This window comes from Thermomonas sp. LB-4, assembly GCF_036409385.1.
GTDB lineage: Bacteria > Pseudomonadota > Gammaproteobacteria > Xanthomonadales > Xanthomonadaceae > Thermomonas.
This window is the reverse complement of sequence record NZ_JAXOFT010000014.1, coordinates 1-52,066: the sequence shown is the minus strand read 5'-3', so window position 1 is coordinate 52,066 and position 52,066 is coordinate 1. Positions and strand designations below refer to the sequence as shown.

Below are 52,066 nucleotides of genomic sequence, written 5' to 3'. Positions count from 1 at the left end.
TCCCGCACTCCGCTCTCACTGGCAACACTAGGGCAAAGACAAGACACAAGCGCACCGCAGGGGCGCGATGCTCTTTGCGTGTTCCCGCAAAAGCGTTCGCGCCCCTGCGGTGCGCTCCTGCAGGGGGGCGTCCGCCGGGCGTTACGGCTGCCAGCCGTAGCTCAGCTTCACGAACACGCTGCGGGTGTTGCCGAACAGTTCGCGGTGGTCGTCGTCCATGAACGCGCCGTAGGAGGCGCCCGCGTACACCGCGGTGCGCGGGTTGAGCTTGTAGGAATAGACCAGCTGCGCGGCCCAGTCGCGGGCGCTTTCGTTGACCGCGTCCGCATAGAGCGCCTGGTTGCGATCCACCTTGCTGCCCTGCACGGTGATGCGCAGCCGCTGGCGCGGATCGAACTGCCAGCTGCCGCCGGCATTGAGCACGCAGGCGGTGAACGCGGTGCCGCCGTCGCGGCGCATGCGCTGGTGGACCAGGTCCATGTCCAGCGCGACGCCGCGGCCGACGTTGAGATTGCCCGACAGCTCGACCATCGTGCGCCGGCCGGTGCGGTCCGCGGCCAGGTCGAGCATCTGCCCGACCTGCACATAGGCGCCCAGCTGCAGCTTGCCGTTGGGGCGAACGCTGGCGTTGACGTCCACGTAGTGCTCGTCGAACAGCTGGCCTTCCCAGTAGCGCGCCCGGGTCAGGCCGTGCAGGCGCAGGCTGCTCTGCATCGGGCCCTGCGCGTTGACCTGCGCTTCCAGCTCGCGCTCCAGCAGCTGGCCGTCGAAGCGGTGGGTGATGTCGAAATCCACATAGGCATTGATGCGGTTGAACGCCTGGCCGTCGCGGAACCAGCTGTGGCCAGCGCCGACCAGCGACTTGTCGTAGCCCACCTGGCCCATGAAGCCGAGGTCGGCGCGGAAGCCGGGATCGATGTCCATATGCCAGGCGTCGAAGCTCCAGTTGCGGTTGCCGAAGGAATACGCGGCGCGCCAGGCGTTGCCGGACGGGGTGGCGTCGCCGCCCAGCTCGTCGCGGTAGCCGTCGACGATGTCGGCCGGATACTCCGACTGGCTGTGCAGGAACTGCGCGGTGGCGGTGTGGCTGCCCTGCTGCCAGCGCGCGTCGACGCCGGCCACGTTGTTGCTGTAATCGTCGCCCTGGCGGAAGGTGCCTATCGCACCGACGCTGAAGTGGGTGTTGAAGTCATAGCGGTAGCGGCCCACCGCCACGTTGGCTTTCTGGTCCAGCTGCTCGAAGCCGGAACCCAGCACGCCCGGCACCAGCAGCAGGGTGGTGGCGTCGCGTGCCACGATCGCGCCGTAGGCGCCGCTGCCGGTGCGGCCGGTGACGCGCAGGCCGAAATCGGGGTCGGCGATCTGGCGCGTATAGAGCACGTCGAACTGGCTGGTGAAGTAGTCCGCGCCCTCCAGGAAGAACGGCCGCTTCTCCTGGTAGAACAGCGCGAAGCTGTCGTTGAAGGCGAGCTGCAGCTGGTCGGTCTCGACCTGCGAGAAGTCCGGGTTGAGGGTGGCGTTGAGGGTCATCGCCGGCGACGGCGCCCAGCTCACGTCCACGCCGGGCTCGATGCTGGTGTCGCCGCTGCGCCAGCGTTCGCCGGCGTGGTCGCGGTCCTGCGTGGTGCCCACGGTCAGGGTCGGCACGATCTCCAGATTGCGGCCCTGCTGCGCACCGGCCAGGCCGTCGTACTTGCCCCACTGGCACTGGAAGCAATTGGATTCGCGCGGCACCTGGTGGCTGGCCAGCTGGTGGCGCTTGTCGCGCGGCCAGTTGCGGAACAGCGAGATGCCCCAGCGTTGCTGGCCGCCGGCAGCCGGGAAGCGCAGGGTGGAAAACGGGATGCGCACCTCGACTTCGTAGCCGTCGTCGGTCAGCCGGCCGGCGCTGGCCCACAGCCCGTCCCAGCTGGGATCCTCCTGGTTGTTGCTGTTGGTTTCGTCGCGGATCAGGTCGGCCTGCACGCCCAGCGGGTTGACGATCAATTCGTAGCCGCGGCGGTGGTCGTTGAAGGTGTCGAGGAACACGCCCACCCAGTCGTCGTTGAACGCGGCGTCGCGGTCGCGCAGGTGGGCGCGGATGCGCGACGGGTCGGGGTCCTTCGCGTGGAAGGCCAGGTACAGCGCATCGGCGGTATAGCCCATCCGCACCGTGGTCTTCACCGGCGCGGGGGTGTTGTCGCCGGGCTGGATGTCGAAGGCGATCTCCTGCACCAGCGCCTCCCCCCACGCCGCCTCGTCCGGGTTGCCGTCGATGCTGATGTCGCCGCGCAGCAGCGGGATGCGGCCGCCGGGCACGAACGGCGAACGCGACACGGCACCGGCGTCGTCCGCGGCAGGCGGGGTGGCGGCATGGGCGCCGGCGAACGGGGCGCACAGCAGCAGGGCGGTGGCCAGGGCGTGCGGCTTCAGGGCAAACGGCTTCAAGCGGGCTCTCCATCGCGGATCGTCGATGACACTGGGATGCCGCACCAAAGGCCACGGTTGCCATGACTGATGGCAGGGATGGCGATCGGTGGCGGGCGCGCAGTGTGGTCCATCCGCGCCGCAGCGGGGCCAGGCATGCGACGGATGCCTGGCGGCGGCGATAAACTCGGGTTTTTCCGCTACCGGGTCGTGATCATGCGTCAGCTGCTTCTTTCTGTTTCCATCGCCGCCGCGCTGGGCCTGGTCGCCACCGGCTGCCAGCGCAACCAGAACCCCGCGCCCGCCGCTGCCGCGCCGGCCGCACCGGCCGCTGCAGCGGAGAAGATCGTGGACGAGCATTCCTACGCCCAGCCCGACCAGGTCCGCACCACCGATCTGGCGCTGGACCTGGCCATCGACTTCGACAGCAGGACCATCGGCGGCACCGCCACCTACGCGCTGGACTGGGTGGACAAGTCCGCGACCCAGCTGGTGCTGGACACCCGCGACCTGGCCATCGACAAGGCCGAAGGGCAGACTGCCGACGGCAAGTGGGAGCCGCTGAAGTTCGCGCTGTCGGACAAGGACAAGGTGCTGGGCAGCGCGCTGACCATCGAAACCCCGAACCGCCCGGCCAAGGTGCGCGTCACCTACGCCACCTCGCCCGAGGCCTCCGGCCTGCAGTGGCTGGCGCCGTCGATGACCGAGGGCAAGCAGACCCCGTTCATGTTCAGCCAGTCGCAGCAGATCCACGCGCGTTCGTGGGTGCCGCTGCAGGACACCCCGCAGATCCGCTTCACCTATAGCGCCCACGTGAAGTCGCCGGCCGACGTGATGGTGCTGATGAGCGCCGACAACGACCCGAAGGCGGCGCGCGATGGCGATTACAGCTTCAAGATGCCGCAGAAGATCCCGTCCTACCTGCTCGCCATCGCCGCCGGCGACCTGGTGTTCAAGCCGATCGGCGAACGCAGCGGCGTGTGGGCCGAGCCGGCGATGGTGGACAAGGCGGTGGCCGAGTTCGACGACACCGAGAAGATGATCGATGCCGCCGAAGGCCTGTACGGCCCGTACCGCTGGGGCCGCTACGACCTGCTGGTGCTGCCGCCCAGCTTCCCCTACGGCGGCATGGAGAACCCGCGCCTGACCTTCGCCACCCCCACCGTGATCGTCGGCGACAAGTCGCTGGTCTCGCTGATCGCGCATGAGCTGGCGCACAGCTGGTCCGGCAACCTGGTCACCTTCGCCACCGACAAGGACAGCTGGCTCAACGAGGGCACCACCACCTACGTGCAGAGCCGGATCACCGAGGCGCTGTACGGCCGCGACATGGCGGCGATGGAGGAGGTGATCGACCGCGACGAGCTGAAGGGCGAGTTCAAGACCCTCGACCCCAAGCTGCAGCGGCTGTCGCTGAAGCCGGGCACGCTGGCCGACCCGGACGACCAGTCCAGCGCCACCGTCTACACCAAGGGCGCGTGGTTCCTGCAGTTCCTGGAGAAGCGCTTCGGCCGTGCGGTGTTCGATCCGTGGCTGAAGGGCTACTTCGACCACTTCGCCTTCCAGAGCATCACCACCAGCCAGTTCCGCGATTACCTGAAGGCCAACCTGATCGACAAGCACCCGAACGTGGTGACGATGGAGGAAGTCGACCAGTGGCTGTATGAGCCGGGCATCCCCGGCAACGCGCCGCAGGTGGAGTCGGGCAAGTTCAGTACCGTCAATGCCGCGCGCATCGCCTGGCAGGGCAGCGCCAAGCTGCCGGACAAGTCGATCACCGGGGCCTGGGGCACGCAGGAGTGGGTGCATTTCCTCGAAGGCATGCCGGCGTCGCTGAAGCCGGAACAGCTGCAGCAGCTGGACGAGGCCTACCACTTCACCGGCACGCCCAACGGCGAGATCGCGATGCGCTGGTATCCGCTGGCCGAACGCAGCGGCTATGCCGCCGCGCGCGAGGAGATGGGCAAGTTCCTGGAGCGGGTCGGCCGCCGCAAGCTGATCCTGCCGGTCTACAAGGCGCTGGTGGCAACCCCGGACGGGCTGGCGTTCGCCGAACAGGCATTCGCCAAGGCCAAGCCGGCCACCCACCCGATCACCGCCGGCTCGGTGGAGGCGATCATCGCCGAAGCCAAGGCCAAGGCGCCGGCCGCGCCGACTGCACCAGCCGCACCGGCCGAACCGCCGGCGAAGTAAGCGGTCGCGCGCGCCGGCCGCTGTGGCCGGTGCGCGCCCGCGCAGGCGATGGCGAAAGCGCTCGCGCTGTCACTGTTGCTGATCGCCGTGCTGGCCGCGGCGGTCACCCTGTGGCGCGACCCCTACCTGCTGGTGCGCGCGGAATTCGCGCGGCAGCGCGTTGCCGCGGGGTTGTCTGCGGGCACGCTTGAAGCCGCCGGCCACCGCTGGGCGTATGCCTACCGCGAAGCCGACGATCCCGCCGCGCCGACCCTCGTCATGCTGCACGGCTACACCGGCAGCAAGGAGAACTGGTACCCGCTGGCGCGCGCGTTCGGCGGACGCTATCGCCTGTTGATTCCCGACCTGCCGGGCTGGGGCGCCTCGCAGCGCAAGCCGGGCGTCGCCTACGGTTTCCCGGAACAGGCGGAAAACGTGGCGGCGTTCCTGCGGGTGGCATCGCCCGATCGACCGGTGGTGTTGCTGGGGCATTCGATGGGCGGCGGCATCGCCGCCCTGGTGGCCGCGCGGCACCCGCAGGCGGTGGCGCAAGTCGGTTTGCTCAACGCCGCCGGCGTGCGCTTCAAGGACAACCGCTTCGGCGTTGCCGTGCTGGCCGGCCACAACCCGTTCGCGGTGGAGGATGCGGCCAGCCTGCAGCGCTACCTCGATACCGTCTTCCACGACGATGCCGCCAAGCCGTGGATCCCTTGGCCGGCGTCGGCGGCACTGATCGCCCGCCGCCGCGGCGATGCGGCGTTCGAACAGGGCGTGCTGGACCGCATCGGACGCGGCGCCGACAGCCTGCTGCCGGGCGAGGAAGCTTCACGCATCCTCCAGCCGGCGCTGCTGCTGTGGTGCCGGCAGGATGCGGTGATCGATCCCAGCGCGCTGGACCTGTACGCCGCGCGCATTCCGCAGGCGCGCCGGGTGTTGCTGGACGGCTGCGGCCACATGTCGCTGATGGAGCGTCCGCGCGAGGTGGCGGCGGCGGTGTCCGGCTGGATCGATGCGCACAACGGCGGTCCGGGCCATTAAGCTCGCGCCATCGCTTCCGTTCCCGTCGGGGATGTCCGCCATGATGAAGATCGCCACCCTCGCAATCGCCGCCGCCCTGCTGCTCGTTGCCTGCAAGCGCGAGGATCCCCAGGCCGCTGCACAGGCCGCCGCCGCGCAGGCCGCGGCGAAGGAACAGGTCGCCGAGGCGATGGAGAAACAGTTCGAGGATGCGGTGGCGGCGCAGAACTGGCGGTTGGCGAAGGGCTACGGCGACGTCCTGCAGATCGACCACCCCACCAGCCAGGCGGCGGCGCGTGTGAAGCCGCAGCTGGACGAGATCCGCGCCAAGGCGGAAGCCGAGGTGCTGCAGCAGCGGCTGGCGGCGCTGTGGAGCTACGGCGACGAGCCGGTCGGCAAGGACGGCCACCAGCTGTCGGCGTCGATCTATTCGCAGGAGCCGGTGGACACCGATGGCGGCGGCGCGCACCCGGTGCGGCTGATCTTCCGCGACCACCCGGAATGGGGCCGCAGCGCCTACCTGGTGCTGGAGGCCGGCGACTTCGACTGCTACGGCGGCTGCAGGCTGAAGGTCGTCGCCGACGGCAAGACCCACACGCTGCCGGGCTCGCGGCCGAAGACCGACGAAGCCATCGCCATGTTCATCGAAGACCACAAGGCGCTGTGGAAACTGGCGAAATCGGCCGGCCACCTGTCGATCGAATTCCCGACCAAGGCCGTCGGCAGGCGCACTGCCGAGTTCGAGGTCGGCGGCTTGGCGCCGGCGAAGCTGCCGAAGTGGAACTGAGCCGGTGGCCTTCGACATCGCCGTCATTGCGCTGGTCAGCGCGCTGGCGCTGGCCCTGCACGTGGTCCTGTTCCTGCTGGTGCGGCGCTGGATGGACCGCGACCTGGCGCTGTCTTTCGCTGGGGCGGATGCCGACCGGCGCGCGTGGATGCTGGCCCGGCTGCGGCAGGCGAAGGTGCAGGGGGTGCGCCGGCGCGAGCTGCCGGCGTGGCTGGAGCGTGCAGCGGCGGAATACCCCGCCGCCGCGACCGATCAGCCCAGCGCGTAGCCGAACTGCTGGCGGAACTGCTCGGCGAACTCGTCGTAGTCGAAGCGCTGGTTCTGGGTGCCGGGGTGCTCCACCTTGAGCGCGCCCATCAGGTTGCCCATGCGGCCGATGGTCATCCAGTCGTAGCCCTTCTCGATGCCGAAGATCAGCCCGGCGCGGAACGCGTCGCCGCAGCCGGTGGGATCGGTGACGCGGCGCTCGTGTGCCGGCGGGATGCGGTGGGTGGTGCCGCCTTCGTGGATCTCGGCGCCCTGCGGCCCGCGGGTGGTGATGTAGGCCTTGACCTTGCCCGCGATCGTCCTTTCGTCCCAGCCGGTGCGCTCCTGCAGCAGGTTGGACTCGTAGTCGTTGACGGTGACGTAGTCGGCCAGTTCGATGAAGTGGCGCAGCTCCTCGCCGTTGAACAGCGGCATGGCCTGGCCGGGATCGAAGATGAAGGGGATGCCGGCGTCGTGGAATTCCCTGGCGTTCTGCAGCATGCCCTCGTAGCCGTCCGGGCTGACGATGCCGATGGTCACGCCCGGCACGTCCTTCACGTGGTTCTCGTAGCTTCGCATCATCGCGCCCGGATGGAAGGCGGTGATCTGGTTGTTGTCGTGGTCGGTGGTGATGAACGCCTGCGGGGTGAACAGCTCGTCGATCACCTTGACGTGGTCCAGGGTGATGCCCTGCTCGTCGAACCATTCCCGGTACGGGCCGAAGTCGGCGCCGACGGTGGCCATCGGGATCGGGTCGCCGCCCAGCAGCTTGAGGTTGTAGGCGATGTTGCCGGCGCAGCCGCCGAACTCGCGGCGCATCCGCGGCACCAGGAACGACACGTTCAGGATGTGCACCTTGTCCGGCAGGATGTGGTTCTTGAACTGGTCGGGGAACACCATGATGGTGTCGTAGGCCAAGGAACCACAGATCAGGGCAGCCATCGAAGTCTCTGGAAAGCGGACGCAACGCCACCCATGATACCTGCCCCTCCGGCCGCTTGGCAGCGCAGGTGAACCGGCGCGCGCCGGGATTTCCTTGCCGGCGGCGGGGGGCGTTGCTAGGCTAACCGCCCCCGGCGGTCAAGGCCGACCGCGGCGCCCGTCCCCCTTCCGCGTTCCCCCGCGCGGCGATCCCCCTTTCCGGCAGCCCTCCGCATGTTCAAGTTCCTCGGCCGCTACTTCTCCAGCGACCTCTCCATCGACCTCGGCACCGCCAACACGCTGATCTACGTGCGCGGCCAGGGCATCGTTCTCAATGAACCCTCGGTGGTGGCGGTGCGCCAGGACCGCGGCGGCGGCGCCCGCGCGGTGGCGGCGGTCGGCAGCGAGGCCAAGCAGATGCTGGGCCGCACTCCCGGCCACATGAGCACGGTGCGGCCGATGAAGGACGGCGTGATCGCCGACTTCACCTACACCGAGGAAATGCTCAAGCACTTCATCCGCAAGGTGCACAAGAGCCGCTTCCTGCGCCCCAGCCCGCGCGTGCTGGTGTGCGTGCCGGCCGGTTCGACCCAGGTCGAGCGCCGCGCGATCAAGGAATCGGCCGAGGAGGCCGGCGCCCGCGAGGTCTACCTGATCGAGGAACCGATGGCGGCGGCGATCGGCGCCGGCATGCCGGTGACCGAGGCGCGCGGCTCGATGGTGGTCGACATCGGTGGCGGCACCACCGAAGTGGCGGTGATCGCGCTGAACGGCATCGTCTATTCGCAGTCGGTGCGGATCGGCGGCGACCGCTTCGACGAGTCGATCATCAACTACGTGCGCCGCCACCACGGCATGCTGATCGGCGACGCCACCGCCGAGCGGATCAAGGTGGAGATCGGCAGCGCCTATCCCAGCGACGAGGTGCGCGAGACCGAGATCTCCGGCCGCCACCTGGCCGAAGGCGTGCCGAAGATGATCACCATCAATTCCACCGAGGTGCTGGACGCGCTGCGCGAGCCGCTGCAGGGCATCGTCGCCGGCATCCGCCAGGCGCTGGAGCAGACCCCGCCGGAGCTGTCCGCCGACGTCGCCGAACGCGGCATCGTGCTGACCGGCGGCGGCTCGCTGCTGCGCGACCTGGACCGCCTGATCTCCGAGGAAACCGGCCTGCACGTGCAGGTGGCCGACGATCCGCTGACCTGCGTGGCGCGCGGCGGCGGCCGCGCGCTGGAGCTGGTGGACATGCACGGCAACGAGTTCTTCGCGCCGGAATGAGGCGCCTTCGTCCGGAGCCCGGCCTGCAGGCCGGCTCCGACGCCGCGTTTTCGCTACGCTACGCTACGCAAGCGGCGCCGCCGTTTGCGCAGGCTTTCTGCGGGCCGTGCGGAAGCCTTGCCCGATATCCCCTCTCCTGAACAGCACACGCTGACCCACTGACGTGCCGTCCTACGCCGGTCCTTCCGCTTCCCGCCCCGGCGAAATCGCCGGCGTGCTGCGGTTGCTGGCGTTCCTGGTGCTGGCCGGGGCGCTGATGGTGCTGGACTATCGCGGCGGCTGGCTGCATGCGGTGCGGGTGCGGGCCGAAGCGGCGATGCAGCCGCTGTGGTGGCTGGCCGGACTGCCGTCGCGGGCCGGCACCAGCCTGCGCGAGAACGCGGTCACCCGGGCCCAGCTGGCCAGCGACAACGCGCGCCTGCGCGAAGCGCTGCTGCTGACCGCCGCCCGCAACGCGCGCCTGCGCACCGCGGCGGCGGAGAACGCGCGCCTGCGCGGCCTGCTGGACAGCGCCGAGCGCGGCCGGCTGGATGTCCAGCTGGCGGGGGTGCTCGATGTCGACCTGGATCCCACCCGCCAGCGGCTGCTGCTCGACGCCGGCAGCGGCAGCGGCGTGCGGGTCGGGCAGCCGGTGATCGACGCCGGCGGCCTGATGGGCCAGGTCATCGCCACCACCCCCACTACCGCCACCGTGCTGCTGCTGACCGATCCGGACCACGCGGTGCCGGTGATGGTGGCGCGCAGCGGCGTGCGCCTGGTGGTCTACGGCGCCGGCCGCCGCGACGCGCTGCAACTGACCGACATCCCGCTGTCGGCCGACGTGCGCGAAGGCGACGAGCTGCTGACCTCCGGCCTGGGCGACCGCTTCCCGCCGGGCTTCGCGGTGGGCCGCGTGGGCGCGCTGCGCGCCGACGATACCCGCGCCTTCCTCGAGGCGGAGGTGAAGCCTGCCGCCCAGCTCGATCGCGGCCGCGACGTGCTGCTGCTGCGTGGTTACCGTCCCGTGCCCGCCGCCGCCGCAAGCGCCGCGGGGACGGAGGCTGCCGCCGCGGCACCGGCCTCGATCCGGCCGTCGGCGCCCGCTGCGGCGCCTGCGCCAACCCCGTCGGCGCCTGCCGCGGTGGGCCCGGAGCCCGCCCGATGAGCCGCGCGCGCAACGGCTGGGTGCTGCCGGTCAGCCTGCTGGCGGCGCTGCTGCTGGGGCTGGTGCCGCTGCCGGGCGTGCTGCAGGCGCTGCGGCCGTACTGGCTGGCGCTGGTGCTGGCGTACTGGCTGCTGGAAACCCCGGAACGGGTGGGCCTGGGCACGGCGTTCGCGCTGGGCCTGCTGGCCGATCTCGCGTTCGGCGGGCTGTTGGGCGAACAGTCCTTGCGGCTGGTGGTGCTGGCCTTCATCCTCGAGCGCTTCCGCGCGCGGTTGCGGTTCTTCCCGGTCTCGCAGCAGGCGCTGACCATCGGCGTGCTGCTGCTCAACGACCGCGTCATCAGCGCCGGCCTGCACCTGTTGACGGGGGTGCCGCAGCTGCCGTGGCTGTACTGGGCGGCACCGCTGGCCGGGATGCTGCTGTGGCCGCCGCTGCACCTGCTGCTCGACTTCCTGCGGCTGCGCCGGCCCGGCTGAGCGATGATGCGCCGCGCCCGCCAGATCAAGGACCATGCCGCCGAAGCCGCGCTGTTCCGCCGCCGCGCGCTGGCCGGCTTCCTGGTGGCGTTGGCCGGGCTGGGCGGGCTGGCCGGCTGGTATTTCCGGCTGCAGGTGCTGCGCCACGACGAGTTCGCGACCCGTTCCGAGGCCAACCGGCTGCGGCTGGTGCCGGTAGCGCCCGCGCGCGGCCTGATTTACGACCGCAAGGGCCGGATCCTGGCCGACAACGTCGCGGCGTGGCGGCTGGAGGCGGTGCCGGAGCGGGCCGGCGACGGTGCGAAGCTGCTGGCCAGCCTGGACGGCGTGATCGCCCTCGACGACGAACAGAAGGCGCAGTTCCTGCGCGAGTACAAGGCGGCGCGGCCGTTCAAGCCGGTCACGCTCAAGCTGCGCGTGCCGGACGAGGAAGTGGCGAAGTTCGCGGTGGACCGCTGGCGCTTCCCCGGGGTGGAGCTGGTGCCCTACCTCGGTCGCGTCTATCCCTATGGCGACCTGTTCGCGCACGTGGTCGGCTACGTCGGCCGCATCGACGACAAGGACCTGGCCGCGCTGGGTGACGCCGGCGGCGCCTACACCCACGCCGGCAAGACCGGGCTGGAGCGCTACTACGAGGCGCAGCTGCGCGGCCGCCCCGGTTACCGGCGGCTGGAAACCAACGTCGCCGGTCGCACCGTGCGCGCGCTGGACACCGTGCCAGCGGTGCCCGGCACCGACCTCAAGCTGTCGATCGACGTCGAGCTGCAGCAGGCGATGGTGGATGCGTTCGGCGAACTGGAAGGTACCGCGGTGGCGCTGGACCCGCGCACCGGCGAGATCCTGGCGATGGTCAGCCTGCCGTCCTACGACACCAACCTGTTCGTCAACGGCATCAGCCACGCCGACTACCGGGCGCTGAACGACAACCCCTCGCGGCCGCAGTTCAACCGCCTGGTCCTGGGCGGCGTGGCGCCCGGCTCGACGATCAAGCCGCTGACCACGCTGGCCGGGCTGGACAGCGGGCTGCGCAGGCCCGAGGACAAGGTCCTGTCCACCGGCGTGTTCCGCCTGCCGGGAATGAGCGGCCGCGGCTGGCTGGATGGCGTCCATGGCTGGACCGATGCCCGCAAGGCGATCTACGAATCGGTCAACACCTACTACTACAGGCTCGCGATGGACCTGGGCGAGAAACGCTATGGCGAATACATGGCGAAGTACGGCTTCGGCCAGCCCACCGGCATCGACCTGTCCGGCGAAATCGCCGGCATCGTGCCGTCGCCGGCATCGAAACGGCAGTACGCGAAGGACCGCTGGTATCCCGGCGATATGGTCAACGCCTCCATCGGCCAGGGCTTGTGGAAGGTTACGCCGCTGCAGCTCGCGCGCGGCACGGCGGCAATTGCCGACGACGGCCGGTTGCGCCGGCCGCACCTGGCGGCGCAACAGCGCGCGCGCTTCGATGCGGCCTGGCACGCGATCCCGCAGCCGGCACCGTCGCGGATCAGCGAGGATGCCGGGCATCTGCGCGTGGTGCAGGAAGGCATGGCGCTGACCACCACCCACGGCACCGCGGCCAGCGTGTTCCGCGGCGCGCCGTATCGTTCCGCCGGCAAGACCGGCACCGCGCAGGTCGTCAATCGCGGCGCGCGCGCGGTCGATCCGCGGTCGTTGCCGCTGTGGAAACGCCATCGCGCGCTCTACATCGGCTACGCGCCGGTCGAAAGCCCGAGCATCGTGGTCGCGGTGGCGGTCGAGGGCGGCGGCTTCGGCGCGTCCAGTGCCGCGCCGATCGCGCGCAAGGTGTTCGACGCCTGGCTGCTGGGCAGGCAGCCGTTGCCCGCCGCCGCGACCGTCGGCGTCGCCGCCCGGTCCGCCCTGCCGGATTTCTCTGATGTGCGCGGCAGCCCGGACGCGGTGCCGGTCGCGCCTGCGTCGGGGGGGGAGGCGCGATGAAGGGCCTGTTGCGGATCCTGCTGGACCTGCTGCTGCGCTTCGTGCGCACGCTCGACCTGCCGCTGCTGGCGGCGCTGCTGGCGCTGATGGGGATCGGCCTGGTCACCCAGTTCAGCGCCGGCAACGAATCCCTGCGCGGGGTGGCGATGCAGGGCGCCTTCTACTGCGTCGGCCTGGGCGCGCTGTGGGTCGCCTCGCGGCTGCCGGCGCACCTGCTCAAGCAGGCGACCCCGGCGATCTTCGTGCTGTCGCTGGTGCCGCTGGTGCTGGTGCTGTTCATCGGCAGCGGCAAGTACGGCAACCACTGGATCAACCTCGGTTTCTTCAACTTCCAGCCATCGGAGCTGGCCAAGCTGACCCTGCCGATGATGCTGGCCTGGCATTTCGACCGCCACCGCCTGCCGCCGCGCTTCGGGGTCCTGCTGGCCGGCGTGGCGATCATCGCGATGCCGGTGGGGCTGACCCTGCTCCAGCACGACCTGGGCACCGCGGCGCTGGTGCTGGCTGCCGGCGTGTTCGTGCTGTTCCTGGCTGGCACCTCGTGGTGGTGGTGGGGCGCCGCCGCGGTGATCGGCGGCACCGGCTTCGCACTGGCGATGTTCGCGCCGATCGAATGGTTCGGCTTCCTGCGCCCCTACCAGCAGGACCGCATCCTGACCTTCCGCAACCCCGAGAACGACCCGATGGGCGCGGGCTGGAACATCCTGCAGTCGCAGATCGCGATCGGCGGCGGCGGCGTTACCGGCAAGGGCTGGGGCCAGGGCACCCAGTCGCACCTCAACTACCTGCCCGAACACACCACCGATTTCGCGTTCTCGGTGCTGGCCGAGGACTTCGGCTGGATCGGGGTGGCATTGACGCTGTCGCTGTATCTGTTCGTGGTGGCGCGCTGCCTGTGGATCGCCGCCGACTCGCGCGACGGCTACGCGCGCCTGCTGGCCGGCGCCATCGGCCTGTCACTGTTCGTCTACGTGCTGGTCAACGGCGCGATGATTTCCGGGCTGCTGCCGGTGGTGGGCGTGCCGATGCCGCTGCTGAGCTACGGCGGCACATCGGCGGCCACCCTGCTGCTGGGCTTCGGCGTGGTGATGGCGCTGAAATCGCGGCGACCGGTGCACCGCTGAGGCGCATTGCGGCGGCGTCTGCCGCCGCTGCGGCAGCGCGGTGCCCCGGCTGAAAATCTGAATGCGGCGTTCCGATTTCGCCGGAGGCGCATGCTACCCTCCGCGCCGATGATCCGACGCATCCTGCCCAGCCTCGCCGCGCTTGCGCTTGCCGCCTGCGCGACATCGCCCCGGACGCCGACGCTGGCACCGGAACCCCTGCCGCCCCCCGCCGCGCAGCCGCCGGCCGAAGCGCCGCGCGACATCGACGCCGCCCGCGCCGAGTTCGTGCGCACGACCGCGCAGCGGTTCGACATCCCTGCTGCCGACATCGAAGCGGTGCTGGCCGGCGCGCAGATCCGCGATGCCATCGTCAAGGCGATGTCGCGCCCGGCCGAAGCCAAGCCTTGGCGCGACTACCGGCCGATCTTCATCCAGCCTGCGCGCATCGACGGCGGCCGCGCCTTCCTCGAGGCCAACCGCGCCGCCCTGCAACGCGCCGAGGACCAATACGGCGTGCCGAAGGAAATCGTGACCGCGATCCTCGGTGTGGAAACCAGCTACGGCCGCAACAAGGGGAGCTGGCCGGTGGTGGATGCGCTGTACACCCTGGCGTTCGCCTATCCGCGCAGCGGCGACCCGGCGCGGGTGGCCTACGAGGACCGGCGCGAGGCCTTCTTCCGCGACGAGCTGGCGCAGCTGTTCGCGCTGGGCAAGGAAGAGGGGCTGGACATCACCACCCTCAAGGGCAGCTATGCCGGGGCGATGGGCTGGGGCCAGTTCATGCCGTCCAGCTATCGCCAGTACGCGGTGGATGGCGACGGCGACGGCCGCCGCGACCTGTTCGACGACCTCGATGACGTGATCGCCTCGGTGGCCAACTACTTCGCCCGGAAGGGCAAGTGGCAGCGCGGCGGCCCGGTCATGGAGCGCGCGGTGCGCGATGCCGCGGCGGCGGAGTTCGTCAACCCCGGCAACACGGTCACGCTGGACCAGCGGGTGGATGGGCTGGCCGCGCTGGGCTACCGCGCCGCCGACCCGGTGGCCGTGCTGCACATGGACGGCGGCCAGCCGGCGACGCTGATCACGCTGGAGGGCGTGGCCGGTCCCGAATACTGGATCGTCTACGACAACTTCAAGGCCATCACCACCTACAACATCTCGCGGCTGTACGCGACCGCGGTGTACCAGCTCGCCCAGGCCATCGCCGGGCGCGAGGTGGACGGCGCATGATGACGCCGCTGCGCCTGCTGGTGGCGCTGCTGCCGCTGGCGCTGGCGGCCTGCGCCACCACCGGTGGCGGCGCCCCGGCGGATGCGGTGGCAGGCAGGCCGGTCGACGCCACGCCCGCGGACGGCATCGCGCCCACCCCGCGCCGGGTGTCGCCCTACGCGCCGGCGCAGGAGGATCCGAGCAAGCGCGGCGACTACGTGGCCGGTGGCCTGTTCCGCCCGGGCGTCGCCGACTCCGTGCCCGACGAGATTCCCGACGTCGACCTGATTCCGGAACCGGAAGTGCGCGACGAGCCGCGCGCGCGCACCGGCAACCGCGACTATGCGGTGCTGGGCACCAAATACCGGGTGCTGGACGACCACGAAGGCTACGCCGAGGAAGGCGGCGCGTCCTACTACGGCAAGAAGTTCCACGGCCGCCGCACCTCCAGCGGCGAGGTGTACGACATGTACGCCTTCAGCGCCGCCCACAAGAGCCTGCCGCTGCCCAGCTTCGCCCGCGTCACCAACCTCGACAACGGCAAGTCGGTGGTGGTGCGGGTCAACGACCGCGGCCCGTTCCACAAGGGCCGGATCATCGACCTCAGCTACGCCGCCGCGGTCAAGCTGGGCTACCGCGAGCGCGGCACCGCGCGGGTGCGGGTGGAGGCGCTGTCGGCGGATACCGCGGCGACCGCGGCTGCCGCACCCGCCGCCGCGGCGTCGGCGATGGACCGGCTGGTGCAGGCGCTGCCCGAGCAGAAGCCGGTGGCCGACAACGGCAATCGCTTCGACATGCACCAGGACGGCCGCACCATGAGCGCCGACGAGTTCGATGCGTGGATGCGCGCCCGCCAGATCCGCGTGGCCACGGGCAAACCGAGGCCGGTCGCGGCAGGCGCCGCGCAGGTGGCGGACGCCGTCGTGCCGGCCGCAGCCGCCACCGCGCCAGCGGTGCCGGCGGCACCCGCCCCGGCCGCCGCGCCGATTGCCGGTGGCGTCACCCTGCAGGTGGCCAGCTTCAGCAACCAGCGCAACGCCGAGCAGGCGCTGTCGCTGCTGCGCGGCGCGGCGATCGCGCAGGCCCAGCTGCAGGACGCCGACATCAACGGCAGGAAGGTCTGGCGGCTGCGGATCGGCCCGGTCAGCGAAGCGGCGACGCCGGAACTTGCGGCGCGCATCGTCGGTCTGGGCTTCGGACAGCCGCAGCGCATCCGCAACTGACGCCTGCCGCAGCGCAGGCGTGCCAGCTTGGTGCGGCGGGCATCCCACCGGTTGTCGCTAGAATGACCGCCTGCATGTTTTTTGCGTCGCGCCTGCGCGACCTTCAGGAGTATTGATCGATGCGTTTCCTGTTTTCCGTGGTCCTCGTTTCCGCCGCACTGGCCGCCGGTTCCGGCCTGGCCATCGCCCAGGCGCCGGCGCCCGCGCGCCCGGCCGCGCTGAGCGACAACCTGCCGGTGCCGGATGCGCCGGCGCCCAAGGTCAGCAAGGCCTGGCTGGTGATGGACTACGCCACCGGCCAGGTGCTGGCCGGCGAGAACGTGGACACCCCGGTGGAGCCGGCCAGCATCACCAAGGTGATGACCAGCTACGTGATCGCCGCCGAGATGGCCGCCGGCAAGATCAAGCCGACCGACCCGGTGATGATGAGCGAGCACGCCTGGCGCAGCGGCGGCGCCGGCACCGACGGCAGCTACAGCGGTTTCGAGGTCAACAAGACCGCGCCGCTGGAGCAGATGGAAAAGGGGATGGTGGTGCAGTCCGGCAACGACGCCGCGATCGCCCTGGCCGAGCACGTCGCCGGCAGCGAGCAGGCGTTCGCCCAGCTGATGAACGCCTACGCCAGGAAGATCGGCATGAAGGCCTCGCACTTCGTCAACCCGCACGGGCTGACCGCCGAGGGCCACATCACCACCGCGCACGACCTGGCCCTGCTCGGGCGCGCGCTGATCCGCGACTTCCCCGAGGCCTACTCGTACAACAAGATCAAGGAATTCACGGTCGGCCCGATCACCCAGCCCAACCGCAACCTGCTGCTGTGGCGCGACCCTTCGGTGGACGGCATCAAGACCGGCCACACCTCCAGCGCCGGCTACTGCCTGATGGCCTCGGCCCAGCGCGGCGACCAGCGCCTGATCACGGTGGTGATGGGCGACACCAGCGAGAACCAGCGCGCGGTGGATTCGCAGGCGCTGCTCAACTGGGGCTTCCGCTTCCACGAAACCCACCGCCTGTACGAGGCCGGCAAGGCGCTGGCTTCGCCGAAGGTGTGGAAGGGCGCGGAAAACGTGGTCCAGGTGGGCGTGGCGCAGCCGCTGCTGGTGACCACCGCGCGCGGCAAGTACGACCGCCTGAAGGCCACGATGGACCTGCCGAAGTCGCTGGTCGCGCCGATCGCCAAGGGCCAGAAGATCGGCACCGTGAAGGTGACGCTGGACGGCAAGCTGGTGGCGCAGGCGCCGCTGGTGGCGGTGAGCGCCGTGGAAGAGGGCGGCTTCTTCAAGCGCCTGTGGCACGAGCTGCTGATGTGGTGGCAGGGCTGAGCCAGCCCCGTCCTGCCCGCGCGCGGCGGCTCCGCGCAGGGTTGGGGAAGCCCGGCGGCGTCCCCATAATGCGCCCATGAACACGATCCATTCCGACAATCCCGAGCACGGCTTCCAGTTCCCCGGCACCTTCGAGCTGTCGGCGATGGGCCCGGCCGACAAGCATCTGGAAAGCGACCTGCCGCAGCACCTGCTGGCCGCCGGCATCGACGTCCTGCACGAGGACGTGACCTGGCGGCATTCCAGCAACGGCAGGTACGTGTCGGTGAGGATCGCGTTCCGCGCCCGCTCGCGCGAGGAATACGACCGCGCCCACGCCGCCCTGCGCGACCATCCGGAAGTGAAGTGGACGCTGTGAGTCCCGCCGCCCCGTTCCCCGCCTGCGCGGGGAAGGGGCCGAAGCTGGATGCGCGTCCCGCCATCGCCCGCGACCTCGGTCGCCGGCCCTACGAGCCGGTCTGGCGCGCCATGCAGGCGTTCACGGACGCGCGCACCGAAGGCAGCGCCGACGAGCTGTGGCTGGTCGAGCACGAGCCGATATTCACCCTCGGCCAGGCCGGCAAGCCGGAGCACGTGCTGATGCCGGGCGACATCCCGGTCATCCACGTCGACCGCGGCGGCCAGGTGACCTACCACGGGCCCGGCCAACTCGTGGCCTATCCGCTGCTTGACCTGAAGCGGCTGAAGATCGGCGTGCGCGATTACGTGTGCCGGATCGAGCAGGCCATCATCGACACCCTCGACGAATGGAACATCGGCGCCGCCCGCAAGGACGGCGCGCCCGGCGTGTACGTGGGCGGCGCCAAGATCGCCTCGCTGGGCATCCGCGTGCGCCGCGGCTGCACCTTCCACGGGCTGGCCTTCAACATCGCCGGCGAGAGCACGCCGCCGTTCGCGCGGATCAATCCCTGCGGCTACGCCGGCCTGCAGGTGGTGGCGCTGTCCGACCTCGGCGGGCCGTCGTCGCTGGACGCGGTCAAGCCCGTCCTGCTGGCACAGCTGGGCCGCCAGTTCGGCCTGGCATGGCGGCACGAGGCCGCGCCGCCGGCCTGAGCCTGACCGCCGGCGCGATGTGCGCGATAATCGCGCCATGAGCACTCCCCCCCGCAGCATCCCGCTCGCCGTCGTCGACGGTGCGGCCTCCCTCGAGCCTGGCGTGCGCCAGGTGGCCGACCAGAAGATCGCCCGCTCGCCGGTGCAGTTCGCCGACGCGCCGACCCTGCGCAAGCCCAGCTGGATCCGCGTGCGCATCCCCAGCGGCAACGCGGTGCAGGCGCTCAAGGCCAAGCTGCGCGAGAACCGGCTGGTCACGGTCTGCGAGGAAGCCAGCTGCCCCAACATCCACGAGTGCTTCAGCCACGGCACCGCCACCTTCATGATCCTCGGCGAGGTCTGCACCCGCCGCTGCAGCTTCTGCGACGTGGCCCACGGCCGGCCCAAGCCGCCGGACCCGGTGGAGCCGCTGCGGCTGGCGCAGACGGTCAAGGACATGGGCCTGCGCTATGTGGTGGTGACCAGCGTGGACCGCGACGACCTGCGAGATGGCGGTGCCGGCCACTTCGTGGATTGCATCGCCGCGATCCGAGAGATCGCGCCGGGCACGAAGATCGAGATCCTGACCCCGGACTTCCGCGGCAAGGGCCGGATGGAGCGCGCGCTGGAGATCCTTGCGCTCAATCCGCCGGACGTGTTCAACCATAACGTCGAGACCGTGCCCGACCTGTACCGCAACGTGCGCCCGGGCGCCGACTACCAGTGGTCGCTGACCCTGTTGCAGAAGTTCAAGCAGCAGCATCCGTCGGTGCCGACCAAGAGCGGCATCATGCTGGGCCTGGGCGAGACCATGGAGCAGGTGCAGGCCACCCTGCGCGACCTGCGCGCCCACGACGTCGAGATGGTCACCATCGGCCAGTACCTGCAGCCCAGCGCCCACCACCATCCGGTGCTGCGTTACTGGACGCCGGAGGAGTACCAGCAGCTGGCCGATTATGGCCATGCGCTGGGCTTCGCCCACGTCGCTTCCGGGCCGATGGTGCGCTCCAGTTACCACGCGGATCGCCAGGCCGCCGCCCGCCTGGGCGCCGGCGAGGGCCGCACGTCGGATTGAGCGCGGGCGTGGAGGCGGCGTTCACCCAGGGCGCAGCCGGGCGGGTACAGTGGGATGGAACGCAGTGGTGCAACTTCCAGCACTGTTGCGGGGTCGAAACCTTCGCCATCCTGCCCATGACCTCCCACAGCGGCCCCCACGCCGCGGAATCCAGATGATCCGCAATCGCCCCCTGATCGCCCTGTCCATTGCCGTGGCGCTGGCCACCCCGCTGGCCCTGCTGGCCGGCAGCAGCGACATCGCGCTGTCGTCCGGCCCTACCCAGGACCAGGCCACCACCGCGCGCATGGTGCACGGGCTGCTGTCCGACAGCCGCTACGCTTACCGCCCGAGGACGCTGGACGACGCGCTCTCGCGCGAGATCCTCACCGAATACCTGAAGACGCTGGATCCCGGCAAGGTGTTCCTGACCGCGCAGGACGTGGCCGGCTTCCAGCGCTACGCCACCACCCTGGACGATGCGATCAAGAGCGGCCAGGTGGACCCGGCGTGGACGATCTTCGCTGCCTACCGGCAGCGCGTGGGGGAACGCATCGGCTATGCGCGCGGGCTGCTCAAGGGCGAGTTCGACTTCACCAAGGACGAGCGCTACCACTACGACCGCGAGGACGCGCCGTGGGCCGAGCCGGCGGCGCTGGACGCGCTGTGGCGGCAATCGGTGAAGAACGACTGGCTGCGCCTGAAGCTGGCCGGCAAGCAGCCGGACGAGATCCGCAAGACGCTGGACAAGCGCTACTCCAACCTGCTGACCAGCGTGAACGAACTCAAGGGCGAGGAGGTGTTCCAGAGCTTCCTCAACGCCTATGCCGGCAGCATCGATCCGCACACCGACTACATGACCCCGCGCAGCGCGGAGAACTTCAACCTGTCGATGTCCAATTCGCTGGAAGGCATCGGCGCGGTGCTGTTCCGCCAGGACGACGTGGTGGTGGTGCGCGAGGTGGTGCCGGGCGGGCCGGCGGCCCGCAGCGGCCGGCTCAAGCCGGGCGACCGCATCGTCGGCGTTGGCCAGGGCAGCGCGGGCGAGATGAAGGACGTGATCGGCTGGCGCATCGACGACGTGGTGGCGTTGATCCGCGGCGCGGCCGACACGCAGGTGCGGCTGGACACGGTGCCGGCGGAAGCGCCGCTGGACAGCAAGCCGCTGACGCTGCAGCTGACCCGCGCCAAGGTGCGGCTGGAGGACGCGCGCGCCAAGGCCGAGACCATCGTGGTGCCGGCCAGCAGCGATGCGCCTGCGCGGCGGATCGGGGTGATCAAGCTGCCCGGTTTCTACCAGGACTTCGAGGCGCGTCGCCGCAACGAGGCCAACTACGCCTCGGCCACCCGCGACGTGGCGCGGATGCTGGGTGAGTTCCGTGCCAGCAAGGTCGACGGCGTGGTGCTGGATTTGCGCGGCAACGGCGGCGGCTCGCTGAGCGAGGCGGTGGAGCTGACCGGGCTGTTCATCGACAAGGGCCCGGTGGTGCAGGTGCGCGAATCCGGCGGTCGGGTCAACGTGCAGTACGACCAGGACGCGGGCGTGGCCTGGGACGGTCCGCTGGCGGTGCTGATCAACCGCGGTTCGGCCTCGGCCTCGGAGATCGTGGCCGGCGCCATCAAGGACTACGGCCGCGGCCTGGTGATCGGCGAGACCACCTTCGGCAAGGGCACCGTGCAGACGATGGTGGACCTGGACCGCTGGCCGGCCAACGAGAAGCCGCGCTTCGGCGAGGTCAAGCTGACCGTGGCGCAGTTCTTCCGTCCGGACGGCAGCAGCACCCAGAACAAGGGCGTGGCGCCGGACGTGGCGTTCCCGGCCAGCGTGGACGCCGCCGAGTTCGGCGAGAGCACCTATCCCAACGCGCTGCCGTGGACCCGGATCGCCGCCGCGCCGCATCCCCGCTACGGCAATTTCGCGCCGCTGCTGGGCCAGCTGCAGGCGCGCCACCAGGCCCGCGCGGGCAAGGACGTGGAGTTCCAGTGGTGGGCCGAGGACGTGCGCCGGTTCCGCGAGGAGCAGGCGAAGAAGTCGATCTCGCTCAACGAGGCCGAACGCCGCGCCGAGCGCGACAGGTTCGACGCCCAGCGCAAGCAGCGCGCCGAGATCCGCGCCAATCTCGGCATCGAGCGGGACCCGCTGCTGGACGCGCGCGCCGACGACGGCCTGGCCGCCGACGAGCGCAACGTGGCCGAATCGGTGGCGCGCGAGGAGGCGGCCAAGAAGGCTACTGATCCGCTGCTGCGCGAGTCCGCCGCTATCCTGGCGGATGCCGTGGCGCTGCTCGGCAAGGACGCGGCGCTGGCGGCGCAGGTGCTGCCGGTCACCCGCAACGGCGCGGGGCACTGGGCCGACTGACCCGGCCCACGCCGCTCTTCCTGTCGTTTCTGGCGGGCACCTTCGGGTGCCCGCCGCAGTCTGGACGATCTAGCCGATGCCTGCTTCCCCCGTTCCCGAGGCGCCCGCCGCCCGCGTCGCGTTGGCGCTGGCGGCGGTGTATGTCATCTGGGGTTCCACCTACCTCGCCATCCGCTTCGCGCTGGAGGGCGGGTTCCCGCCGTTCCTGCTCGGCGGCATCCGCTTCCTGATCGCCGGCGGGTTCATGTTCGCCTTCCTGCGCTGGCGCGGCGTGCCTGCACCCACCCGCGCGCAGTGGCGCAATCTGGCGGTGATGGGTGTACTGCTGCTGCTGATGGGCAACGGGCTGGTGAACTTCGGCGAGCAGAGCGTCTCGTCGGGGATGACCGCGGTGATCGTGTCCTCGTCGGCGCTGTGGATGGGCGTGTTCTCGGCGCTGCGCGGGCACCGGCCCAACGCGATGGAATGGACGGGGCTGTGCATCGGCTTCCTCGGCGTGCTGTGGCTGAGCGCGGGCGGCAGCCTGGCCGCCACCCCGGCCGGGCTGGCCGCGCTGCTGCTGGCCTCGGTCGCGTGGTCGTACGGCTCGATCTGGAGCAAGGGCCGCGACCTGCCGTCGCCGTTCATGACGTCGGCCGGGCAGATGCTCTGCGGCGGCGTGGCGATGTGCGTGGTCGGCGGGGCATTGGGCGAGCGCTTCCACGGCCTGCCCACCACGCATGCGATCGGTGCGTTCTGGTACCTGGTGGTGATGGGCTCGCTGGTCGGCTTCTCGGCCTATATCTGGCTGTTGCACCACGTGCGGCCGGCGCTGGCGACCAGCTATGCCTACGTCAATCCGGCGATCGCGGTGGTGCTGGGTGCGCTGCTGGCGCACGAGCGCTTCGGCGCGCGCGAGACGGTGGCGATGGGGGTGATCCTGCTGGGCGTGGTGACCATTACCTTCGCGCGCACGGCCAAGCCGCGGCGGGCGGCCGGGGAGGCGGCGTGAGCGCGGCCGGCCGGGCCGATGCCGCGCGCGGCACCTGGGTGGCGGTGGGCACCTTCGTCCTGTGGGGCCTGGCGCCGCTGTACTGGCACCTGCTGAAGGCGGTGCCGTCGCTGCAGATCGTGCTGCATCGTGTGGTGTGGAGCGCGCTGATGGTGGGGGCGTTCCTGTTCTGGCGCGATGGCCGCCACTGGTTCCGCGCGGTGCTGGCCGGGCATCCGCGGCTGTGGTGGATGCTGCTGCTCAGCGGCGTGCTGATTTCCTGCAACTGGGGCCTGTACATCTGGGCGGTGAATGCCGGCCACGTGGTCGAGACCGCGCTGGGCTATTTCATCAACCCGCTGCTCAACGTGGTGATCGGGGTGCTGTTCCTGCGCGAACGGCTGCGCCCGCTGCAGTGGGCGTCGGTGGCGATCGCCTTCGCCGGGGTGCTGTGGCTGACCGTGCAATACGGCAGCTTCCCGTGGATCGCGCTGACCCTGGCGCTGTCGTTCGGCGTCTACGGCGTGCTGCGCAAGCTGGCGCACGTGGATTCGGTGGCCGGGCTGGGGGTGGAAAGCGCCTACCTGTTCCTGCCGGTGCTGGGCTGGCTGCTGTGGAGCGAATCCAGCGGCACCGGCGGCTTCCTCGCGCTGGGCGACGGGCCCGGCTACGGCGCCACGGCCAACCTGCTGCTGGTGCTGTCGGGGCTGGTGACCGCGCTGCCGCTGGTCGGCTTCGCCTACGCGGTGCGCAGGATCTCGCTGACCAGCGTCGGCATCCTGCAGTACATCGCGCCGACGCTGCAGTTCCTGATCGGCGTGTTCGTGTTCGCCGAACCGTTCGACCGGTCCCGCCTGGTCGGCTTCGCCTGCATCTGGCTGGCGCTGGCGGTGTTCGTCATCGACGGCCTGCGCAACAGCCGGCGCATGCGCGAACAGGCGCTGGCCGAGCTGGCCTGAGCGCCTGAAATGCAACCGGCCCCTTGCGGGGCCGGTTGGGCATGGACGATACCGTCGATCAGAACGAATAGCTGGCAGTGAAGGTCACCGTGCGCGGATCGTTGTAGTCCGGCTTGCCCCACAGCTTGTTGATCTGGGTGTGGGACGAGGTGGACTGGGTGTTGTAGATCACCGCGGTGCGGGTGTCGAACAGGTTCATCACGTCCACCGACAGCTTCAGGCCCTTCGCCCACAGCGGCGCGTAGTTGGCGCTGACGTTGAAGGTGTACAGCCACGGCGTGCGCCCTTCCGAGCCGCGCGAAGTTTCCTTGAACTCCGGCGTGCCCGGCAGCCCGCAGTACCAGTAGTACGCGCTGTCGTAGGACGGCAGCGGGGTCGGATAGTGCGCGTAGCAGTTGATCGGCCGGCCGCTGGCCAGGCTCATGCTGCCGCCGAAGCTCCACTCCTCGTTGAAGCGGTAGGTGCCGTAGGCCTTGAACTGGTGCCGGCGATCATTGTTGAGCAGGCCGTAGGCGCGCTCCATCAGCAGGGTCTTGTCGTAGTCCTGGGTGGTGCTGGTGGAGTCGTTGAGGCCGCTGTCGCCGCCGGACGCACGGTCGGAGTTGACCGGACCTTCGGTGTTGCCGGCGCTGCGCGAATAGGTGTACAGGAACTTCGCGCTCCAGTTGTCGCTCATCGGGTGGTCGAGGTAGAAGTCCAGCGCGAAGTAGGTCCGGCGGGCCTTCGGCATGCCGAGCTGTTCCGCGGTGTAGGTGACCTTCTGATACGAGCCATCGGACTGTTCTTCCCAGAACGTGTTGCTCTCGCCGGCGTTCACGATGTAGCAGTTGCCGTTGAAGATGTCCGGGCAGCTGTCGTCCACCACCTTCTGGAGCTTGCGGTAGGTGCCCTTGACGCCCCAGTTCCAGGTGGGGGTCAGGACCTGGTCCAGGCCCAGGATCAGCTCGTCCTGGAACATCGGCTTGAGGTCGGCAGCCACGCGGGCGCGCGGATCCTTGGCCACCCCGCAGTCGAAGTTCGAGGAGTACAGGTTGGTGCCGGGGCAGATCGCCGCGGTCGGGGCGGTGGACACCGGGATCTTGGTCAGCCCGGTGGGCGCGCCGGTCTGCGGGTCGATGCCGGTGTAGGTGTAGTACTGGTTGCCGCGGATGCGGCTGGACAGCACGCTGCCCATCGCGATGCGCGCCGGCAGCGCCATGTGGTAGCGGCCGAGGTTGCCGTACAGCTTCAGGCTGTTGTCACCGTTCACGTTCCAGGTGAAGCCCAGGCGCGGGGCAGGCTGCCACTTCTGCTCCATGTAGGCCACGCCGGCGCTGGTGTAGTTGGTGAACTGTTCGTTGCGCAGGCCCAGGCTGAGCAGCAGGTTGTCGGTGATCTGCCAGCGGTCCTCGATGAACTGCGAGCGCTGTTCCGTCGATGGGGTCTCGAGGTTGTTGCGGACCACGTAATAGGCGTAATAGCCCTGCGGGCCGTAGCCGCCTGCGCTGCCGGGCGCACCGACGCTGCCGTTGATCGGGGAGTTGGGCTTGTTGGTCTTGGTGAACACCCAGTAGCCGTAGGCGGCGTTGCCCGGACCCACTGCGTCGCCGTTCGGCAGGCCGGTGTAGCGGGTGCCGGTGCGCGATTCGGCGTCGAGGTTGTCCACGCCGAAGTGCAGCTCGTGGTTGCCCAGCGTCCAGGCCACGTCCAGGCGCCAGCCTTCGGTCTTGTCGAAGGCGCCCGGGATGCTGACCTCGCGCACCGGCTGGCAGGTCTCGACGTAGGTCAGGCCCGGCACCTGGTTGGCGGCACTCGGCTTGGTGAAGTTGACGCAGTTTTCGGGCCCCAGGCCCATCGTGGTCGTGTTGTGCTCGACCTTCTGGGTGCCCAACAGCGCCGACACGGTCAGGTTGTCGGTCAGGTAGTTGGTGTACTTGGCGACGTACAGGCGCGAATCATCGTCGGTGAACTCGCCGACTGCGGCGCGCTCGTTGCCGTGGGTGAGGGTGGCGTTGTCCCAGCTCGACTTGTAGGTCTCGTACTGCACCCGGTCCTGGATCGCGGTGAGCTCCAGCACCTGGCTGTCGGTGATGTTCCAGTCCAGCTTGCCGGCCCAGCGTGGATAGGTGTAACGGTAGTCGCTCCAGCCGGTGGGCGAACCGGTCACGCCGAAGTACTGGGTGCTGTTGGCTTCGCCGTCGGTGCGCTGGCGCTCCACGTTGGCGAACAGGAACAGGCGGTCCTTGACCAGCGGGCCGCTGGCCCAGATGCCGGCCGAGGTCGAGGTGGTGCCGTTGTCACGGCGGTAGATATAGAGCTGGCCATCCGACCAGTCCTTCGGCGCCACGCCCGGCACGCTGGAATTCCAGTAGCCGGTGTCCGGGTAGTACTCGTCCTTCTGCCTGCCCTTCAGGCTCATCGGCGTCCAGCGCACGTAGGCACCGCCGTGCCATTCGTTGCTGCCGCGCTTGGTGACGATGTTGATGACGCCGCCGGTGGAGCGTCCGAACTCGGCGCCGTAGCCGCCGGTCAGTACCTGCTCCTGGTCGATCGCGCGGAAGGGCAGGCTCTTGTAGCCGAGGTTGGTCAGCGGGTTGGTGACCGGGAAGCCGTTGATGAAGTAGGCGTTCTCGGCGCCGGAGGAGCCGCCGAAGCTGACCAGGCTGGAGCCTGTGGAGGCCACCACGCCGGGTGCGAGCAAGGCAACGCTGGCGATGTCCTGCAGGTTGCCGCCGAGCGGCAGCATCTCGAGGTCCGCCGCGGTGAACACCGAACGCACGTCGGTCTGGCTCATGTCCAGCGCCGCCAGGTTGCCGCGCACGGTCACCGCGTCGAGGGTGGTGGCATCCGCACCGGCCGCCGGCGTCGCCACGAAGTCGATCTGCGAGCCGCTGGCGATCTGCACCAGCACCTCACGCTTGGCGACGGTGGCGCCATCGGCCTGCAGCTCGATCTGGTACTGGCCGGTGGGCAATGACAGCGCGCGGTACTTGCCGTCGGCGCCGACGGTCACGCTGCGGGTGAGGCCGGTGTCGAGATTGCGCACGACCACGGTCTGGCCAGGCTGCGCGCTGCCGTAGATGCTGCCGGTGATGTTGGACTGGGCCGTGGCGGCGCCGCTGCAGGCAAGCAGCAGCGCCAGCGCCAGCGGGCGCAGGGAAAGCGGGCGATTGTGCACGTGCGATCTCCGTGGATGCCGTTCGTCAAGAAAAGTGTCCGGCAGGCTCCTGTCCCGCGGACAGCCGGAGGTTCACAAATGCTTAACAAATTTGCAATAGTTACTCGAACAACCGTTGCCGATCTCCAGCAGCTGGGTTCACGCGCCGCGCAGCGCTTCGGTCACCGGCAGCCGCGCCGCGCGCAGCGCCGGGAACAGGCCGCCGACCAGGCCGATGCCCAGCGCCCACTTCAGCCCGGTCCACGCAAGCTCGGGGCTGACCTTGAACTGGAACACCACCTGGCTGAAGTTCTGCCCCAGCGTGCTGACCGTGTAGCCGTTGAACACGATCCAGGCGATGGCTGCGCCCAGCAGTCCGCCCAGCAGCGCCAGCAGCATGGTTTCCAGCATCACCGCGGTGACCACCGGCACGCTGCGGAAGCCCAGCGCGCGCAGCGTGGCGATCTCGCGCGCGCGTCCGGCCACCGCGGCGTACATGCTGTTGAGCGCGCCGAACACCGCGCCGATCGCCATGATCGCGCCGATCACCGAGCCCAGGATCCTTATCAGCTTGGTCAGCCCTTCCGACTGCTTGCCGTAGTAGTTGCGGGTGGTGTCCACGTCCAGCTTCAGCCGCGGGTCGCCGGCCAGCGCGGCCTTGAGCTGCTTGAAGCCGGCCTTGCCGTCCAGCTTCACCGTCACCGACTGGAACGCGCTGCGCTGGTAGGCGGGGCCGAGCACGTCGGCATCGGTCCACAGCTCGGAGTCGTGCGAGTCCTTCGACTCGAACACGCCCACCACCGTCCACATCTGGTTGGCCAGCTTCAGCTGCTTGCCGACCTCCAGCCCGCGGAACTGCCGCTGCGCGCCCTTACCGATCACGATCTCGCGCAGTCCGGGATTGAACCGGCGGCCCTCGACGATCTTCAGCTGCGGGCGGATCGCCCAGCCGGCGGGGCCGATGCCGCGGAACTGCACGTTGGCGTCGGTGCCGTCGGCCATGGTCGGCAGGTTGACCACCTGCGACAGCTCGGGCGAGGCCAGCGGCTTGCCGTCGGCGCCGCGGGCGATGCCGGGCAAGGCCGACACCAGCGGCGCCTGATCGCGGGTGATGACCGAGTTGGTCTCGGCCTGCGAGCCGGCGCGCAGCAGGATCGCGGTGTCATCGCCGCCGGTCCTGTCGAGCGTGGCCTTGAAGCCTTCGCCCATCGCCAGCATCGCCACCAGCACGCCGACCACGCCGGCGATGCCGATGACAATGACGCTGGAGGCACCCCAGCGCTGCGGCAGCCCGGCCAGGCCGATCCTGGTGGCCTCGCGCGCCAGCCGGCCGCTGCGGGTGAGCAGCAGCCACAGCGCGATGGCGGCGGCGATCGCCAGCACCGCGAACCACGGCAGCGCGATCCAGATCCCCAGCCCGATGGCCAGCAGCAGTAGGGTGGCGAGGCTGGCGAAAAATCCCTTGAGTCGTTTCATGTGGTGATCCCCTTAGCGCCCGGCCAGTGCATCGACGATGTTCAAGCGCATGCCGCGCAGCGCCGGCAGCAGCCCCACCAGCAACCCGATGCCGAGCATCAGCGCCAGCCCCGTGCCCCAGGTCTGCGCCAGCAGGCCCGGCAGCTGCACCATCCCGCCGCTGGCCGCGCCCACCGCCGGCACGATGGCGGCGGCCAGACCCATGCCCAGCAGCCCGCCCAGCACCACCAGCAGCACCGACTCGCCCAGCACCAGCCACAGCACGCTGCGGTTGGAGAAGCCGATGGTCTTCAGCACCGCCAGCTCGGGGATGCGCTCGCGCACCGCCTGCGCCATGGTGTTGCCGGTCAGCAGCAGCAGGGTGAAGAACACCGCGCCCATGATCGCGGTGACGATCAGGCCGATGTCGGCGAACTGCTTGGCGAAGCTCTGGTTGAACGCGGCTTCGCTCTGGGTCTTGGTTTCGTGGTCGGAGTTCTCGCTGAGCTTGTCGATGGCCTTGGCGACGCGGTCGGCGGCATCGGCGCTGTCCGGCTCCACGATCCACCAGCCCACCCGGCCCTTCACGTAGTCGTTGGCCTCGTCGAAGTACTTCCAGTGGAAGAACATCGCCTGTTCCTGGCCCTTCAGCTTGGGGTCGTCGATGCGGTAGATCCCGCGCAGGGTGAACGACCAGTCGTTGCTGCCGCGGGTCGGGAAGATGGTCGCCTGCAGCGGGATGGTGTCGCCCACCTTCCAGCCGAAGCGGTCCGCCAGCGCCTTGCCGACCACCGCGCCGCGGCGGTCGGCCAGCCACGCCTGCTTCTGCGCGGGAGACAGCTTGAACTCGGGGTACAGGTCCAGGTACTCCGGGCTGACGCTGAAGTTGGCGAAGAAGTTCTTGGGGTCGCGGTAGATGCCGCCGAACCAGGCGGCATAGGCGGCGTTCTTCACCCCCGGCACCGCGCGGATCTGCGCATCCAGGCTGTACGGCAGCATCTGCGTGATCGACAGCCGCGACATCGTCACCATGCGGTTGGCGCCGGCCACGCTGCCGCCGGAATTGAACGCCACCCGCACCGAATCCAGCATCCCGAACAGCAGGAACGCCGCCACCACCGACAGCAGGGTGAGCAGGGTGCGGGTCTTGCTGCGCGAGAGCGCGGCCCAGACGAGATGGAAGTACTTCATGGCGGGCCTCCGGCTCAGGCCTGCACGGTCTGCTCGACCAGGTTGCCCTTGTCGAGGTGCAGCGTGTGGGTGGCGTACTCGGCGGCCTTGGGGTCGTGGGTGACCATCACGATGGTCTTGCCGTGCTCGCGGTTGAGCGTCTGCAGCAGGCCCAGGATCTCCTCCGCCGAGGCGCGGTCGAGGTCGCCGGTGGGTTCGTCGCAGATCAGCAGGGTGGGATCGGAGACGATCGCGCGGGCGATCGCCACGCGCTGCTGCTGGCCGCCGGAGAGTTCGTTCGGGCGATGCTTGCCGCGGTCCTTGAGGCCTACCAGCTCCAGCGCGACGGCGGCGTTCTGGCGGCGCTGCGCGGCCGACAGCCGGGTCAGCAGCAGCGGCAGCTCCACGTTCTTCTGCGCGGTCAGGGTGGGCATCAGGTTGTAGAACTGGAACACGAAGCCGACGTTGTTGCTGCGCCACTGCGCCAGCTGGCCGGAGCCCAGTTTCTCGATGTGCTGGCCGGCGATCTCGATGCTGCCGGAGGTCGGCGAGTCCAGCCCGCCGATCAGGTTGAGCAGCGTTGTCTTGCCCGAGCCAGACGGGCCCATCAGCGCGACGAAATCGCCGCCTGCGATGTCGAGGTCGATGCCGCGCAGCACGTCCACCGTTTCCGGGCCGCGCTGGTAGGTCTTGTGCAGGTTGCGGGTGCTGACGAGGATCGACATCGAGGGTTCTCCGGTGGTCTGTTTCGCCCTTCCCGCGGTGGCGGCAAGGACAGCGATCGTCATTCGTTATTCGTCGCTGGCTGCGGCCGGCGCCAGCGTCACCCGCGCGCCGTCGGCCAGTGCTTCGGGCGGATCCAGCACGACCTGCTCGCCGCCGGCCACGCCGGCCAGCACCTCGCGGTCCTCGCCGAGGGTGCGGCCCAGGGTCAGCTTGCGCAGGCTGGCCATGCCGCCGTTGACCACGAACGCCACGTCCCTGTCGCCGCGCTGGGCGATGGCGGCGGCCGGCACCAGCACGCCCGGCTTGGCATCGGCCTGCGCGGGCTTCGCGTCTTCCAGGAAGCCGACCCGCGCGCCCATGTCCGGCACGATCCGCGGATCGCCCTTGGCGTCCAGCCCCACCCGCACCTTCACCGTGGCCTTGCCGCGGTCGGCGGCGGGGATGATGGCGATCACCCGGCCGGGGATCTTCCAGTCCTGGTAGGCATTGAGGATGGTTTCGGTGCGCATGCCCGGCTTGACCCGGCCGATGAAGGCCTCGCCCACCTCGACTTCCACTTCCAGCGAATCCATGTCGACGATGGTGCCGATGCCGGTGCGGGTGAAGCCGCCGCCGGCCGACAGCGGCGAAACGATCTCGCCCGGCTGCGCCGACTTGGCGATGACCACGCCCGCGAACGGCGCGCGCACGATGGTGTTGTCCACGCCGTTGTCGGCGATGCGCAGGCCGTCGCGCGCCACCTGCGCATTGCGCCGGGTGGTGGCCAGCTGCGCGCGCAGGGCGTCGCGCGTGGCCACCGCCTGTTCGAACTGGGCGCGCGACACCAGCTTCTGCGCCGCCAGCGTGGACAGCCGCGCGGCGTTCGCCTCGGCTTCCTTCAGCTGCGCCTGGACGCTGGCGATCTGGCTTTGCGAAGCGGCCAGCTGCGAAGCCGACAGCGCGCGCTGGGCCTGCGCATCCACCGGGTCCAGCCGCGCCAGCACCTGGCCTTCCTCGACCTTCTGCCCTTCTTCGATCAGCACCTCGCGCACCCGGCCGGTGACCTTGGCCGACACCGTGGCCATGCGTCGCGCCACCACGTAGCCGGTGGCATCCAGCACCGAAGCGCTGCCGCCGCTGGACGCGCCGATGGCGGTGGCCTCGGCCACGCTGACCTCGATGCCCTTGCCACCGCGCAGCGCGAACACGCCCGCTGCCGCCAGCACCGCCACGGCGGCCACCGCCAGCCCGATCCACAGCCCCTTGCGCGATGGCGGCGGGGGCGACGCGCTGCGGTCGATCTTCAGGGAATTGAGCAGGTCGGCGGAAGTAGTCATGGGTACGGGACGGGAAGGGAATGGATGGCGGATGGCCGCGGCACAGACGCCGTCGGCTCCTGGCCGCCACCTTCATGCATGCGATCTGTTGTGTCAAGTTTCCTTTACAGGTGGTCTGCACGCCGGTGCCGGGCCTGTCGCCGCGGCGGAGCACGCGCCCGTCCAGCGAAGCGCAGGCTACCGGCCGCGGCCGCGCCGGTCAGGTGATGGTTGTCATGTGATTCGGCTGACGGCCGCGGATGTCACGCGCGCCGGCGAAGCCCGAGCATGCCGCCATCAATCACGGAGAAACCCCGATGCCGGAAGCACAGGCGGTGGTGGCAAGACTGCACGGCGTGAGCAAGCGTTACGGCGGCACGCAGGCGTTGGACGGATTGGACCTGTCGCTGCATGCGGGCCAGGTGACGGCGCTGCTGGGTGCCAACGGCGCCGGCAAGAGCACCGCGGTGAACCTGCTGCTGGGGCTGCTGGCCGCGGACGCGGGCGAAGTCTCCGTGTTCGGCCGCCCGCCCGGCTCGCGCGCGGCGCGGCTGGGCACCGGCGCGATGCTGCAGAGCGCCGGCATTCCCGACCGATTGCGGGTGGGCGAGGTGTTGGCGCTGGTGCGCAGCTACTACCGCGACCCGCGCAGCGTGGCCGACTGCGTGGCGCTGGCGGGACTGGACGGGCTGATGGCGCGTCCGTACCGGCACCTGTCCGGCGGCCAGCAGCGGCGCGTGCAGTTCGCGCTGGCGATCTGCGGGCGGCCGCGCCTGCTGTGCCTGGACGAGCCGACCACCGGCCTCGACATCGAGGCGCGGCAGGGCATCTGGCGCGCCGTCCGCGAGCTGGTGGCCGGCGGCAGCGCGGTGCTGCTGACCACCCACTATCTGGAAGAGGCCGAGGCGCTGGCCGACCATGTCGCCGTGGTCGATCGAGGCCGCATGCTGGCGCAGGGCAGCGTGGCGGCGATCCGCGCGCACGTGGCGCAGCGGCGCATCCGCTGCGTGTCGGCGCTGGACGCAGACGCGGTGGCGCGCTGGCCGGGCGTGCGCCAGGCCCAGCGCGAGGGCGAGCTGCTGCACATCGTCGCCGAGGCCGCGGAACCGGTGGTGCGCCGCCTTCTGGCCGCCGACGACCGCCTGCACGACCTCGAAGTGCAGCGCGCCGGCCTGGCCGATGCCTTCCTCGAACTCACCCGCAACCCGCAACAGGAGGCCGCGTGATGGCTGCCGTGCTCCCCAACCTGCACCGCGTCGCGTTGCGAAGCTACCTGCTGGAAGCGCGCTGCGAATGCCTGCGCATGCTGCGCGATCCGGGCTTCTGCATCCCGGTGATCGCCTTCCCGCTGATGTTCTATGGGCTGTTCGCGGTGGTGTTGAACAAGGCGCACAGCGCGCCCACCGCGCAGTACCTGCTGGCCACCTACGGTGTCTTCGGCGTGGCTGGTGCGGGCCTGTTCGGCTTCGGCGTCACCATCGCGCTGGATCGCGAGCGCGGCTTCCTGCGGCTCAAGCGCGTGCTGCCCGCGCCGCCCGGCGCGCTGCTGCTGGCGCGGATGGCGATGGCGATGCTGTTTGCCGCGCTCATCTCGCTGCTGATGGCGCTGCTGGCCGCGCTGGTGGCGGGGGTGTCCTTGGCGCCGCTGCAGTGGCTGGCACTGGCGGCGGTGAACGTCGCCGGCGTGCTGCCGTTTGCGGCGATCGGCCTGTACGTGGGCACGCGGGTGAGCGGCAGCGCCGCGCCGGCGCTGCTCAACGGGCTGTACCTGCCGATGTCGTTCCTGTCCGGGCTGTGGCTGCCGCTGACCATGCTGCCGCCGCTGCTGGCCAAGCTGGCGGTGGTCTGGCCGGCCTACCACCTGGGCCAGCTGGCGCTGAAGGTGGTCGGCTTCGATGCCGGCCAGCCGGTCTGGATGCATCTGCTGGTGCTGGTGGGCTTCACTGCGGCGTTCTTCGCGCTGGCGCAGCACCGGCTGGCGGTGGCGGAATGACGCGGGCGCGGCATGCCATGATCCGCCCATCGCGCCCACGGAGCCGCCCATGACGTTAGCCCTGCCCGCGCGCTGGCCACGGCCGGCGCCCGATTCGCTGGTGGCGCAGGACCTGCGCCTGGGGCGATCGCCATGGACCCACCACATCCACCTGGTGTGGTCGATCTGGATCTTCATCACCCCCGCGTTCTCCGGCGGCACCTTCGGCTACACACAACGTTGGCTGCTGCTGACCCTGCTGTCGTTCCCGTTGTTCCTGCTGCTGTTCCACGTCAGCGTCACCGCGTCCGAGCGGCGCGCACAGCTGGCCGCGCTGGGCATGCTGGGCCTGTGTTTCGCCTTGCTGCCCTGGTATCCGTCGGGGCTGAGCTATTTCGTGTTCGGTTGCGTGATGCTGCAGCCGCGCAGCAAGGGCTCGCTGCTGCGCTACATGGTCGCGCTGGCGGCGTGCAACGCGGCGCTGATTTTCTATGCGCGCTACATCGGCTACCCGTGGATCTCGCTGGTGTGGATGCCGGCGGTGACCGCGATCATCGGCATGATCACCATGGTGGATCGCATCAACCGCCAGCGCGACGCCGCGCTGAAGCTCTCGCACGAGGAGGTGCGGCGGCTGGCGGCGCTGGCCGAGCGCGAGCGCATCGGCCGCGATCTGCATGACCTGCTGGGCCACACCCTGTCGATGGTGGCATTGAAGTCGGACCTGGCCGGTCGCCTGCTGGCGCGCGATCCCGCCGCCGCGCAGGCCGAGATCGCGGAGGTCAGCCGGGTGGCGCGCGAGGCGCTGGCGCAGGTGCGCGGTGCGGTCAGCGGCATCCGCGCGGCCGGCATCGCCGCCGAGCTGGCTTCGGCCAAGCTGCTGCTGGAAACCGACGGGGTGGCGTTCGACTACCGCCTCGACGACGGCTTCTCCGGGGCCGGCCTGCCGGCCGCGGTGGAATCCGCACTGGCCATGACCGTGCGCGAAGCCGCCACCAATATCCAGCGCCACGCGCAGGCCCGCCACGCGCAGGTGCGGCTTGGCGTGGAGGCAGGCGAAGCGGTGCTGCGGGTGGAGGACGATGGCCGCGGTGGCGCGCTGGTGCCAGGCAACGGTCTGGCCGGCATGCGCGAGCGCATCGAGGCGCTGCGCGGCCGGCTGCGGGTGGACGCCGCCGCCAGGCAGGGCACCTGCATCGAAGCGCGGGTGCCGTTGGCGGCCAACGACGACCTGCAGGGCGCACCCTGATCGCGCCGCCTTGGCAGACGCGCGCCTTGGCCGCGGGCACTGCCGGGTGACCGCGAACAGCTGGCCCGCGGTGATGCGTGCCATCGCCACGCCGGAGCAGCCGGCGGCTCACGGGTGCGCTGTGCCGCCACAGCTGCGCGCCCGCGGGCGGCGATCTGCTAACGTCCCGCGCCATGATCCGAGTCCTCCTTGCAGAAGACCAAACGCTGTTGCGCGGCGCGCTGGCCGCGCTGCTGGGCATGGAATCCGATATCGAAGTGGTGGCCAGCGCCGCCGACGGCGAGTCGGCCTGGCGCGAACTGCAGCGGCTCAAGCCCGACGTGCTGCTGACCGACATCGAGATGCCAGGCCTGACCGGGCTGGAGCTGGCGCAGCGGATCCAGCGCCACGCGCTGCCGGTGCAGGTGGTGGTCATCACCACCTTCGCCCGCGCCGGCTTCCTGCGCCGCGCGCTGGATGCCGGCGTGCGCGGCTACCTGCTGAAGGACGCCCCGGCCGAGCAGCTGGCCGAGGCCCTGCGCCAGGTCCACCGCGGCGGCCGCGCCATCGACCCGCAGCTGGCGCTGGAGGCGTGGGGCGAAGCCGATCCGCTCAGCGACCGCGAACGGCAGGCGCTACGCCTGGCCGGCGAAGGCCTGTCCGCCGGCGAGATCGCGCAGCGCCTCAACCTCTCGCATGGCACGGTGCGCAACTACCTGTCCGAGGCGATCGGCAAGCTTGGCGTCGGCAACCGCATCGAGGCGTACCGGCTGGCGCGCCAGAAAGGCTGGCTGTAACCGCGGTCAGGCGCGTCGCGGTTGCCGCCGGTGCGCGGCGACCCACGCCACCAGCGCCTCCGGCGGCAGCGGGCGCGCATAGTGGAAGCCCTGCGCCAGCGTGCAACCGCCCGCGCGCAGGAACGCCGCTTCATGCAGGTGCTCCACGCCTTCGGCCAGCGTCTCCAGGCCGAGGTTGCGGGCCAGTGCGATCACCGTGCGGCAGATCTCCTCGTCGCCGGGATCGTTGCCGATGCCGCTGACGAAGGCGCGGTCGATCTTCAACCGGGTCAGCGGCAGCCGCCGCAGGTAGGCGAGGCTGGAGTAGCCGGTGCCGAAATCGTCGACCGCCAGCCGCACGCCCTGCGCCTTCAGCGCCTGCAGCACCACGATCGCGTGTTCGGGGTCGCGCATCAGCACCGACTCGGTGATTTCCAGCTCCAGCCGGTCCGCGGCGATTCCGGTCGCGGCCAGGATCGCCGCCACCTGCGCCGGCAGCCGGTCGGCGTCGAGCTGCTGCACCGAGCAGTTGACCGACATCCCGTGGATGCCCAGCCCGGCATCGTCCCAGGCGCGCAGTTGGCGGCAGGCTTCCAGCAGCACCCATTGGCCGATCTCCTCGATCTGCCCGGTTTCCTCGGCCACCGGGATGAACTGTGCCGGCGGGATCGTGCCGAGCTCCGGGTGCTCCCAGCGCAGCAGCGCTTCCACCCCCACCAGTGTGCCGCCGTGCAGGTCCAGCTGCGGCTGGTAGTGCAGGCGGAACTGCTGGCGCGGCAGGGCCATGCGCAGGCCGGTTTCCAGCGCCAGCCGCTGGGCCGCGCCGGTGGACAGCGCCGGCTGGAAGAATTGGCGGCGGCCGGTGCCCAACCGCTTGGCCTCGTAGAGCGCCAGCTCGGCGTGGCGCAGCAGGGTATCGGCTTCGTCGCCGTCGGCCGGCGCCAGCGCGATGCCCACGCTGATGGTCAGCACGGTGGGCGTGGCCCCGCCCAGCAGCGGGCGGGTGAACGCCTCCAGCACGTCGAGCCCGAAGGCGTTGGCGTCGTCCGCGGTCGCGCCGGGCAGCACCGCGGCGAACTCGTCGCCGCCGAGCCGGGCCAGGAAGCCCTCCGCGGGCAGCCGCGCCTGCAATCGCTGGGTGGCCGCGCGCAGCACCTGGTCGCCCAGCGAGTGGCCGAGGGTGTCGTTGACGCCGCGCAGCCGGTCCAGGTCCAGCGCCACCACCGCGATGCGGCGGCCAGTCCGCGTCGCGTCTTCCAGGAACAAGTGCAGGAGGCGCCGGTTGGGCAACCCGGTCAAGCCGTCGTGGTGGGCCAGGTGGCTGAGTTCGGCGGCGTGCGCCTTCGCCTCGGACAGGTCGGTCCAGGTCGACAGCGCGCGCAATGGCTGTCCCGCGGGGCCGGGCAACGGACGCAGCACTTCGTGCACGTGGTGGGCGCGTCCGTCGTCGTCTACCAGCCGGTATTCGCGGGTCAGCGATGGGTGCCGGCGCAGGTGGTCCAGCGCCGGTTCCAGCGTCGGCAGGTCGTCGGGATGCACGCGCTGTGCCCACCAACCGGGAGACAGCACTTCTTCGGCGGCGATCCCGTACAGCCGCGAGACATTCGGGCTGGCCCATTCCACCACCAGCTGGCGATCCACTTCGCGCAGCAGGAACAGCGCCACCGGACTCACGTCGAGCACCATTTCCAGCCGCGAACGCGCCGCGATCGCCTCGGCGGTCGCCACCCGCACCCGCCAGCGCAGCACCAGGCTGAACGCGAGCAGCACCAGCACCAGCGCGGCCGCGCCTGCCAGCGCCGCCGGCAGCCAGTGCGGCGCCACCGTCAGCGGCGGTGGCATCATCGCGTGGCGCATCGCTTCGAAATACACCGAGTCCGGCGCTTGTTGCCAAGCCCGCAACCAGTGGTCGATGCGCGCCAGCTCCGCGGCGTACCGGCCCTTGGGCGCCGCGAAATAGAGCGTCGCGGGATTGAACAGGATCGCGGTTTCCTCGAGCCCGAAGCTGCGCGCGGTGCGCGCGCCGAAGAAGTTGTTGGCAATGGCCACGTCGGCGCGGCCGTCGCGCACGGCGGCGAAGGCCTGCAGGTAACTGTCGGCTTCGACCACCGTCCAGCGGACGCCGAGCTCGCGCAGCAGGTGGCGCAGCTCATCTTCCTGCACGCTGTCGCGCAGCAGCGCCACCCGTAGGCCCGCGAGGTCGGGGAAGGCCCGCACCACCAGCCCAGGGTGCTTGTAGACCTGCGACCACGAATGCGCCACCGGCACGGCATGGAATTCGTACAGGCGCCCGCGTTCGGGCGTGTAGGCCACGTCGGGCATGAAATCCAATTCGCCCGCTTCCAGCCGCGCCAGGCAGTTCGACCATTCGCATGGCACGTACTGCAAGCGCCATCCTTCCTTGCGGGCAACCTCGTCCAGCAGCTCAACGAACAAGCCGGCAGGGCGACCGTTGCGGTCGCGGTAGATCTTCGGCGCGTTCTCGTACAGGCCTACCCGCAGCGTCCGCGCATCGGCGTCGCCGCCGCCACGCATCGTGCTGGCCACCCACCATGCGGTGGCGGCTAGCAGCAACGCAGGCAGGACAAGCCAGGCGGTGCGGATGCGCATCGTCGCGATTCCCGGAAGACGGCCGCAGGATAACCCGGCCGGCTTTCAGCGCCACGTGCGCCAGGGGTTCTCCGCTGGCCGCTCTCGGCGACGCCACGCCATCGCCTCGAACACGCCGTCGCGGCGGATCCATGCGTGGTGCAGCGCGGCCGCCACGTGGCCCAGCACGGTGGCGAACAGCAGCCAGGCCAGCAGGCCGTGGGCATCGCGCAGCCACCCGAACAGCACCGGATCGTGCGGCGCGATCGCCGGCAGGGGCACGCCGCCGGGCAGCAGCACCGCGTTGCCTGCGGCCGAGGCCAGCGCCCAGCCCAGCAGCGGCAGCGCCAGCATCAGCGCGTACAGCAGCAGGTGCGAGGCGCGCGCGGCGGCGGCCTGCCAGCGCGGCAGGTCGGCCGGCAGCGCCGGCGGCGGATGGCGGCGGCGCACCCACAGGCGGACCAGCACCAGCACCAGCAGGGCCAGGCCCAGCGGGCGGTGCAGCGCGATCAGCGGCGGCCGCAGGGTCAGCGTGGCCATCATCGCCACGCCAATCAGCAGCTGGGACAGCAGCAGCGCGGCCATCAGCCAGTGCAGCAGGCGGGCCAGCGGGACGAAGCGCGGTGCGGGGCTCATGGCTCGCCACCCTGGCCGGTGGCCTCGGGCGCCTGTCCGCGGGCGATCTCGCGCTCCCGGCGGTTGAACGACTGCGCGTACACCGCAGCGCGCGCGGCCAGGATCGGGTCGTTGGAGCGCTCGATGCCGGGCGGCAGCACGGTGGGGTCGAAGTTGACGTCGCGGCAGGCGCCCTCGGCCTGCGGCGCCATCGAGTCCAGCCACAGCGTGCCGAGGGTGCGGGTGGGCCGCGATGCGGGCCACGGCTGCGAGGGATCATCCAGCGCGTCGCCGGGCGCCGGCAGCGTGGCCACCAGATCCCAGGCCACCGGGCCGGCGGCCAGCCGGCGCGCGAACTCCGCGGCCAGGTAGTCCGGCGTGGCCGCGGCGCGCGCGGCGGCGTCCATCGCCACCAGCGGCGCGCGCGGGCGCAGCGACCAGCGCAGCGGCTGGCGGTGCCCATCGGGCGCGACGAACACGAAGGTGTGGATGCCGTTGTAGGTCGTGTTGGCCCAGCTGTCCGGCCACGGCGCGCTGGCCGCCCAGTCGCGGAAGGCGCGCGCGCTGGGATATTTCGCCAGCACCGCGGCCATCCGCGCCGGGTCGGGCTTGCCGGTGGCCGGGTCGGGGATCTGCGCGCGGGTCTGTTCGAGGAAGGCCTCGGCGCTGGGCAGGGCGAAGAACGGGAAGCTGTTCATCGCCAGCCGCCAGTCCGCGCCGTCGTCGCTGCGCAGCTGCAGGGCCAGGCTGCGCACGCGCGCGCCGGCCTCGGCGCCGTGCGGATCGCCGCCGCCGATCGACAGCCGGCCCAGTACCGGCACGCGCCCCTGAGAAAATACCCGTGCCGCCGACAGCGCGGCGCCGTCGGCCGCGCCCTCGAACCAGCCGCCCACGCAGACGCCGCGGCTGTGTGCGCGGCGGTAACCGGGATGCGGGCCGGCGGCGGCCTCGATCGCGCCGATCAGGGTGCGCGCGGTGGGCGGGGTATCGCCCAATCGGCCGGCGGCATACAGGAAGCCTGCGCCGGCCACGGCCACCACCGCGGCGATGGCGGCCAGCGGCACGAGCGGCGTTGGCCGGCGGGGGTGGGGTCGATCGGTCATCGCAACTCCGTAGCGTCGCGCTACATACGAATCGGATGCCCGGATGGATGCAGTGCTCCCGGCGCCGGTGCGCGATCCCCCTCCCGGGTGCCGCCGGGTTCAGCCGGCGGCGCGCGCCTTCAGCAGCGCGTAGGCGGCGCGCAGGCCCTGCGCTTCGCCGCCGGCGGGCTTGCCGGGGCGGTCGCCGTCGTTCCACGCGTACACGTCCACGTGGCCCCAGCGCACGCCTTCTTCCACGAAGCGCTCCAGGTACAGCGCGGCGGTGACGCTGCCGGCCATGGTGGTGTTGCTGGCGTTGGCGAGATCAGCGATGCCGCTGGTGAGGTAGCGCAAGTACGGCCGCCACAGCGGCATCCGCCACAGCGGGTCGCGCGCCTGCTGGCCTGCGGCCAGCCAGTCTTGGGCCAGCGCCTCGTCGTTGGCGTACAGCGCGGGCAGGTCCGGGCCCAGCGCGATGCGCGCGGCGCCGGTGAGGGTGGCGAAGTCCAGCAGCAGGTCGGGCGCCAGCTCGCAGGCGTGGGTCAGCGCGTCGCACAGCACCAGCCGGCCTTCGGCATCGGTGTTGTCGATCTCCACGCTCACGCCCTTGCGGGTGGCGATGACTTCGCCCGGGCGGAACGCGTTCGGGCCGACCGCGTTCTCCACGGCGGCCACCAGCAGGGTGATGCGCAGCGGCAGCTTGCGCGCCATCACCAGCTCGGCCAGCGCCAGCGCGTGCGCGGCGCCGCCCATGTCCTTCTTCATGTTGCGCATGCCGGCGGCGGCCTTGAGGTCCAGCCCGCCGGTGTCGAAGCACACGCCCTTGCCGCAGATCACCACGTGCGGATGCGACGGCTCGCCCCAGGCCAGTTCGATGAGGCGCGGCGCGCGGTGCGAGGCGCGGCCCACCGCGTGGATCGCCGGGTAGTTGCGCGCCAGCAGGGCATCGCCGGCGATCACCTCGAGCGTCGCGCCGTGCGCCTGCGCCAGTTCGCGCGCCACCGCTTCCAGCTCGTCGGGACCCATGTGTTCGGTGGGAGTGTTGACCAGGTCGCGCACGCGCACGCAGGCGGCCAGCAGGTCGAAGGTTTCGGCGTCGAACGCGTCCGCGGCCAGCCGCGCGGCCGGCGCCGGCGGCGCCTTGTAGCGGCCGAAGCGGTACAGGCCCAGGCCCCATCCCAGCTGCAGCGCGCGGCGGGCGCCGCCGTCCAGCTCGGAGGCGAGGTGCCAGTCGCCGGCGGGCAGCGCGCGCGGCGCGTGCGCCCAGGCGAACGGATCATGCGGGTCGTCCACGCCCAGCACCGCGCCGGCCACGCGGCCGTCGGCATCGGGCCAGCTGCAGGCGGTGGCGGCGGCGCCGTCGAAGCGCTGCGCGGCCAGCCAGGCCTGCACCGGCGCGTGCTGCGCCTGGCACCAGGCGGCGAAGTCGGCCTTGCGCACCGCGTGCAGCGGCAGCGGGGCATCGGCGGTGGCGGTGAAGCCGGCGGGCAGGCTCATGCGGCGTTCTCGAACAGGGCGCCCGCGTCCAGCCAGTCGGCCAGCGCGGTCAGGGTGGGAATGTGCAGGTCGGCGCGCGCCAGCGGTTCCGGCCAGGCGTGGTCGCCGCGGTCGATCCAGCAGCTGCGCAGGCCGGCGTTGGCGGCGCCGGCCACGTCCATGTGCGGATGGTCGCCGACGTGCAGCACTTCGCCCGGCGCAACGCCCAGCCGGCGGCAGGCCTCGTGGAACAGGCCGGCGTCGGGCTTGGCGGCACCGTACTCGCGCGCGCCCAGCTGGAAGCGGAACAGCCCGGCGATGCCGATCGCGGCCAGGTCGGCGTTGCCGTTGGTCAACGCGGCGATCGGCAGGCGGGCGGCGATGCGCTGCAGGCCGTCGTGCGCGTCGGGGTAGAAGTCCACCCGGTTGCGCTCCTGGAAGAAGATCGCGTACGCCGCACTGGCCAGCGCCGGGTCGTCGCCGCTCTCGTGCAGTGCGCGCTCGATGGTCAGCCGGCGCAGCAGGCCGAGGTCGTGCGCGTGCTGCGGGAATTCGGCGAACACCCGCTCGCGCAGCGCACGCATTTCGCTGATCGGGAAACGCTCGGCGGTGCGCGGGCTGTGCTCGGCGAACCAGGCGTGCAGGGCGGTTTCGATGCGCTCCCCGATCGGGGCGAACGGCCACAGGGTGTCGTCGAGATCGAAGGTGATGGCGCGGATAGGGAGGTTCACGTCGCCATTGTAGGCCGGCCGGTCGGGGCGCGCGTCCTGCGTGGCCCTGCGTGGCGCCGGCCTACTCGAGCAGCCGCGCCCAGCCGTCCATGCCCCCCACCCGCGCCAGCACGATCTTCACGCAGACCAGCATCGGTACCGCCAGCAGCAGGCCGATGATGCCCCACAGCCAGCCGAACACCATCAGCGCCAGGATCAGCACCAGCGGCGACAGCGCCATCCGCCGGCCCAGGATGATCGGGGTGACGATCTGGCCCTCCAGCGTATGCAGGCCCAGGTAGATCGCCGCCGGCAGCAGCGCGCGCAGCGGCTCGTCGTAACTGGAGAACCCCATCAGCAGCATCACCACGATGCCGATCAGCGGGCCCACGTAGGGGGCGAAGTTGAGCAGCATCGCCATCGTGCCCCACAGCAGCGCCTCGTCCAGCGGCATGTCGAGGAAGAACGCCAGGCAGGCGGCGAAGGCCAGCCCCACCACCGCATTGATCGCGCTGATGGTCAGCACGTAGCGGCTGATCTCGATCTCGATGGCGTGCAGGATCTCCACCGTCAGCTTCTTCTTCTGCCGGTCCGGCAGCAGCGCGATCGCGCGCCGCTGCAGGTCCTGCCCGTAGACCATGAAGAAGAACGTCAGCAGCACCACCGCCAGCACCGAGGCCGCCATCATCGGCGTCGCGGTCAGCGACTTGTACGGATCGTTGACCTCGGTGCGCACCACCTGCACCGGCTTGGCGGGGCTTTCGCCGCCGGCCACGCGAGCGATGTTCTCGGCGGCCTTGTTGGCTTCCTGCACCGGCCTGGTGAGTTTCTGCAGCTTCGGCGTCAGCGTGCGCAGTTCGCGCGGGGCCTCGCGCACCCAGTCGCTGGCCGGTTGGACCAGCTGCAGCCCGAGCAGGACGGTCAGCGCGATGCCGCCGCACAGCACCGCCAGCGCGGCCAGGAAGCGCGGGACGTGCAGGCGCTGCAGCAGACGGATGATCGGATTGCCGATCAGCGCGAAGAACATCGCCAGCAGCACCGGCAGCACCAGGTCCTGGGTGGCCCAAAGCGTGTAGCCCACCGCCAGGATGGCCAGCACCACCAGCGACAGCGGCCCGCGCGGCCTGGGGGCGACCGGGGCCGGCTCGGGCGCAGCCGTGGGGTCCGCGCCGGCCGCAATGGCGGCATCGGGCGCGCTCATGGCGGCGCGCCCGGCGCGGGCGGGGTGGCGGCCTGCGCGTCCTGCCGGGCTTCGTCCTGGGCAGACTGCGCCGTCTGCACGCCCGCCTGCAGGCCGGCCAGCAGCGGTGCCAGCGTCTGCAGCAGCGACACGATGCCATTGCCGCTGCGCGCCAGCTGCAGCGGTTTGGCGCGGCCCGCCACGAAGCCCGCCACCAGGCCCACCACCACGATCCGCCCCGGCGTCCACGCCGCGCGCCAGCTGCGGGCCAGCTGCTGCCAGCGGCCCACCGCTTCGCGCTCGCGGTTTTCCAGCGTCCGTTCCGCCTGTTTGACCTTGTCGAGCAGTGCGTCGAATCCCATTCGCGGTTCCCCTAGGGCGGCGTGACGTCGATGCCGAGGCCCTTCTTGGGCGGCGCGCCGGTCTGCGCCTCGACCTCCGCCACCTTCTGCGCGGCCGCCTCGCTGGACTGGGCGCCGCCTGCGTCGGGCATGAAATCGGCCAGCTCGCCGATGCCCAGCCGGGCCAGCTGCCGGCGCGTCGCCTTCAGCCGGGTGTGTTCGAAGTAGCGCATCGCAGCGAACCCGGCCGCGGTGGTGGCGGCGGTGCTGAGCACCGCGGCGATCAGCAGTGCCAGCAACCACGACAGGCCGGCGGCGACCATCCCCGCCACCATCGCCGCCATCAGCAGCAGCCACGACGAGGCGCCGAAGGCGATCGCGACGCCGGTGAACGCCAGGGTGCGCCCGAACGCGCTGCGCGCCAGCGAGATGTCGGCGGCCACCAGGATGCGCAGCGCCTTGGCGGCATCGCCGGCCGCCTTCAGCCCGGCGCGACCCTCGTCACGCAGGCCGCGCAGGGTTTCCTCGATGCCGGGCGCGTCCGCTGCCGGCGCGTCGCTTGCCGGTGCGCCCCGCGGCGGGGCCTGCGGGGCGTCCTCGTTGGCTTGCATCGGCGCTTACTTGTCGCTGCGGCCGAGCCGGGAAATGATCCAGCCCGCCGCGAAGGCCGCGCCGAATGCCACCAGCGGGCGTTCGCGGATCAGTTCCGCGGCGCTGTCCAGCAGGTCGCGGCCCTTGTCCATCAGCGCGCCGGCCTGCTCGCCGGCCGCTGCGCCCAGGTGCTCGGCCGCGCCCAGCCCGGACAGCGCGCCGTCGGCCAGCTCCGCCTTCATCTGCGCCTTGCCCAGCCGCAGTTCGTCGCCAGCCACGGCGGCCGCGCTCTTGACCGCGCCGCCCGCGGCAGTGGCCGCCTGCTTCAGGTGCACGCCGGCCTCGCCCAGGCCGCTCTTGACCGCATCGGTGTGTTCGCTCATCTGTCGCATCCTCGCGTGGGGAATGGGAAAGGGCAGTGTCGCACCGTTGCGTGATGGCGGTGTCACCGCATCGGCACGTTGTAGGCGCGCCCGTTGCGCAGCACCTGCAGCACCAGCTGGTCGGCCCCGCGCGACAGGCTGGCGCGGAAGCCGGTGAGGTCGCTGAAGTCGCCGCTGCTGGCGGTGAGGATCACGTCGCCGGGCTGCAGGTAGTTCAGCTGCGCGCGGCTGCCGCGCTCCACCTTCTCCACCAGCACGCCGGCCAGCCCCTGGCGACGCAGCGATTCCGGCAGCTCGGCGAAACTGGCGCCGGCCAGCCGTGCATCCAGCTGCGCGCCGTCCAGCGCCTTCGGCGCCTCGCGCAGGCCGCTGGCGATCTTCACCGGCTTGCCCTCGCGCAGCAGATCCAGCGTGACCTTGGCGTCAGGCGCCTGCAGGCCCTGGAAGTTGCGCAGCGCCTCGGCGTTGTCGATCGGCTGGCCGTTGGCCGCCACCACCACGTCGCCCACCTTCAGCCCCGCCGCGCCGCCGGCCGAGCCGGGATAAACGCGGGTGACCACCGCGCCGCGCGCTTCCGCCAGGCCCAGGCCCTTGGCGATGCGCGCGTCCACGTCCTGGGTGTCGATGCCCAGGGTGCCGCGACGGACCACCCCGGCCACCAGCAGCTGGTCCTTGATCCGGCTGGCCAGGTTGGAGGGAATGGCGAAGCCCAGGCCGATGTTGCCGGCCATCGAGCCGCGCGGGTTGAAGCTGGCGGTATTGATGCCCACCAGCTCGCCGTTGAGGTTGACCAGCGCGCCGCCGGAGTTGCCCGGGTTGATGCTGGCGTCGGTCTGGATGAAGTTCTGGTAGCCGGCGCCGGGCAGGTTGTTGCGGCCCACCGCGGACACGATGCCGCTGGTCACGGTCTGGCCCACGCCGAACGGGTTGCCGATGGCCACCACGAAGTCGCCGATCTGCAGCTGGTCGCTGTTCGCCACCGGGATCGCGGTCAGGTTTTGCGCCGGGATGCGCATCAGCGCGATATCGGTGTCGGCGTCGTTGCCCACGAACTCCGCCTTCAGGGTGCGCCCGTCGGCCAGCGTGACCTGCACCTCGTCGGCGTCCTCGACCACGTGGTTGTTGGTCAGCACCAGCCCGCGCTGGGCGTCGATGATCACGCCCGAGCCCAGCGACTGCGCGATGCGCTCGGCAGGGATGCCGAAGATGCGGCGGAACACCGGGTCGTCGCCGAACGGCGTGTTCACCCGCACCCGCTGCTTGGTGTTCACGCTCACCACCGCCGGCAGCACCCGCTTCAGCATCGGCGCCAGCGACGGCAGCGGCGTGCCGTTGACGGCGGTCGGCAACGCGGCGGTCGCCGGCACCGCCGCGCTCGCGGTCGGGGCGGCGGTTGCCGGCTGCTCCAGCATCAGGTTCAGGCCGGTGGCGGCAAAGCCGCCAAATGCGGCGGCGGCGGTCAGGGCGAGCAGGGTTCTGGTGGCGGTCTTCATGCGGCAATACGTGGGGAGGGCATGGCAACGGGACAAGTATTGCCGAGTCTCGCCACGCATCGCGCAATCGCGGCTGAAGGCGGGCCGGCCGATGTTGCGGCCGGGCGCCGGCCGCGCCGCGGCGCAGCATCGCCCGCATTCAGTTCCACGCCCGAAACCGCCCGCAGGGCGTGGAACCCGCATCGCGGGAGGGTGTCAGGGAATGCAAGCGGTTGGCGGCAAATTTTGGCGTTGACTTGGTCCGGGGCCGTGGCTATCGTCCTTCGGGTTGATCCACTAGATCTAGTGGTTCGTGATTGCAGGAAAACCCAAGGCTAGTGGCGTAGGGGCGCTGCCAGGCACGGGGCAATGACGTCGGCAGGGGAGCGGCGCGTGACGAAGCAAGAACCGGCGGCAACGCCATCACATTGAAACAATCGCAGGCTGCGCCCCGGCGCGGCCTGCATCGTCGCCGCCGACGGATGCCGGGGGCGGGGCACGGGCAACGGATCCGCCAGCGCGGGTCTATAAAGACAGGAGAGTCGAAGGGCATGAGCACGGCGAGGCTTGAAGCGGTGACCACGGACGCAAATCAGGACATCCCGATGCAGCCGGCGTCGGTGGACATCTGGGACAAGAAGTACCGCCTGAAGACCAAGCAGGGGGCGCCGCTGGATGCCGACATCGACGGCACCTACAGGCGCGTCGCCAAGGCGCTGTCCGAGGCCGAGCCCACCGCCGAGCTGCAGCAGTACTGGCAGGAGCGCTTCACCTGGGCGCTGCGCCGCGGCGCCATCCCGGCCGGCCGCATCACCAGCAACGCCGGCGCGCAGGAACACAAGCCCGCCACCTCGACGATCAACTGCACCGTCTCCGGCACGATTGAAGACTCGATGGACGGCATCCTCGACAAGGTCCACGAAGCCGGCCTGACCCTGAAGGCCGGCTGCGGCATCGGCTACGAATTCAGCACGCTGCGCCCGCGCGGCGCGTTCGTGGCCGGCGCCGGCGCCTACACGTCGGGCCCGATGTCCTTCATGGATATCTACGACAAGATGTGCTTCACCGTGTCCAGTGCCGGCGGCCGCCGCGGCGCGCAGATGGGCACCTTCGACGTGTCGCACCCGGACGTGAAGGACTTCATCCGCGCCAAGCGCGAGGACGGCCGGCTGCGCCAGTTCAACCTCAGCCTTCTGATCACCGACGGCTTCATGCAGGCGGTGGAGAACGACGCCGACTGGCCGCTGGTGTTCCCGGTGAACATCAAGGAAAAGGGCGAGATCGACCTGGACAACCCGGAGCAGGTGGTCTGGCGCGAGTGGCCCACCCACCGCAACTACATCGCCCGCGAAGACGGCCTGGTGGCCTGCAAGATCTACGGCCACATCCGCGCCCGCCACCTGTGGGACATGATCATGGTCTCGACGTACGACTACGCCGAGCCGGGGTTCATCCTGATCGACAAGGTCAACGAGATGAACAACAACTGGTGGTGCGAGACCATCCGCGCCACCAACCCCTGCGGCGAGCAGCCGCTGCCGCCCTACGGCGCCTGCCTGCTGGGCTCGGTCAACCTGACCAAGTTCGTCAAGCACCCCTTCACCGACCAGGCCACGTTCGACTGGGAGGAATACAAGGAAGTGGTGCGCGTGTTCACCCGCATGCTGGACAACGTGGTGGAGGTCAACGGGCTCCCCTTGCAACAGCAAAGGGACGAGATCATGCGCAAGCGCCGCCACGGCATGGGCTTCCTGGGCCTGGGCAGCACCATGACCATGCTGCAGATGAAGTACGGCAGCAAGGCATCCTGCGAGTTCACCGAGCGCATCGCCCGCGACATGGCGGTGGCCGGCTGGGAAACCGGGCTGGCGCTGGCCAAGGAAAAGGGCGCCGCGCCGATCATGGACGAGGTGTTCGAAGTCACCGCCGAGATGCTGCGCAAACGCCCGGAGATGGTGAAGGACGGCTGGAAGCTGGGCCAGGAGATCCAGGGCAAGACCCTGCACGCCAAGTACAGCCGCTACATGCAGAAGGTCGCCGAAGTGGCGCCGGAGCTGGTGGAGGAGCTGGCCGAAGTCGGCGCCCGCTTCACCCACCACAGCTCCATCGCGCCCACCGGCACCATCTCGCTGAGCCTGGCCAACAACGCGTCCAACGGCATCGAGCCCAGCTTCGCCCACCACTACAGCCGCAACGTGATCCGCGAAGGCAAGAAGTCGAAGGAAAAGGTGGACGTGTTCTCGTTCGAGCTGCTGGCCTACCGCGAGCTGGTCAACCCGAAGGCGATGCCCTACGCCGAGGACGCGGCGGCCAAGCTGCCGGACTACTTCATCGCTGCCGACGACATCAGCCCGAAGGAGCACGTGGACGTGCAGGCCGCGGCGCAAAAGTGGGTGGATTCCTCCATCTCCAAGACCGCGAACGTCCCCACGGATTACCCGTACGAGGACTTCAAGGACATCTACCGCTACGCCTACCAGCAGGGCCTGAAGGGCTGCACCACCTTCCGCTTCAACCCCGCCGCCTTCCAGGGCGTGCTGGTGAAGGAAGCCGACCTGGAGAACACCACCTACCGCTTCGAACTGGAAGACGGCAGCGTGGTCGAGGTGAAGGGCAACGAGCAGATCGAGTACGACGGCGAGATGCACACCGCGGCCAACCTTTTCGACGCCCTCAAGGAAGGGTATTACGGCAAGTTCTGACGCACCGGCCAGCGGCGCGCGCGGCAATCACTGCACGCGCGCGCGGCCGGGTATAGGATCGCGCTGTTGTACCCACCAACCCACGCCCCGGAGGGCACATGAGCAATGGAGATGGAGTGACGGCGACGCTGTCGGATGCCGTTGAAACTGCGAAAGAGAAGGTTGTTGAAGTCGGCGGCGCGGTCGCCAGCACCGCCAGCGCAACCGTGGCCAAGGCGAAGAAGGCCGCCAAGTCCGCGGAGAAGAAAGTGAAGACCGAAGTGGCCAAGGCGAAGAAGGCGGTCAGCAAGACCGTGGCCGTGGCCAAGAAGAAGCTCGAAGCCGCCAGCAAGGACGCCAAGAAGGAAGTGGCGAGCCTGAAGAAGAAGGTGGCCGGCAAGAAGCCCGCGGCGAAGAAGGCCGCGAAGAAGGCGGTTGCCAAGAAACCTGCGGCGAAGAAGGCCGCGGCCAAGAAGGCGCCCGCCAAGAAGGCGGTTGCCAGGAAGCCGGCGGCGAAGAAGGCCGTTGCCAAGAAGGCACCCGCCAAGAAGGCAGCGGTCAAGAAGGCAGCGGTCAAGAAGGCAGCGGTCAAGAAGGCCGTCGCCAGAAAGGCGCCTGCGAAGAAGGCGGTGGCCAAGAAGGCCGTCGCCAAGAAAGCGCCTGCCAAGAAAGCAATGAAGAAAGCGGCCAAGAAGACCGCCCGGAAGTAAGCCTGTCCTGCGCCCGCCCGGCACGCCGGGCGTGGCGCGCATCCCGCACGCAACGCACGCAGACAACCAGAGTCAGGACCATGACCGTCAGGATCGAAAAGAAAATCAAGGGCTACGCCGTCGTCACCCCGGACGACAAGGCAAAGGAAAGCGCCAGGGCCGCGGAACCCGCGCCGGCCGCCGCCGCGCCCGAAGACAACGTGATCCAGATGCACGAGCGCATCGAGCGCCCGGAAGTCCTGATCGGCAGCACCTACAAGATCAAGTCGCCGCTGGTGGAACACGCCATGTACGTGACCATCAACGACATCGTGCTCAACGCCGGCAACGAGCACGAACACCGCCGCCCGTTCGAGATCTTCATCAACAGCAAGTCGATGGAGCATTTCCAGTGGATCGTGGCGCTCACCCGCATCATGTCCGCGGTGTTCCGCAAGGGCGGCGACGTGACCTTCATCGTCGACGAGATGAAGGCCGTGTTCGACCCGCGCGGCGGCTACTTCAAGGCCGGCGGCGTGTACATGCCGTCGCTGGTGGCGGAGCTGGGCAGCATCGTGGAGGACCACCTTAAGTCCATCGGCATGCTGCACGACCCGGAGATGAGCGAGCACCAGCGCGCGCTGATCGCCGAGAAGCGCAAGCAGTACGAAGATCGCTCAAAAAAAAACGCTGACGCCGGCCCGGCCGGGCTGAGCAGCGCGGCGGAGCATCCGGAAGACATCGCCGTGACCGGCGACGGCGCCAGCTTCCCGCCCAGCGCCACCATGTGCCACAAGTGTTCGACCAAGGCGCTCGTGCTGATGGACGGGTGTGCGACTTGCTTGAATTGTGGGTATAGCAAGTGCGGGTGAGTTTTGCCCACATCGTCGAGTAAATATCCAACGGGCCAGAGTTCAGTAGTGAATCTGGCCCTTTTTATGTAAAGCAGGGGGCAGTTGATGAAGTCTATTGCGGTTTTTAACAATAAGGGCGGCGTGGGAAAAACAACGCTTACCTTTCACCTAGCGAGCGCTCTGGCGGATTTGGGAAAGAAGACCCTTCTCATTGACTTGGATCCGCAGTCAAACCTCACGCTGTTTGGGTATAGCGTTGAGGAGCTTGAGAATCTATGGGAAGAGGAAGATGAATTTATTGAGGATTTCGCTGAGGCACAGAGAAAAGCCAAGCCGGCGGGCTTCAAGAAAGTGCTTAAGTCGACGCGGTCGATTCACTTCTTAATGAAGCCTGCTGAGGATGGCGTGGATGAGCCGGCCGATCTTCCTCCGCCGCGTTCCCTTGGAAAGAATCTGGATCTGTTGCCTGGCCGTCTCTCGATTCACATGTTTGAGAATAAAGTGGCAAGCCGTTGGTCGGACGCGTACCAAAGCGATCCACTTGCCATTCGGACCATCACAAATATTCGTCGAGTGGTTGAGGCATATGCCGCTAAGCACAAGTACGAAGTTGTGGTGATTGATACGTCTCCAGCGCTCGGGATATTGAATAAGGTCGTCATATCTACCTCGGATTGCTTCCTCATTCCTTGCGCCCCCGACATGTTCTCGCTGTATGGCATCAGAAATATCGGGCGATCGTTGAGTCAGTGGCTTCGAGATTTCTCGCTTCTGCAGAAAATTATTGGCGAACGTCGGGCGCGAAATCTGCCAACCGAAGCCGTAAAATTTCTTGGGTTTACAGTTTACAACGCTCGGAAACGTGCGGATGCTTCCAATGCATGGAAGCTGGCAAAGGCGCACTACAATTACGCAAAGCAAATTCCAAAAACGGTCCAAGATTTCATCCCTCCGGAGGCGATGCAGGGGATTGATAGGAAGGAAATTGCAAAGCCAATTGGTGGCACGGCTATTATGCATTCCCATTCGACCATTCCGGCGATGGCTCAAAAGTATCGTGTGCCTATCTGGCAGGTGCCGGATCTTCCCAATCTTTCGTCGGAGGACAGGTCTAGCGTTTCGCCAAATCGAGAGCAGTATCTCGCCACTAAAAATGCTTACAAGGTTTTCGCTGATGATGTATTGGCGCGAATGGGGGGAGTATGAGCCGTTCAGTGAGGGCAAGGCGGGAATCAGTTGAGAGCCTGCTTAGGACGGTTAGGGCGCAGGCGAATGTTTTTGAGGGATTTGGCTCATCGGTCGAAGCGATTCTTTTAAAGAACCCCGAAGTTTCAGATGTTGTTCATTCGGCGAAGCGTCGGGCAAAGTCGGACGCGAGTCTGGCGAAAAAAATAGAAATGAAGCGTGCAGAAGGGTGTCAAATTACTTCGGATAATATTTTTAAAGAAATAACAGATATATACGCGGTAAGATTAATACATCTTTACCCGCAGGATATTTCTGTGATACACCGAGCTATCGAGCATCATGCTCAGGCGAAAGATTGGGTCTTCGCTGAGAAGCCCAAGGCATATACTTGGGATCCTGAGTCAAAGGACTTTCTTCAAGGGCTTGGATTAAAGTGCTCGATTAAGCCTAGTTATTACACGTCTGTGCATTATTTGCTTCGACCGCGCAAGGATGCTGTGGCGACCTGCGAGTTGCAGGTTCGATCTCTGCTCGAAGAAGTCTGGGGCGAGGCCGATCACAAGGCGAAGTACAAGAAGGGCATTCAAGACCCCCGCGTTGATGAGCACTTGGCGGTCTTGGCTCGATTGGTCGGCGCCGGATCGCGGTTGATGTCGGCGCTACGTGTGGACGGAAAGCCCGGGTCAGAGTCGACTTTCTGAAAGGCGGTTTGTCCCGCCTTTTCCATGCGCATCCCGCGCCCTGCCGCCACGCCGTACCCTAGGGAAAGTCTGAACAACTCGCCACCTGTCGGCGACAATAGCGCCTCACCTCCGGGATGACT

Annotated in this window: 42 protein-coding genes and 2 pseudogenes; 27 read left to right on the top strand and 17 right to left on the bottom strand. The window is 69.5% G+C overall.

What is annotated here, in order from left to right:
* Positions 1–141: 141 nt before the first annotated feature.
* Complete coding sequence (locus SPK54_RS10015; RefSeq protein WP_330947757.1) at positions 142–2,427, bottom strand: DUF5916 domain-containing protein; 2,286 nt, start codon at positions 2,425–2,427, stop codon at positions 142–144.
* A 195-nt stretch (positions 2,428–2,622) separates the two neighbouring features.
* On the opposite strand from SPK54_RS10015, the gene SPK54_RS10010 reads away from it, so the two are divergent.
* Genes SPK54_RS10010 through SPK54_RS09995 form a run of 4 tightly spaced genes read left to right on the top strand, consistent with a single transcriptional unit; the run spans position 2,623 to position 6,650 of the window.
* Positions 2,623–4,599 (top strand): M1 family metallopeptidase, encoded by a 1,977-nt coding sequence (locus SPK54_RS10010; RefSeq protein WP_330947756.1) that lies wholly within the window; start codon positions 2,623–2,625, stop codon positions 4,597–4,599.
* A 48-nt stretch (positions 4,600–4,647) separates the two neighbouring features.
* Positions 4,648–5,616, top strand: a complete 969-nt coding sequence (locus SPK54_RS10005) for an alpha/beta hydrolase (RefSeq protein ID WP_330947755.1) — start codon at positions 4,648–4,650, stop codon at positions 5,614–5,616.
* A gap of 40 nt (positions 5,617–5,656) precedes the next feature.
* Entirely contained in the window at positions 5,657–6,382 is a 726-nt protein-coding gene (locus tag SPK54_RS10000; RefSeq protein ID WP_330947754.1) for a hypothetical protein, read from the top strand.
* Between the two features lie 4 nt (positions 6,383–6,386).
* On the top strand, positions 6,387–6,650 hold the full coding sequence (locus SPK54_RS09995) for a hypothetical protein (protein ID WP_330947753.1): 264 nt from the start codon (positions 6,387–6,389) through the stop codon (positions 6,648–6,650).
* Here the strand turns inward: SPK54_RS09995 and SPK54_RS09990 are convergent.
* Entirely contained in the window at positions 6,635–7,570 is a 936-nt protein-coding gene (locus tag SPK54_RS09990) for a carbohydrate kinase family protein (RefSeq protein ID WP_330947752.1), read from the bottom strand. The two genes, SPK54_RS09995 and SPK54_RS09990, sit on opposite strands and share 16 nt — an antisense overlap.
* Positions 7,571–7,783: 213 nt before the next feature.
* Between SPK54_RS09990 and SPK54_RS09985 the strand changes: the two genes are divergently transcribed.
* The 14 genes and pseudogenes from SPK54_RS09985 (at position 7,784) to rarD (ending at position 23,634) form a co-directional block, all read left to right on the top strand.
* On the top strand, positions 7,784–8,827 hold the full coding sequence (locus tag SPK54_RS09985) for a rod shape-determining protein (protein ID WP_330947751.1): 1,044 nt from the start codon (positions 7,784–7,786) through the stop codon (positions 8,825–8,827).
* A 163-nt stretch (positions 8,828–8,990) separates the two neighbouring features.
* Positions 8,991–9,830: pseudogene (mreC, locus tag SPK54_RS09980) on the top strand (rod shape-determining protein MreC); the annotation flags it as partial.
* Between the two features lie 137 nt (positions 9,831–9,967).
* Entirely contained in the window at positions 9,968–10,447 is a 480-nt protein-coding gene (gene mreD, locus SPK54_RS09975) for a rod shape-determining protein MreD (protein ID WP_330947750.1), read from the top strand.
* Positions 10,448–10,453: 6 nt separating this feature from the next.
* A pseudogene (gene mrdA, locus SPK54_RS09970) lies at positions 10,454–12,280 on the top strand (penicillin-binding protein 2); the annotation flags it as partial.
* A gap of 116 nt (positions 12,281–12,396) precedes the next feature.
* Positions 12,397–13,524 (top strand): rod shape-determining protein RodA, encoded by a 1,128-nt coding sequence (gene rodA, locus SPK54_RS09965; RefSeq protein ID WP_330947749.1) that lies wholly within the window; start codon positions 12,397–12,399, stop codon positions 13,522–13,524.
* Positions 13,525–13,632: 108 nt separating this feature from the next.
* Positions 13,633–14,736, top strand: coding sequence for a lytic murein transglycosylase B (gene mltB, locus SPK54_RS09960; RefSeq protein WP_330947748.1), 1,104 nt, complete (start codon positions 13,633–13,635; stop codon positions 14,734–14,736).
* Positions 14,733–15,938, top strand: a complete 1,206-nt coding sequence (locus tag SPK54_RS09955; RefSeq protein ID WP_330947747.1) for a septal ring lytic transglycosylase RlpA family protein — start codon at positions 14,733–14,735, stop codon at positions 15,936–15,938. The genes mltB and SPK54_RS09955 overlap by 4 nt, the downstream gene beginning before the upstream one ends.
* A gap of 119 nt (positions 15,939–16,057) precedes the next feature.
* Entirely contained in the window at positions 16,058–17,260 is a 1,203-nt protein-coding gene (locus SPK54_RS09950) for a D-alanyl-D-alanine carboxypeptidase family protein (RefSeq protein ID WP_330947746.1), read from the top strand.
* Between the two features lie 76 nt (positions 17,261–17,336).
* The gene (locus tag SPK54_RS09945; RefSeq protein WP_330947745.1) at positions 17,337–17,618 is read left to right on the top strand and encodes a DUF493 family protein; all 282 of its coding nucleotides are present in this window, start codon (positions 17,337–17,339) and stop codon (positions 17,616–17,618) included.
* A 44-nt stretch (positions 17,619–17,662) separates the two neighbouring features.
* Positions 17,663–18,313, top strand: a complete 651-nt coding sequence (lipB, locus tag SPK54_RS09940; protein WP_330947759.1) for a lipoyl(octanoyl) transferase LipB — start codon at positions 17,663–17,665, stop codon at positions 18,311–18,313.
* A 37-nt stretch (positions 18,314–18,350) separates the two neighbouring features.
* Positions 18,351–19,367, top strand: coding sequence for a lipoyl synthase (gene lipA / locus SPK54_RS09935; protein ID WP_330947744.1), 1,017 nt, complete (start codon positions 18,351–18,353; stop codon positions 19,365–19,367).
* A gap of 154 nt (positions 19,368–19,521) precedes the next feature.
* Positions 19,522–21,705, top strand: a complete 2,184-nt coding sequence (locus tag SPK54_RS09930) for a carboxy terminal-processing peptidase (RefSeq protein ID WP_330947743.1) — start codon at positions 19,522–19,524, stop codon at positions 21,703–21,705.
* Between the two features lie 76 nt (positions 21,706–21,781).
* Positions 21,782–22,696 (top strand): drug/metabolite exporter YedA, encoded by a 915-nt coding sequence (yedA, locus tag SPK54_RS09925; protein ID WP_330947742.1) that lies wholly within the window; start codon positions 21,782–21,784, stop codon positions 22,694–22,696.
* Entirely contained in the window at positions 22,693–23,634 is a 942-nt protein-coding gene (rarD, locus tag SPK54_RS09920) for an EamA family transporter RarD (protein WP_330947741.1), read from the top strand. The genes yedA and rarD overlap by 4 nt, the downstream gene beginning before the upstream one ends.
* Before the next feature lie 58 nt (positions 23,635–23,692).
* On the opposite strand, the gene SPK54_RS09915 is transcribed toward rarD, so the two are convergent.
* From SPK54_RS09915 to SPK54_RS09895, 5 genes are all read right to left on the bottom strand, one after another.
* Entirely contained in the window at positions 23,693–26,791 is a 3,099-nt protein-coding gene (locus tag SPK54_RS09915) for a TonB-dependent receptor (protein ID WP_330947740.1), read from the bottom strand.
* A gap of 138 nt (positions 26,792–26,929) precedes the next feature.
* Entirely contained in the window at positions 26,930–28,246 is a 1,317-nt protein-coding gene (locus SPK54_RS09910) for an ABC transporter permease (protein ID WP_330947739.1), read from the bottom strand.
* Positions 28,247–28,258: 12 nt separating this feature from the next.
* Positions 28,259–29,416: an FtsX-like permease family protein gene (locus SPK54_RS09905; protein ID WP_330947738.1), complete on the bottom strand. Its 1,158-nt coding sequence runs from the start codon at positions 29,414–29,416 to the stop codon at positions 28,259–28,261.
* Between the two features lie 14 nt (positions 29,417–29,430).
* The gene (locus tag SPK54_RS09900; RefSeq protein WP_330947758.1) at positions 29,431–30,120 is read right to left on the bottom strand and encodes an ABC transporter ATP-binding protein; all 690 of its coding nucleotides are present in this window, start codon (positions 30,118–30,120) and stop codon (positions 29,431–29,433) included.
* 66 nt (positions 30,121–30,186) lie between these two features.
* Positions 30,187–31,437, bottom strand: a complete 1,251-nt coding sequence (locus tag SPK54_RS09895) for an efflux RND transporter periplasmic adaptor subunit (protein WP_330947737.1) — start codon at positions 31,435–31,437, stop codon at positions 30,187–30,189.
* A gap of 296 nt (positions 31,438–31,733) precedes the next feature.
* On the opposite strand from SPK54_RS09895, the gene SPK54_RS09890 reads away from it, so the two are divergent.
* The 4 genes from SPK54_RS09890 (at position 31,734) to SPK54_RS09875 (ending at position 35,413) form a co-directional block, all read left to right on the top strand.
* Positions 31,734–32,642, top strand: a complete 909-nt coding sequence (locus SPK54_RS09890; RefSeq protein WP_330947736.1) for an ABC transporter ATP-binding protein — start codon at positions 31,734–31,736, stop codon at positions 32,640–32,642.
* Positions 32,642–33,409, top strand: coding sequence for an ABC transporter permease (locus tag SPK54_RS09885; RefSeq protein ID WP_330947735.1), 768 nt, complete (start codon positions 32,642–32,644; stop codon positions 33,407–33,409). The genes SPK54_RS09890 and SPK54_RS09885 overlap by 1 nt, the downstream gene beginning before the upstream one ends.
* 49 nt (positions 33,410–33,458) lie before the next feature.
* Positions 33,459–34,637: a sensor histidine kinase gene (locus SPK54_RS09880; protein ID WP_330947734.1), complete on the top strand. Its 1,179-nt coding sequence runs from the start codon at positions 33,459–33,461 to the stop codon at positions 34,635–34,637.
* Positions 34,638–34,810: 173 nt separating this feature from the next.
* Positions 34,811–35,413 carry a response regulator transcription factor gene (locus SPK54_RS09875; protein ID WP_330947733.1) on the top strand — a complete coding sequence of 201 codons (603 nt, stop codon included), beginning with the start codon at positions 34,811–34,813 and terminating at the stop codon, positions 35,411–35,413.
* A 6-nt stretch (positions 35,414–35,419) separates the two neighbouring features.
* Here the strand turns inward: SPK54_RS09875 and SPK54_RS09870 are convergent, their stop codons facing one another.
* The 10 genes from SPK54_RS09870 to SPK54_RS09825 form a co-directional block, all read right to left on the bottom strand.
* Entirely contained in the window at positions 35,420–38,002 is a 2,583-nt protein-coding gene (locus tag SPK54_RS09870; protein ID WP_330947732.1) for an EAL domain-containing protein, read from the bottom strand.
* 45 nt (positions 38,003–38,047) lie between these two features.
* Entirely contained in the window at positions 38,048–38,617 is a 570-nt protein-coding gene (locus SPK54_RS09865; protein ID WP_330947731.1) for a cytochrome b/b6 domain-containing protein, read from the bottom strand.
* Entirely contained in the window at positions 38,614–39,699 is a 1,086-nt protein-coding gene (locus SPK54_RS09860) for a catalase family peroxidase (RefSeq protein WP_330947730.1), read from the bottom strand. Before SPK54_RS09860 ends, SPK54_RS09865 begins: the two co-directional genes overlap by 4 nt.
* Before the next feature lie 99 nt (positions 39,700–39,798).
* Positions 39,799–41,175, bottom strand: coding sequence for a leucyl aminopeptidase family protein (locus SPK54_RS09855; protein ID WP_330947729.1), 1,377 nt, complete (start codon positions 41,173–41,175; stop codon positions 39,799–39,801).
* Positions 41,172–41,885, bottom strand: a complete 714-nt coding sequence (locus SPK54_RS09850) for an HAD-IA family hydrolase (protein ID WP_330947728.1) — start codon at positions 41,883–41,885, stop codon at positions 41,172–41,174. The genes SPK54_RS09855 and SPK54_RS09850 overlap by 4 nt, the downstream gene beginning before the upstream one ends.
* A gap of 61 nt (positions 41,886–41,946) precedes the next feature.
* Complete coding sequence (locus tag SPK54_RS09845) at positions 41,947–43,065, bottom strand: AI-2E family transporter (RefSeq protein ID WP_330947727.1); 1,119 nt, start codon at positions 43,063–43,065, stop codon at positions 41,947–41,949.
* Complete coding sequence (locus SPK54_RS09840) at positions 43,062–43,406, bottom strand: hypothetical protein (RefSeq protein ID WP_330947726.1); 345 nt, start codon at positions 43,404–43,406, stop codon at positions 43,062–43,064. The genes SPK54_RS09845 and SPK54_RS09840 overlap by 4 nt, the downstream gene beginning before the upstream one ends.
* A gap of 11 nt (positions 43,407–43,417) precedes the next feature.
* Positions 43,418–43,996 carry a phage holin family protein gene (locus tag SPK54_RS09835; protein WP_330947725.1) on the bottom strand — a complete coding sequence of 193 codons (579 nt, stop codon included), beginning with the start codon at positions 43,994–43,996 and terminating at the stop codon, positions 43,418–43,420.
* Positions 43,997–44,002: 6 nt separating this feature from the next.
* Positions 44,003–44,359 (bottom strand): hypothetical protein, encoded by a 357-nt coding sequence (locus SPK54_RS09830; protein ID WP_330947724.1) that lies wholly within the window; start codon positions 44,357–44,359, stop codon positions 44,003–44,005.
* Between the two features lie 62 nt (positions 44,360–44,421).
* A complete protein-coding gene (locus SPK54_RS09825; RefSeq protein ID WP_330947723.1) occupies positions 44,422–45,852 on the bottom strand; it encodes a Do family serine endopeptidase in 1,431 nt (476 codons plus the stop codon).
* A gap of 530 nt (positions 45,853–46,382) precedes the next feature.
* Here SPK54_RS09825 and SPK54_RS09820 point away from each other — a divergent pair.
* The 5 genes from SPK54_RS09820 to SPK54_RS09800 all read left to right on the top strand — a co-directional run bounded on the left by SPK54_RS09820 (position 46,383) and on the right by SPK54_RS09800 (position 51,944).
* The gene (locus SPK54_RS09820; protein WP_330947722.1) at positions 46,383–48,533 is read left to right on the top strand and encodes an adenosylcobalamin-dependent ribonucleoside-diphosphate reductase; all 2,151 of its coding nucleotides are present in this window, start codon (positions 46,383–46,385) and stop codon (positions 48,531–48,533) included.
* 98 nt (positions 48,534–48,631) lie between these two features.
* Positions 48,632–49,222: a histone H1-like repetitive region-containing protein gene (locus tag SPK54_RS09815; protein ID WP_330947721.1), complete on the top strand. Its 591-nt coding sequence runs from the start codon at positions 48,632–48,634 to the stop codon at positions 49,220–49,222.
* Between the two features lie 80 nt (positions 49,223–49,302).
* Complete coding sequence (locus SPK54_RS09810) at positions 49,303–50,073, top strand: NrdJb (protein WP_330947720.1); 771 nt, start codon at positions 49,303–49,305, stop codon at positions 50,071–50,073.
* Between the two features lie 87 nt (positions 50,074–50,160).
* Positions 50,161–51,261, top strand: a complete 1,101-nt coding sequence (locus SPK54_RS09805; RefSeq protein WP_330947719.1) for an AAA family ATPase — start codon at positions 50,161–50,163, stop codon at positions 51,259–51,261.
* Entirely contained in the window at positions 51,258–51,944 is a 687-nt protein-coding gene (locus tag SPK54_RS09800) for a hypothetical protein (protein WP_330947718.1), read from the top strand. Before SPK54_RS09805 ends, SPK54_RS09800 begins: the two co-directional genes overlap by 4 nt.
* Positions 51,945–52,066: the final 122 nt, after the last annotated feature.

Coding starts and splice junctions, on each gene's coding strand:
- SPK54_RS10010 (WP_330947756.1), top strand. CDS start 2,623: ATGCGTCAGCTGCTTCTTTCTGTTTCCATCGCCGCCGCGCTGGGCCTG.
- SPK54_RS10005 (WP_330947755.1), top strand. CDS start 4,648: ATGGCGAAAGCGCTCGCGCTGTCACTGTTGCTGATCGCCGTGCTGGCC.
- SPK54_RS10000 (WP_330947754.1), top strand. CDS start 5,657: ATGATGAAGATCGCCACCCTCGCAATCGCCGCCGCCCTGCTGCTCGTT.
- SPK54_RS09990 (WP_330947752.1), bottom strand. CDS start 7,570: ATGGCTGCCCTGATCTGTGGTTCCTTGGCCTACGACACCATCATGGTG.
- SPK54_RS09985 (WP_330947751.1), top strand. CDS start 7,784: ATGTTCAAGTTCCTCGGCCGCTACTTCTCCAGCGACCTCTCCATCGAC.
- mreD (WP_330947750.1), top strand. CDS start 9,968: ATGAGCCGCGCGCGCAACGGCTGGGTGCTGCCGGTCAGCCTGCTGGCG.
- rodA (WP_330947749.1), top strand. CDS start 12,397: ATGAAGGGCCTGTTGCGGATCCTGCTGGACCTGCTGCTGCGCTTCGTG.
- mltB (WP_330947748.1), top strand. CDS start 13,633: ATGATCCGACGCATCCTGCCCAGCCTCGCCGCGCTTGCGCTTGCCGCC.
- SPK54_RS09955 (WP_330947747.1), top strand. CDS start 14,733: ATGATGACGCCGCTGCGCCTGCTGGTGGCGCTGCTGCCGCTGGCGCTG.
- SPK54_RS09950 (WP_330947746.1), top strand. CDS start 16,058: ATGCGTTTCCTGTTTTCCGTGGTCCTCGTTTCCGCCGCACTGGCCGCC.
- SPK54_RS09945 (WP_330947745.1), top strand. CDS start 17,337: ATGAACACGATCCATTCCGACAATCCCGAGCACGGCTTCCAGTTCCCC.
- lipA (WP_330947744.1), top strand. CDS start 18,351: ATGAGCACTCCCCCCCGCAGCATCCCGCTCGCCGTCGTCGACGGTGCG.
- SPK54_RS09930 (WP_330947743.1), top strand. CDS start 19,522: ATGATCCGCAATCGCCCCCTGATCGCCCTGTCCATTGCCGTGGCGCTG.
- yedA (WP_330947742.1), top strand. CDS start 21,782: ATGCCTGCTTCCCCCGTTCCCGAGGCGCCCGCCGCCCGCGTCGCGTTG.
- SPK54_RS09910 (WP_330947739.1), bottom strand. CDS start 28,246: ATGAAACGACTCAAGGGATTTTTCGCCAGCCTCGCCACCCTACTGCTG.
- SPK54_RS09905 (WP_330947738.1), bottom strand. CDS start 29,416: ATGAAGTACTTCCATCTCGTCTGGGCCGCGCTCTCGCGCAGCAAGACC.
- SPK54_RS09900 (WP_330947758.1), bottom strand. CDS start 30,120: ATGTCGATCCTCGTCAGCACCCGCAACCTGCACAAGACCTACCAGCGC.
- SPK54_RS09895 (WP_330947737.1), bottom strand. CDS start 31,437: ATGACTACTTCCGCCGACCTGCTCAATTCCCTGAAGATCGACCGCAGC.
- SPK54_RS09890 (WP_330947736.1), top strand. CDS start 31,734: ATGCCGGAAGCACAGGCGGTGGTGGCAAGACTGCACGGCGTGAGCAAG.
- SPK54_RS09885 (WP_330947735.1), top strand. CDS start 32,642: ATGGCTGCCGTGCTCCCCAACCTGCACCGCGTCGCGTTGCGAAGCTAC.
- SPK54_RS09880 (WP_330947734.1), top strand. CDS start 33,459: ATGACGTTAGCCCTGCCCGCGCGCTGGCCACGGCCGGCGCCCGATTCG.
- SPK54_RS09875 (WP_330947733.1), top strand. CDS start 34,811: ATGATCCGAGTCCTCCTTGCAGAAGACCAAACGCTGTTGCGCGGCGCG.
- SPK54_RS09870 (WP_330947732.1), bottom strand. CDS start 38,002: ATGCGCATCCGCACCGCCTGGCTTGTCCTGCCTGCGTTGCTGCTAGCC.
- SPK54_RS09865 (WP_330947731.1), bottom strand. CDS start 38,617: ATGAGCCCCGCACCGCGCTTCGTCCCGCTGGCCCGCCTGCTGCACTGG.
- SPK54_RS09860 (WP_330947730.1), bottom strand. CDS start 39,699: ATGACCGATCGACCCCACCCCCGCCGGCCAACGCCGCTCGTGCCGCTG.
- SPK54_RS09855 (WP_330947729.1), bottom strand. CDS start 41,175: ATGAGCCTGCCCGCCGGCTTCACCGCCACCGCCGATGCCCCGCTGCCG.
- SPK54_RS09845 (WP_330947727.1), bottom strand. CDS start 43,065: ATGAGCGCGCCCGATGCCGCCATTGCGGCCGGCGCGGACCCCACGGCT.
- SPK54_RS09840 (WP_330947726.1), bottom strand. CDS start 43,406: ATGGGATTCGACGCACTGCTCGACAAGGTCAAACAGGCGGAACGGACG.
- SPK54_RS09835 (WP_330947725.1), bottom strand. CDS start 43,996: ATGCAAGCCAACGAGGACGCCCCGCAGGCCCCGCCGCGGGGCGCACCG.
- SPK54_RS09830 (WP_330947724.1), bottom strand. CDS start 44,359: ATGAGCGAACACACCGATGCGGTCAAGAGCGGCCTGGGCGAGGCCGGC.
- SPK54_RS09825 (WP_330947723.1), bottom strand. CDS start 45,852: ATGAAGACCGCCACCAGAACCCTGCTCGCCCTGACCGCCGCCGCCGCA.
- SPK54_RS09820 (WP_330947722.1), top strand. CDS start 46,383: ATGAGCACGGCGAGGCTTGAAGCGGTGACCACGGACGCAAATCAGGAC.
- SPK54_RS09815 (WP_330947721.1), top strand. CDS start 48,632: ATGAGCAATGGAGATGGAGTGACGGCGACGCTGTCGGATGCCGTTGAA.
- SPK54_RS09810 (WP_330947720.1), top strand. CDS start 49,303: ATGACCGTCAGGATCGAAAAGAAAATCAAGGGCTACGCCGTCGTCACC.
- SPK54_RS09805 (WP_330947719.1), top strand. CDS start 50,161: ATGAAGTCTATTGCGGTTTTTAACAATAAGGGCGGCGTGGGAAAAACA.
- SPK54_RS09800 (WP_330947718.1), top strand. CDS start 51,258: ATGAGCCGTTCAGTGAGGGCAAGGCGGGAATCAGTTGAGAGCCTGCTT.